Here is a 57,671-nt window from a genome sequence, read left to right as displayed (position 1 = left end):
ATAAGGATTGTTCAGGAATTCCTGTGTCAAACGTCCCCAATCAGGCCCACCAACGCCATGCGAACGAAGTTTGAAGAGAATTCGCTGGCTATTAGGCATGTAATGATGAATCATGTCGATGTATAGCGGCCGGGTGGCATTGTCCATGGCTCCGTCTACTAACAAAGCTGGTTTCCTGGAATAGAAGGGTTTTTTGGTTTCCGGACTTATCGGTGGTACCTTCCAGCAGTCGCATAATGGCTGGTAGACATCATTAATGTGATAGCCTTTCAGATAAGGGTATGCATCGTAGAGTTGTTGCGCCACTTTTTCGCTGTGATAGGCAGCCTGATCGGCACAATAAACGGAAATACGCATTCCCGATGGACCAGCGTGACCGCTTAGTACGTACTCCAACGGCCCCTTTACATAGCGATGATTGCCCTGAATCATCTCTGTAATAACGTACGGGACGTCTTTTATCCGGGATGCGTTATAGATCATATTGACGAGGTAGCCTAAAAGCTCATTCCGCGTGTATTGAACTCGGAGCGTGTCTTTAGATTCCTTTTGAACGTATGGATAGGTAAACTTTTTGCCTTCAATGCTCGTAAAGTAGCGTTCGAATCGGGCTTTCAGATTGCCATAGCGAGCTTTGTCGGTGGAGTCTCGATCTACGTGATCGAACAAAATAGATAATGCTTCGGCGAAATTGGCCGGTTCATCTTCATCAATTGGCGTAAAGATGGGTAGGGGAGAGTCTAGTACCATCGATCGGATACGGGTAGGATCGCGCTGGAGGACGGCTGACATCAATCCTCCACTGTAGGAAATGCCAAATAAATTAACCGAATCGATTTTGAGCGTAGCCAGTAGATCATGAATATCGGACACGGTTTCATCGGTGTTGTAGCCTGAAAGGTCGATTCCTTTAGCTTCCAGTGCCTTTTTATAGCGTTTAACGCCGATCACTTCCATGCTGTCTTTATCCAGGTTTTTTCGGTAGGCTTCCTGTATAGCCTGACCCAATTCTGGCCCGTCCAGGTTAGGAACGGCGTATCGGGTACCTCGTTGTTCGAAAGCAATACAATCCCGATCATTGATAAGTTGGGACTTGGGTACCCCTTGCGCCCAACCGAGTGAGCTAACACCTGGGCCACCACCCGTAAAGAATATTGGATCTTTCTTCTTAGCTGGGTTTTTACTTTCGACCAGAATGAAGGGCACCTTGATGGTTTTTCCATTTTTCTTTTTCCGATTTTCAGGAACAATCATATACGCGCACCGAGTCTGAAAACTGCTGTCTATTTTGACCTGGCAAGGGCAGGATTCCAGCTGGCGAACAACACCCGGCTGGCTTCGAGCTGGCGAGAGAAATGAAACGAGAAGGATAGTCAGTACGGCAAGTGTTGGGAATCGGTTCATCGGTAGTTGCTTTTTTTGCAAAACAATCAGATTAACCGCACAGATTTTAGTAAAAAACGGACATTCCCAAGCTAGTTACTTACCATCCAGCCTACATCCACACGGTTGGCCAGGAAACTTACGATAACCGTTTGGGTTACAGATATTCTCGTAATTTTTTGCCCGTAAATTTTACGACATCTTTATAAAAATGGCTCATGTCGTAATAGCCAAAGTCGAATGGCGAGAACTGATCTTTATAAGCTACATAAGCAGAAAGCGCTGTTCGGGCTCTTATTATAGAAAGGTATTGTTTGGGAGGAGTGCCGATAACCCGATGAAAATACCGATTGATGGTTTTCGAGGTAGTGAACAGTTTATCAGCGAGTTGGCCTGTGTTTAACACCATCTCACTGTTATCAAACGCACCGATAGTAGTCGAAACGAATTGTCGGTAATGATCGGTCTTTTTCTGCTGGTGGTGCTGGCTTAGAAAATAGTGCTGAAGTAATTCGATACGTTCCTCGAATGTGTTCAGTTGCTTCAACTGCTGAATCAGCGTCACAGGTAAAATCGTCACCAGATTAACGACCCGATCAATGAACTGCACCTGATTGATTCCGAGAAGGGCTTCCAGTCCGCCCGGATAAAACTTGATTGTGAAGATGTAATCAGTGGGGAGATTATGTCGCTCCACAATGCTATTTCGCAGAATCAGCACGTCTGTATCTTTTTGAATTAGATGTTGCTTCCCACCAACAGAAAGATGGTACGATTCACCCAGATTGATATAGCACGTTGGTGTCCAGCTCGGAAACATCTTCACTGTGAACCGATTATCAGCCACATAGCGATACGTTTCCAGGGCTGACGATTCGGAGAAAAACTCGATGTATTCAGCCAGTTCGTTTGTCGGAACGTAGAAGCGATACAGTTTTCTGATATTGTCGAAAATCTCCGTCATCGACTTAAAATTAGCGAAAACTTCTAGCCTTTTCGTTTTAGCAGCGCTTGCGTTCGAACAATTAGTTTATTCATGTTCGCTTTGCTGTTCGTCAGGATGACGCAACCAATGGCTTGGTCTGGAAATCCGGAAATATGGGAAGTAAAACCGGGCGTACTGCCGTTGTGCTGGATGTCGCGATAATCACCTACACGGCGAACTCCCCAACCAAGCCCCGTATTATTTTGAGTGGGCTGATGGGTTAATTTGATGGTCGGGTCGGTTTCTGATAACTGTGCCTGCAGGTAACGTAGCATATCGGTTAGACTTGCGTGAATATCACCGGCTGGTCCAAGAATACTTTCGTCCTGGAAAGGGATTGGTTTACCGTTTTCGCTGTAGGGTGTTGCCATTTCTTTGACATCACTAGTGCCCGACTGATAGGTTGTATGAGCCATGCCCAACGGCTTTGTGATATACTGCTTGAGCAGAGTTGCAAACGACTGATGATAAACACGTTCCAGAATTTGCCCCAGAACAGCAATACCCCAGTTGGAATAGGTAAACTTATAGCCGGGTACGGTATCCAGTTTTATGTTTCGTAGTGCCTGATAAAATAATATGGAGTCATAATTTGCCTCTGGCATCACAGGATTAAAGTTTGCCTGTTCACCAACGTTAGGCGGCATGGGCGGTAAACGAGACGTATGATTAGCCAAATCCCGTAGTGTGATTGGTCGATCCGTATAACTCAGGTTCGGATACTTGCCCGGCAAATACCGTCGAATGTCATCGGATAAGGCGACCTTGCCGTCAAGTACAGCTCTGGCCAGTAAAGTTGCTGTAAATGTCTTTGTAATAGACCCAATCTCGTAAAGTGTGCTTGCGGTTGGTACTTGACCACTGCCTTTTCGAACTTCTCCATACTGATACGTATAGAGTTTTCCGTTCTTAATTAATCCCATCGACAGGCTAGTCGCACCGGGATCTCGAAAATAGTCGCGAGCCAGGCTATCTACCGATCGATCCAAATCCGTTTTCAAGGGATTGTTATTCTGAACGTCAGGTGCTTCTTCGCGTAGTACGACGGGCAAACTGGATAACCCAAAACTGCTGAATTTTCGTTCGGGAGTCACTTTTAGAAACAGGTTCATGTCTCTGACCTCAAATTCCAGATGATACGAGATACCGCCCTTCGTTTCTTCCTGCGAAACTACCTTGACGATATTGCCACTGTTGCGATTGCTTTTTAAATAATTAACTAGCCGATCTTCCGAAATTCCTTTTGTGAAAGATGTATCAGCCAGTTGGTAAATACCTCTGAAGTCATTCCGATTAAATCGAGCAACAATCGAATCTTTGACCTGATTGTGAGCTGTTTGATCAATTTGGGCTATGGCTGGTAGCAGCGACAACAAACCTAAACAAAATGTATTGAACAGGCGTAGCATAGAATTGGATAAACGTTGACGAAATGGAAATTCTATCCAAAGACCTGACTATTATTGCATTCGTTGCATTTGTTATGTAGCGCTATCTTCTCAAAAATCCCCGAAAACCTTTTTGCCGCCTGATGTTAACGTAATCCCCTTTACTGCCCCCGTTCCTCTAAATCCGTATGTAATACCTAAAATCTCTAGTTGTTTAGTTGGCAGTGGTGCTGAATAAACGATTTTATCATTGATTGTATAATAGATTTTCTGCCCATCACTGTAGCAGGTTACGTGTACCCAGTTCGCAAAATCAACGCCTAATCCAGACAGATCCGTTTTCTTTCCCGAAACGATTCGCGAGCCATCCATCAGCATCAGTTCAGATACGCAGCCTTTGTTGGAGAGGGGTACAGTAATCGGCATATCGTTGGTTATCAGCGCAATCCACGAGAACTGGCAGGTCGCTGACCCTTCGCCGTATTCATTTTTTACATCACAGCTAAAGGTAAACTCTCTTACCGGTACAGGATCGAAATTGCCCACGTTGAAATACTTCACTAAAGGGGCTTCCGGCTGCAAAGACACGTTTTTTGCCTGGATTTTCGCGACGGGTAATTGCAGTTCGTTCCGGGCTATAAAGTCGTTCTGCTTCAAATAGACTGGCACTAGCTTTGTGTTGATCATGCCGAGCCAGCCAGCCGTCGGAAGGAGTAGCGAATGTTCTTTCACAATCTCATGACCAACAACCAGTTTTGCACGGTAGAAACCAGGCTCGTAATACATAGACGTATGGGTGTGTCCATCTTTGGCTACCACCTCACGACGAGTTTTATCCCAGGATTGCTGAATATAAACTGAATCAGTTGGCGAGGCTGATGCATCGTAGGTAAAAACAACCGAATTCGGAATAGTTCGGGTGGTAGGCTTGCTGCTAAAACTGTATTGAACGGCGTTGATCTGAGGGCTTTTCTGCTCAAAGGCCACAATGCCGAGTAAGGCAATCACAACCACCAAACCGGCAATCCAGCCTAATCGTTGCCAGTTGATAGACCGATTGGCTGACTTTGAATGTATTGATTCAACTGGAGGTAGAGATGACGTAGGTAGGTCAACCTGAACCTCCTGCGACCTTACAAACTGCCGCCAGTCACCATAACCAGCAAATTGAGCTAGCGTATTCAATGTAGTACCGCTGGGCATATGCTGGTAATCGACCCGCCCCCAGATTCGTCGTAACGTACTCGCACTGAGCGAAACACCCGTTTCGTCGAGAATCCGTTGCTGGAGATTCTCGAAGTCGGCGCTGGTCCAGGTTTCACTCGATCCCCAGTCGAGTTTCTGTTCAATCAATTGCTTGCAGCGGAGCAAATCTGTCGATTCGGAAATCATTGTAAGTCAATGTGATATAACTTGAAAAATCTTGAACGATGAATGATTTTACGTGGATAGTCTTTCTCGATAGGTTTGCTGGCACATCGTCAATCAGCGGACGAGTTTACATTTTTTTACTGTCAATCTGAACCGCTTAAACACAAACCTTATGAACCGATTCCTTTTTCTTATGCTTTCCCTGCTGGCGCTTGCACGGCCTGCGGTGGCTCAGAAAACAACCGCTCGTAAAACGCAGGAACTACACATCCCCATGACAGCCCAACAGTGGACATATCAGCCAGGGCAGGTCGAATTTATAACCGGCAAAGAAGCTGGTATCATGAAAATACTGAAAGGCCCGACGAGCATAATGCTAAAAGATGTCAATTTTAGCAATGGCACAATTGAATATGATATTGAACTCACTGGCCCCGGTTTTCCGGGCATTAATTTCAGAATGGACGCCGATCAGCAGAATGGGGAGAACTTTTACCTCCGTTCGTTTGGTAAAGTTACGCCCGACATACGAACTACGTTGCAATATGCGCCCATCGTGAAGGGGATGAGTATGTGGGATTTAACGGATGAATACCAGGCGGGAGCCACCATGTACGAGTCTGGTTGGAATCACGTAAAACTGGTCATTTCAGGTCGACAAATGAAAGCCTATGTGAACGACATGAGCAAACCTGCGCTGATTGTTCCTGAGTTGGAAAGTCCGGAAATGTCGGGCGCTATATCGCTGAGTGGAGGGATGAATTTTGCCAATTTGGTCATCAAGCCCGACGTTACCGAAGGCATTAACCCAGAGCCAGGGTATAACCTTGTTGCACACGACACCCGCTACCTGAGAAACTGGCTCGTCAGTGAGCCTATCCTGTTGCCATTCGGTAAAGAACCGATAACGGGTGTCCGCAGCACATACGGAAAAACGGGCCCGGCTGACCTTCCCGATAGTACGACAAAATGGTCGCCTATAAAAGCTGAAAGTCGAGGAATTGTCAACCTCAGTCGTCGTTATGCGCATAAAGCCGATGAGGCCCGTTTAATGGCGTGGCTCAAAACCAGTATACAATCTGATAAAGCTCAGGACCGGTTGCTGAATTTGGGTTTCAGCGATGAAGTATGGGTTTTTATCAATGGGCAACTTCTTTACGCTGATAAAAACTATTTCGGAACCCCTCAGCAGAAATACCCTTCTGGGCGGTGTACCATTGAGAATACAAGTATCAAACTGCCCTTGAAGGAGGGTAAAAATGAAATTGTGATTGGGCTTGCCAATTATTTCTATGGATGGGGAATTGTTGCCCGTCTGGATGATACCGTCGGGCTTCAACTTATGAAATAAATGTCATCTTTTATCTCTTCCGACCATGTTCAGAAACTATCTTCTTATTGCCTTACGCAATTTTCGTAGGCAGAAAGGCTTCTCACTGCTAAATATTGCTGGACTGGCGATTGGCCTGGCCAGCGTTACATTGATTTACCTCTTTATTATCGATGAACAAAGCTTTGACCGTTTCCACCCCGACTCTGATAATTTGTATATTCTAGGAACGCATTCGAAGGGGAATGGAAAAGAATACACCTCAGCCTATGCGCCGGGTGCCTGGTTGAAAGCTCTTCGTGCCCAATTTCCGCAGATAACCGGCGGAGCGCAGGTGATTTCGATGGGGTATCCTGCCTCATTTCGGGATAGGCAAAAGGATCGGATTCTGCTGTCGGAGAATGTATTCTGGGTTACTCCCGATTTCAAAGATGTGTTTCTGTTTCCGATTCTCTACGGTAATCCGAAAACGGTTTTTAGTAAACCCAATGGCATTGTTCTGAGCAAAACGATTTCTCAACAATTTTTCGGTGATCAGAATCCGGTTGGGAAATCATTGGAAATCAGCCATATCTATGCGACTGATAATAAGTACATACCGCTCACAATAACGGGCGTACTGGACGATTATCCCGAAAATTCGCACATCCAACCCGACTATTTGATTAGCACGGGTATGCTTCAGCAGGTGATGACAGCTACCGGCAAGAATTGGCTGGAAAACTGGGGTAACGGCCCAGGCTATTTCCTAACGTATCTGCACGCAAAAGAAGGAGCTGATGTTGAGACGATTACCAAAGCGTTTAACAAGGTAGTTCAGGCGAATCTGCCCAAAGATCCAGCGCAGACAATGGAACCCGCAATTCGACCGCTGAAGACTGTTCACTTCGATCAGGAATTGAAGTCGAGTTATAACAACAGCCGGGTAGGCGACATCAAATACCTCTACATTTTTGCCTGTACGGCCTTGCTCGTGATCATCATTGCCAGCATCAATTACATGAATCTGGCAACGGCAAGAGCCGTTCGACGAGCGAAAGAAATCGGGTTACGTAAAGTACTGGGTAGCAGTCGCTGGCAATTAATAGGGCAGTTTCTTGGTGAATCGCTGCTTACTGCGTTGGTGGCGTTACTGATTGCGCTCGTGCTGGTCATCGTGTTGCTGCCCTTGTTTAACGGCGTAGCGGGTAAGCATTTTACGCTCGCTCATCTGGTGCAGTGGAAACTGATTGGCATTACGTTGGGCACTACGCTGCTGGTTGGTTTGCTGGCCGGGAGCTATCCCGCACTCTATTTATCAGGTTTATTGCCGATTAGCGTCCTGAAAAATGCCCGATTCTCCAGTCGTAGTTCTGATCTATTGCGCAGAGGACTAGTTATTGGTCAATATATCATTACCATTCTTCTGATTGTCTCAACCGGCGTGATGATGAAGCAGATGAACTTTATCCAAAATTCAACCCTCAGCAAAAGTGGCAATCAATTGCTTTCGATACGTTGGTCGGGGATAGCGACGATGGATAACTATCGTTCGTTGAAACAACGTATTCTGGAAGACTCCGAAATCCAGGCCGTTACGATGGCGAACCATTTGCCGAATCAGGATTATTTTGGCTCGTTGGACCACGATGTTACGTTCCCTCAACTGGGCAACCAGGTACACCAATGGGCAGGCATGAACGGCGACTTCGACCTACCGAAAGCGTTTAATCTGGAATTAGTAGCTGGCCGAGTCTTCCGCAATGATAACCCTGCTGATTCAAGTGCGTATCTGCTCAACGAGAGTGCGGTGAAAGCCTTAGGCCTATCGTTGGATAAAGTGCTGGGTATGCAACTGACCATTAAGCGGCCTTTTCAGGAGACAAACCAAAAAAAGGAGGGAACCGTCGTTGGTATTGTGCGTGATTTTCCTTTTCGCTCGATCCACCATACGATTTCGCCGTTAGCTATCAGCGCCCGGCCTGACCCCGAAGACCTAATTGTCTATGTAAAATTACCTCAGGGAAAATATCAGGAGAAGATTGCTGAAGTGGAGGGGAAATGGAAACAGGTATTGCCTGATGTTGGGTTCGGCCACTGGTTCATGAGTGAGGAATTTGGCCGTATGTACGAAGGTGAAAACCGAATGTCAGGCTTATTTAAAGCATTTTCCTTGCTCTCCATTCTTATTGCCTGCATGGGTTTGTTCGGGTTATCTTCCTATCTGGCAGAACGGCGAACGAAAGAGATTGGGATTCGCAAAGTAATGGGGGCTTCTCTGACGCAGATACTTGGTCTTCTCTTTAAACCGTTTCTTACCTTGCTGACGGTGGCCTGCCTGTTCGCCATACCAATAGGCTGGGCCATGATGTATACATGGCTTCAGGATTTCACCTACCGCGTCGATATGGATATGGCTATTTTCCTGATCAGTATTAGTTTGGTTTTCCTGTTAACCGTTGTCGTCGTCAGTTATGAAACAGTACGGGCAGCCCTGGTCAATCCGATTAAAAGTTTGCGCGTGGAATAGCAAAGGGCGGAGGATTTAGGGCATAGGGTTAGTGTTATTTTACCCTACAATCTCTGCCAAAAAACAAAGCCAGACAACGCGAAGTTACCTGGCTTTTTGGTTCGCTTAGTAGAACAGTTGTTACTAAAAATCAGATGCCTTTCACAGCATCTCTGTCTATCAGCGACTCACGAATATAAAACATCGCAGGGTTATGGATTGTTTAGAGAATGAAAAACTGTTAAATAATTTTTCATTTTTATTCTGACTATACTTTAGGATAGTGTAGCAAAGTTGTCCAGGACCGTACAAAAAATGTCCGTTTCTGGACAAGTTCGTTTTTCTAGTTATTAATGAAAAAGGCCTTTGCTGCGTATAAAGGCCATTTTTTATTCATGGCAAGGCATTTGTTATACATTTACACAACTAATTCCTGACTATGAAAGGAACCTATTTAGGCGAGTTTGAGGAAGTTGTGCTATTAGCCGTAGCGATTCGGGCAGGCGATGCGTACGGAGCAGCGGTTGTCAACGAAATCGAGCAACAGATGGGGCGTTCCGTTAACCTCGGAGCGGTGCATTCGGCGCTGAACCGACTTCAGGAAAAAGGGTTGGTGAGTTCCGAAATGGGGGGAATGACTGCCGAACGAGGAGGGCGCCGGAAGCGACTTTACAGTGTAACAGCGTACGGTCGTAGGGCATTGGAAGAGATTCGCCAATTGCGTAATCAGATGTGGGATACCATTCCTCGAACGGCCTGGTCATGAATACCATCAAACCACCTCGCATGGCCACCCACCTACTGAAGTGGTTTTTGGCTCCGCACCGGGCTGAGGAAGCGGAGGGGGATTTAGAAGAATTGTTTCGGCAACGGATCAACGAGGGGAATTTGCAGGAGGCCCGATGGCGATACATTCAGGATGTAATGAGTCTGTTGCGTCCTTCTCTAATGAAACGACATGAACAAGAGTACCCTAGACCAACCAATACGACCATGATTCGCAATTATCTGACAATCGCGTTTCGTACGCTGATTAAAAACAAAGGCTACTCAGCTATAAACATCGGCGGTTTGGCCGTCGGTATGACAGTCGCCATATTAATTGGTCTGTGGGTATGGGATGAAGTGAGCTACAATCGCTCTTTCAAAAACTACGAACACATCGCGCTGGTACGGAATCGGTTTACGGAACCTCTGGAGCAGAAAACTAAAAGTTCCGATAATCTGCCGCAGCCGATCGCTAAGTTATTGAAAACCAAATATGCGCACCTGTTTAAGCATGTGTCGCTTTACATATGGGAAGGGCGATATTCCTTAAAAACGGGTACAAAGGATTTTAACAAGACGGGGCAATTTATCGAAAAAGGAACGATTGATATGTTTTCAATCAAGATGCTTCAGGGCGATACGGAAAGTCTCAATGATAATCAAGCCATTATTATTTCGGCCTCCACAGCGAATGCTCTTTTTGGGAATAAAAATCCGATCAATCAGGTCATTAAGCTCAACAACAAGATTGATGGAAAAATTACGGGCGTTTATGAAGACCTGCCCCGTAACAGCTTCTGGGGCGAAATCGAATTTTTTGGAAATTTTGAAAACCTGAGAGCCAATGACGAATGGCTTCGGTCGAATGAGGATAATTGGGGTAATTCCTCGCTCAGACTGCTGGTTCAAACGGCTGATAATGTGACCCTAGAGCAGGCAAGCGCTACGATCCGTGATCTATATCTGAAAGATTCACCTGCTGATTTACACGAACGGGCTCAAAAGTACAAAGCGGAACTTTGGTTGTTCCCGATGAGTCGATGGTATTTGTATTCGGAGTTTAAAAATGGGTATCCGGTGAGCGGCCGTATTACGTTTGTCTGGCTGTTTGCGGTGGTGGGCATCTTTGTCTTGCTGCTGGCCTGCATCAATTTTATGAATTTAAGTACCGCTCGTAGCGAGAAACGCGCTAAAGAAGTAGGTATCCGCAAAGCCATAGGCTCACAAAAATCACATTTGGTCAATCAGTTTTTGGGCGAATCGTTTCTAGTCGTTTTGCTGGCTCTGGTGATTGCCCTTGGAGCCACTTCGCTTTCGCTTCCGACGTTTAATGAATTGGCTGACAAACACATCGCTCTGCCTTTTTTAAACATTTATTTTTGGTTGTCAAGTTTTACCTTTCTAATCATAACGGCTTTATTGTCAGGACTATATCCGGCCTTTTATTTGTCATCTTTCCGCCCCGTAACGGTATTGAAAGGGACATTTCGAGTAGGGAGGTATGCTTCACTGCCACGCCAGATCTTAGTGGTTATACAGTTTACGGTCTCGGTGGTCTTAATCATTGGAACAGTCGTTGTGTATCAGCAAATTCAATACGCCCAGCAACGACCTGTAGGATACGGACGGGAAAGCCTGGTGCGGCTTTCAATGGACGACCCCAATTTCGCGACTAAAAAAGAAGCGATACGAAACGAATTGCAGGCAAGTGGAGCTGTTAGTGATGTGGCATTTTCGTCAATGCCAGTGACGGCTGTCTGGGACAATTGGGGGGGCTTCCTCTGGAAAGGCAAAAATCCTGAATCCGAATCTTCTTTTTCAGTCTCGAGGATTAACGAGGACTTTGGTAAAACGATCCAGTGGAAAATAAAACAGGGGAGAAATTTCTCAAAAGCGTTCAGCACCGACACCGCAGCCGTAATTATCAATGAATCAGCTGCGAAATACATCGGTTTGAAAAATCCGATAGGTGAATTTATTACGCATGAAGAAAGCGGAAAACGTCGGCAAATTATTGGTGTCGTCGATGATTTGGTAGCGGATTCACCTTACGAACCAGTAAAAATGGGTTTTTATTGGTTAGAACGAAATCTGGATAATCTAAGCCAGATTCAGTTGAAAATAGCCCCCAATATGCCAGCTAATGTGGCTTTGGCAAAAGTAGAGGCTATTCAGAAGAAACTGGTCCCTTCAGCTCCGTTTAACTACAGTTTTGTGGATGAGGAATATAGTCGCAAATTTTTTGCCGAGCAACGCATCGGAAGATTGGCTTCTTTGTTCACGGTTCTGGCCATTTTTATCTCCTGTCTGGGCCTGTTTGGTCTGGCGAGTTTTGTGGCCGAACAACGCACCAAGGAAATCGGCATTCGGAAAGTGTTGGGAGCCAGTGTCGGCAACCTTTGGCAAATGCTGTCCAAAGATTTTGTACTGCTGGTCATCATTGCCTGTATGATTGCGGCACCTATTGCCTGGTATTTTATGAACCAGTGGTTACTGAATTACAACTATCGTACAGAGTTGTCATGGTGGACTTTTGGTCTGGCAGCAATTGGAGCATTATTAATTACTTTATTGACAGTAAGTTATCAGGCAGTTAAAGCCGCTTTGGTCAATCCCATAAAATCGTTGCGATCTGAATAGCATGGGTCAGAGGGGTAAGGGCATAGGGTTTATACTGACTGCCTTTTTTAATTCCCCTTATCCCCATGCCCCGAACCCTATGCCCTATGCCAAATACACCACCTCGTTTCGCTACCCAACTACTGAAGTGGTTTCTGGCTCCGCATCGGGCAGAGGAAGCGGAGGGGGATTTAGAGGAATTGTTTCAGCAACGGATCGGAGAGGTGGGTTTGCAGGAAGCGCGCTGGCGATACGTCCGGGATGTAGTGAGTTTACTACGGCCTTCTTTGATCAAACGACAAGAACAAGATTACCCTAGACCAAAAAATACAACTATGCTACGTAATTATTTCAATGTTGCGTTCCGGAATCTGACCAAATACAAAGGGTATTCCGCTATCAATATTGCCGGTCTGGCAACGGGTATGGCCGTGGCTATTTTGATTGGCCTTTGGGTGATGAATGAGTTTGCTTACAACCAGAGTTATGCGAATTATGATCGTATCGCGACAGTGATGCAGAATCAGACATTCAATGATAAAATTGAAACCTGGACAGGTCAGGCGATGCAGCTTGCTCCTGAACTACGAAGCAACTACGGAAGCCATTTTAAATACGTGGTTACGGCCGAGTATCCCGGAAAACATCTGCTAACTCTCGGCAACAAAAAAATCACCAATGTTGGCAACTTCATGGAACCTGACATCGCTGATATGCTGGCACTGACCATGCTGAAAGGCGCACGGTCGGGACTACGTGATCCATCCTCAATTTTACTGGCTGAATCAACCGCGAAGTCGTTGTTTGGTGATGCCGACCCGTTGAATAAACTCATAAGCATCGACAATAAATATGATGTGAAAGTAACAGGCGTTTATGCTGATTTGCCGACGAATTCATCGTTTCAGAATCTGCTATTTATTGCGCCTTTTGAGCTGAAGAAGAAAGAGTTACCTGAATGGCTCGGCTGGGGGAATAGCTGGTTTCAGACGTTTGTGCAGATTGCCGATAATGCCAATATGGAAACTGTTTCGACCGCAATTAAAGATGCAAAATTCAATAGAGTGAGGAACAACGATGATGTTCGCTTTAAACCCGAACTATTTTTGCTGCCAATGCGAAAATGGCATTTGTATTCGGAGTTTAAAAGTGGCGTAAACGTTGGCGGTCAAATTCAATACGTTCGGCTATTCAGTATAATCGGCGTGTTTGTGCTACTGCTGGCCTGCATCAATTTCATGAATTTGAGTACGGCCCGTAGCGAAAAACGCGCCCGTGAAGTTGGTGTTCGAAAAGCAATCGGTTCGGTACGTCAGCAGATTATGCTGCAATTTTTTAGCGAATCGTTTCTGATTGTCATTATCGCTTTTGCCTTTGCTCTGCTGTTAGTCCTGATCGTTCTGCCTGCATTCAATGCAGTAGCCGACCGGCAAATCAGTATCCCGTGGACCAATCCATTATTCTGGACTTTGGGGCTTGGTTTTAGCTTGATTACTAGCTTAATCGCCGGTAGTTATCCCGCCATATACCTGTCGTCCTTTCAGCCGGTTAAGGTATTGAAAGGTACTTTTCGGGTTGGGCGATTGGCGGCTCTTCCGCGCAAGGTGCTGGTTGTTGTTCAGTTTACCGTTTCGGTCACGCTGATTGTGGGTACGTTGATTGTTTTCCAGCAGATTGAATTCGCCAAGAATCGACCTGTCGGCTATAGTCGTAGTAATCTGGTTTCATTCCCCATTCGGAATAAGGACATCATTACCCATTTTGCTACGTTTCGAGATGAGTTGCTGAATACAGGGGCTGTTGAAGAAGTATCTGCCACCGATTCGCCTATTACGAATACGGGTGTTACGAATAGCGGTTTCGATTGGAAAGGCAAAGCTCCAGGTATGGCCGATGAGTTTGTAACGCTTCGGATCACCCACGAATTCGGCAAAATGATTGACTGGAAAATAAAGGAAGGGCGGGATTTCTCGAAAGAGTTCGCTACCGATTCTACCGGATTTGTTTTGAACGAAGCAGCCGTTGCCTATATGGGATTAAAGAATCCAATTGGTGAAGTCATCAAATGGGGGGATGAGCCGTTTAAAGTGATTGGCGTGGTTAAAAACCTGGTTACCCAATCGCCGTATGAACCGGTTAAACAGACTATTTTCTTCATAAACTACAAACGTATCTCACTGGTAAATTTTAAAATTAAGCCAACAAAGAGTGCCTCCGAAGCACTGGCTAAGGTTGAAGCGATTTATAAAAAATACGATCCTGACAACGAATTCGATTACAAGTTTGCCGATCAGGAATACGCGAAAAAATTTGGCGAAGAAGAACGGATCGGCAAACTGGCCAGCTTCTTCGCTGGGCTCGCCATCTTTATTTCCTGCCTGGGACTGTTCGGTCTGGCGTCGTTTGTGATGGAGCAACGGACCAAAGAAATTGGCATCCGCAAAGTCATGGGTGCATCGATAGCCAATCTGTGGCAATTGCTTTCCAAAGATTTCGTGTTGCTGGTAGTTATTTCGCTCTTCATTGCGTTTCCGTTGACCTGGTACTTCATGCAGGGTTGGATTCAGCAGTACACGTATCATACCGACATCTCGTGGTGGGTTTTTGCCGCTTCTGGGGCAGGTGCGTTGCTCATTACGTTGCTGACGGTCAGCTTCCAAAGCGTCAAAGCAGCTTTGGTAAATCCGGTGAAATCGTTGCGATCGGAATAGCGTAGGGCATAGGGTAATAAACCTCCACCTGCACCTTTCGCCCTCTGCCCAAACCTCTCTGCCCTATGCCACATAACCCACCCCGTTTTGCCAACCGCTTATTACACTGGTTCTGTCCTGCACATCGGGCGGAGGAGATGGAAGGTGATCTGGATGAGTTGTTCCAGCAGCGGATTCGGGAAGTGGGGTTGCGGGAAGCCCGTTGGCGATACGTTCGGGACGTAGTGAGTTTGCTACGGCCTTCTTTAATGAAACAACAAACGAATACCTATACCAATCCAGCCCTTACGACGATGCTACGTAATTACATCAAAATTGCTTTCCGCAGTCTGGCCAAAAACCGGGTTTATTCGATTATCAATATTGCTGGACTGGCTTTGGGTATGGCTACGTTCGTGCTGATTGCTGAATATGTTTCTTTCGAGCGCAGTGTGGATGGCTTTCACCAAAACCTCCCCAATCTATATCGAATCCTGATCGACAATAACCAACAGACCTACCCGCAATTACCACCGGGTGTAGGTCCACTGGCAAAGGCTCAGTTCGGCGAAGTGCAGGATTTTTGCCGGATCGCCAATGGGGTCAGCGATGGCATTGTAACCGCTACTGGCGGAGCCGACCAGAAATCATTTCGGGAAACGAGCACAGCCTATGTCGATGGGAATTTCTTTTCGTTGTTCAGCTTTGCCCTGGCCGATGGCTCGGCTTCGTCACTAAAGCAACCTAATGTGGTAGCCATTTCAGAAACAGCGGCCCGGAAATATTTTGAAGATGGTCGGACAGTAGGTCAAGTACTGACACTAAATAATCAGTTTGGTCAGCAAGCCTTTACTGTTGGTGCCGTATTCAGGGATTTTCCGGCCAATTCGGATTTTCGGGTTGATATGCTCTTTTCGCTCCAGACGTTGGCGAATCCGGCTGGTTTAAACGGCAACGACTGGGCCCGACTGGATAATCTGGACAATAATTTTATCGACACCTATCTGTTAGTTCGCCCCCAAACTGACTACCTGTCTCTGGAAACGAAATTCAACAACCTGAAGAAAAAACTTAAGCCGGAAGATAAGGATCTCATTCGGTTACAACCCGTTAGAAATATGCACCTGGCCCGGTCGCTGGGTGACTATTACCAGACCAATGGTAGTTTGCGATTTGTTTATTTGCTGGCTGGAATTGGCCTGCTGATTTTAGTCATTGCCTGGTTCAACTACATCAATCTCTCAACGGCGGGAGCGCTTCAGCGAGCCAAAGAAGTTGGGGTTCGAAAAACGGTTGGGGCTGGTGTCGGCCAATTGATTACGCAGTTTCTGAGCGAGTCACTACTGTTAAACCTGCTGGGTTTAGGGCTGGCATTTGGTTTGGTTGCGTTGTTGCAGCAACCGTTTAACGAACTTACTGGAAGAGCTTTATCCGTTGATGTACTGCTACATGGTCAATCCTGGACATTTGCGATAGGTCTTCTGCTGGCTGGAACGTTACTGTCGGGAGGATACGTAGCATTTGTGCTGACGAAATTCCGACCCGTACAGGTGCTCAAAGGGGCTATCAGTCGTGTGGGGCAGGGCGTTCTGTTACGGCAATCGCTGGTCGTTTTTCAGTTTAGTGTGTCGATAGCGCTTGTGGTGGCAACGGTTGTCATGTTGCAGCAGCTGCATTACATGCAAACCCAGGATCTGAGCATGAAACTCGATCAATTGCTGGTTGTGCGTGGTCCGGATGTTGGGAAAGATAGTACGTTCAAAACCCGTAGTGTAGCCTTTCGTCAGTCGGTTGCACAACTGGCATCGGTTCAGGCGTTTTGTACGTCGGGGAGCGTACCGGGCAATTGGTATAATTTCAATGCCGATGGCATTACCCGACTCAATCCGCAACCGGCTGATGGGCAAAAATCCTACGCCATCGTTAATGCGGATCATCGTTTTCTGTCTACATATGGCATAAAACTGGTTGCTGGTCAAAACGTATCGGCAACCGAATGCGACAAGCGTTGGGAGAACGTCAGTCAGGTGATGATCAATGAGCGGGCTGTTGAGCAGTTAGGGTTTTTATCGCCAGACGCGGCTGTGGGGCAGAAAATCAAGTGGGGTCGTGAGCTGGAAATTGTTGGTGTGGTCAAAAACTACCATCATCAATCCTTGAAACAGGCCATAGAGCCGATCATTTTCATTCCGCAAACCAGTGTGTATTACACCACTGTCCGACTCACAACGGACCAATTGCCTGCCAAAATTGCGGAATTAGAGCGGCTATATAATCAGTATTTTCCCGGCAATCCATTCGATTATTTTTTCGTAGACGAGCGGTATAACGAACAGTATAAAAGCGAGCAGCAGTCCGAACGGATATTTACTATTGCTTCCATGCTGGCCATTTTTATCGCCTGTCTTGGCCTCTTCGGGCTTGCTACGTACATGACCGAGCAGCGTACCAAAGAGATTGGCGTTCGGAAAGTACTTGGCGCTTCGGTAGCCAGCATTGTTACGTTGCTCTCGAAAGATTTTCTCAAACCCGTCCTCATTGCCATTGTCATTGCCAGTCCGATTGCCTGGTGGGCGATGCACCAATGGCTACAGGATTTTGCCTATAAAATTGACATTGTCTGGTGGGTGTTCGGATTAGCCGGTTTGCTGGCGGTCGGCATCGCCTTAGCCACCGTCAGTTTCCAAAGTATACGAGCCGCCTTGATGAATCCAGTAAAATCGTTACGGAGTGAATAAAAATTAGTGATGAGCGATTAGTGATGAAAGATGAGTAAAGATTCATCAACGTGCTCACATTCAGTTTCTAACTTACTTATCGTTCATCACTTATGCAACCGCCCCGTTTCGCTACCTATCTCCTGCATCTGTTCTGTCCACCGCATCGGGCGGAAGAGATGAAAGGTGATCTGGATGAGTTGTTCCAGCAGCGCCTTGGGGAGGTGGGTTTGAGGCAGGCTCGCTGGCGCTACGTTCGGGATGTAGTGAGTTTGCTGCGTCCTTCGCTGATGAAACACGAAGAAAAATACTACCCAAGACCAACCAACACGACCATGCTACGCAACTATCTAAAAATCGCCTTTCGCAACCTGGCTAAGAATCGGGTTTATTCCTTCATCAATATCGGCGGATTGGCCGTAGGTATGGCCGTCGCGATGCTGATTGGCCTTTGGATGTATGACGAACTGTCGTTCAATAAACAGTTTAAAAACTATGACCGGCTGGCGAAAATCTGGCAGTTTGTGAAGTTCGACGTGGAGAAATCATCCTACGATGTGCTGCCAATTCCCTTGTCGCAGGAACTGCGGAGTAACTATCCTGATTTTGAATCAGTTGGATTGTCTGTAACGCGAAAAGTGATTTTGGCAGCTGGCGACAAGAAACTTCTGAAAGTGGGCAATTATGTCGAGCCTGATTTTATCAATATGCTGTCGCTGAATGTCGTATCTGGCACACGGTTTGGGGACAATGATCTTAATTCGATTCTCCTCTCTGAATCACTTGCCAGGGCGATGTTTGGTACCGAAAATCCACTCAACAAACGGATCAAACTAGACAATAAACAGACGGTAAACGTAGCGGGTGTTTACGAAGATTTCGCAGCTAATAATACCTTCAACGACGTAACATTTCTGGTTCCCTGGAAATTCTTTACGGCCAACGACGAGGGAGCCAAACGCGACCGAGATCAATGGGATTCCAATTCGTACCAGATTTTCGCCCAACTCAAACCGAGTGCTGATTTCGATCAAGTGTCGGCTAAGATCAAAGATATCCGGATGAAGCGGGACAATCCGCCGGGCTACAAACCCGAGTTTTTCCTGCATCCGATGACGAAATGGCACCTGTATTCCGATTTTACTAACGGCGTTAATACCGGTGGGACAATTACGTTTGTCTGGCTGTTTGGTAGCATTGGCGTAATTGTGTTGTTGCTGGCCTGTATCAATTTCATGAACCTGAGTACCGCCCGAAGCGAGAAACGGGCTAAGGAAGTCGGGATACGGAAGTCGATCGGATCGTTGCGGAGTCAGCTGGTTGCGCAATTTTTCAGCGAATCGCTGCTGATGGCGATGCTGGCGTTTAGTCTATCCATTTTGTTCGTACAGTTTACCCTGCCATTTTTTAATCAGGTAGCGGAGAAAAAGATGGTGATTCCCTGGTCAAATCCGTTCTTCTGGATCGCAGGGCTAGGTTTTAGTTTGCTGACGGGTTTGATTGCGGGAAGCTACCCAGCATTGTATTTGTCCTCGTTTCAGCCTATTAAAGTGCTGAAGGGCATCATGCGAACTAGCCGCTCAGCTACGATTCCACGTAGAGTACTGGTCGGTTTTCAGTTTACGGTTTCTGTTACACTCATTATCGGCACCATCATCGTATTCCGGCAGATCGAATATGCCAAAGATCGCCCAGTGGGGTATAGCCGTAATGGGCTGATTGAAATCGGGATGAATGCGCCTGAACTGTACGGTCATTACACGGCCCTACGGAATGATCTGCTCAATACAGGAGCTGTGGCTGATATGGCGGAATCATCGAATTCGATAACGGAGCAGGCTGGTGGCACAACCGATATTTCCTGGAAAGGCAAAAAGACCGATAGTAAGCCACTGGTGATGTCGAATTACATTACACATGACTATGGCAAAACGATTGGCTGGCAGCTAAAAGAAGGCCGGGATTTTTCGCGGGATTTCACGACGGATAGTTCTTCGATGATTATAAATGAAGCCGCCGTAAAACTGATGGGCTTCAGGCAACCAATTGGCGAAACTGTTCTGCAAAGCGGTCGCGAGTATAGGGTCATTGGAGTCATCAATGATATGGTGAAAGAAGATCCGTTTAAGCCGGTCAATCCGTCTTTTTTTGCGGTCAACTACCGGAATGTCAACACCATCACTCTGCGCTTAGCTCCGCAAGTATCGGCCAGCGAAGCATTAGCGAAAGTAGAGCAGGTATTCAAAATCTACAGTCCCGATTCGCCCTTCGATTACAAGTTCGTGGATGATAACTTCGCACGGAAATTTGGCAACGAAGAACGCATTGGCGGACTGGCTGGTGGATTTGCCATCCTGGCGATTTTAATTAGTTGTCTGGGATTGTTTGGGTTGGCATCGTTCATCGCCGAGCAACGAACTAAAGAAATCGGCATTCGGAAAGTGCTTGGTGCGTCGGTATTCAGCGTATGGGGTTTGCTTTCGAAAGAGTTCGTTATGCTGATTCTGGTGGCTTTCTGCATAGGCGCGCCCATCGCATACTATGTGTTGTCGGGATGGCTCCAGAATTATATATACCGTACAGAACTGTCTTGGTGGATTTTTGCCCTGGCAGGATTAGGTGCATTATCCGTTACGTTGCTAACCGTCAGTTATCAAAGTATACGAGCTGCGTTGGTGAATCCAGTAAAATCACTACGGAATGAATAGCATAGAGGTAAGGGGTTTGGGCAGGGGGTGATTACCCTCCGCTCATACCTTTCGCCCGCTGCTGAACCCCTCTGCCCCATGCCAAACACACCCCCTCGTTTCGCTACCTATCTCCTGCATCTGTTCTGTCCACCGCATCGGGCGGAAGAGATGAAAGGTGATCTGGATGAGTTGTTCCAGCAGCGCCTTGGGGAGGTGGGTTTGAGGCAGGCTCGCTGGCGCTACGTTCGGGATGTAGTGAGTTTGCTGCGTCCTTCGCTGATGAAACACGAAGAAAAATACTACCCAAGACCAACCAACACGACCATGCTACGCAACTATCTAAAAATCGCCTTTCGCAACCTGGCTAAGAATCGGGTTTATTCCTTCATCAATATCGGCGGATTGGCCGTAGGTATGGCCGTCGCGATGCTGATTGGCCTTTGGATATACGATGAACTGTCCTACGATCGATATTTTCAGAACTACGGCCGCATTGCCAAGGTCATGCAAAGTGGGCAGTTCAATGGGGAAGTGTTTAATGGTGAATACAACCCAGCGCCCATGGGGCCAGAACTTCGAACGGTATATGGCGATGATTTTACGCACGTCATCATGTCCTCCTGGACGCGTGACCATATTCTGGCGTATGGCGAAAAGAAATTTACCAAAACAGGTAATTACCTCAGTGCAGATGCACCGGATATGCTCACGCTGAAAATGCTCAGCGGTACGCGAGCCGGGTTAAAGGATCAAAATTCAATTTTGCTCTCGGAGTCGGTAGCGAAAGCCTTGTTTGGCGAGACTGATCCGGTAGGTAAACTCATGAAAATCGACAATAAGCTGGACGTAAAAGTGACGGGCGTTTATGAAGATTTCCCATACAATACTGAGTTCCGGGATATGAAATTTATGGCTCCCTGGAATTTGTACGTTTCCGACGAAGCCTGGGTAAAACGGGCGCAGGATAATGTTGAATGGGGTAATTTCTCGTGGCAGGTTCTGGCTCAGATTGCACCCAATGCTGATTTTGACGCTGTTTCGGCTAAGATCAAAGACATACGCATAAAACATAATCCGGAGGTGGCGTTCATCAAGCCCGTGGTTTACCTGCTGCCTATGAGCAAATGGCATCTATACTCAGGCTGGGATAAATCGGGAAATTTAGACGGGCGGATTCAATACGTCTGGTTATTTGGGATTATCGGCGTATTTGTGCTGCTGTTGGCTTGTATCAATTTCATGAATTTGAGTACCGCTCGGTCCGAAAAGCGCGCCAAAGAAGTAGGAATTCGGAAGGCGGTGGGTTCGGTACGTAGTCAATTGATCAGCCAGTTTTTTAGTGAATCGCTGCTGGTTGTCGCTTTCTCGTTCGTACTAGCCATTCTGCTGGTGTTGCTAATACTTCCTGTTTTCAATGAAGTGGCTGATAAACAGATTGGTATTTTGTGGACAAATCCGGTTTTCTGGCTTTGCGGTATTGGATTTAGTTTATTAACTGGGTTAGTTGCTGGTAGCTATCCAGCGCTGTATTTATCATCGTTCCAGGCGGTTAAGGTCTTGAAAGGAACATTCCGGGTAGGCCGGTTTGCGTCGATTCCGCGTCAGGTACTGGTCGTGATTCAGTTTACGGTTTCGGTGACGATGATCATCGGAACGATCATCGTGTTCCGGCAAATTCAGCACGCGAAAGATCGGCCAGTGGGGTATGAGCGAAGTGGATTGATTACGGTAGCGATGAACACGCCCGAATTGCATCAGCACTATAATGCCCTTCGGGACGCCCTGATACAAACCGGTGCTGTTGTCGATATGGCAACTTCGTCGGCTCCGGCAACGGATTTAAACTCGCAGAATAGTGGTTTCGATTGGGAGGGCAAAAATCCGGACTTCAAAGATAACTTTGGGACGATCGCCGTTACGCATGACTATGGCAAAACGGTAGGCTGGCAGTTTTCGCAGGGACGCGATTTTTCCCGGAAATTTGCCAGCGATTCATCTGGGATTGTATTGAATGAAACGGCTGTCCGGTATATGGATCTGAAAGATCCGGTTGGCAAACAGGTTAAATGGAATGGTAAGCCGTACCGGGTAGTTGGCATTATTAAAGATATGCTCATGGACTCGCCTTTCAAACCTATTTATCAGACAGTTTACGTAATGGATTATGGTTGGGCGAATTTTATCACTATTAAACTCAATCCGACCCAAAGCACCAGTGAATCACTGGCGAAAATCGATGGCGTTTTCCGGAAATTCAACCCTGGTAGCCCGTTCGATTATCGATTCACGGACCAGCAGTATGCCCTGAAATTTGCAGCCGAGGAGCGTATTGGTAAACTGGCTTCTGGCTTTGCTATTCTCGCCATTTTAATCAGTTGCCTGGGCTTATTTGGCCTGGCGTCTTTTGTAGCCGAACAGCGGACGAAAGAAATTGGTGTTCGAAAAGTACTCGGTGCATCGGTGTCTAACCTGTGGGTGCTGCTTTCCAAAGACTTTGTAGTGCTGGTCATTATCGCATTTGCCATCTCAATTCTTATCGCTTATTACTTCCTGAACAGTTGGCTCCAGAAATATGAATACCATACTGAATTGTCGTGGTGGATTTTCGCCGTCTCGGGTGCGGGTGCGTTGGCTATTACCTTACTGACCGTCAGTTATCAAAGTATTAAAGCCGCCTTGGTAAATCCGGTGAAATCGCTGCGATCGGAATAGTATAGGGGTTGGGGCATAGGGACAACATAAAAGTATCCTATGCCCTATGCTATTTACTCGCGACGGATGGCTTCAACGGGGTCGAGTCGGGCTGCGCGCATGGCTGGATACGTCCCGAAAATGATTCCAATTAGCATCGCGACGACTATAATGATGATGAATGTATTCCAGGTGTAGACGGCCTGAAAGGGTACTTCGGTGAAGGCTTTCACAATGGGCATAATCGCCATTGTACTGCCCAAACCCAGGCCGAGTCCCAGCAGACTACCAAACGTTGAAATGGTAATGGATTCAGACAGGAATTGCCATAAAATATCCCGTCTCTTGGCGCCGAGTGCTTTCCGCACACCGATTTCAACGGTACGTTCGGTTACTGAAATCAGCAATACATTCATTACGCCGATGCCACCCACCAGTACCGAAATACCAACGATCATACCCATCACAATCCGAAACAGCAAAAATCCTTTGGCAACCTGACTAACGCGCTGCTCGTTGGTAATAATCGTGAAATCCGTTTGCTTATTTTTCATGTTAGCACTCAGCCACTTTTCAATCTGATTTTTCAGTTCAGGGACTGCTTCTACGTCTTCGGCTTCAACCATTCCATACGGTGGATGGGCCTTTAGCGTACTATCCGAAAATAAGGTGATGGGAACAAACGCTTGCCCGATTTTCGTATCGGCACCATCGGCCGAGATTCCGACTATGGTTAACAGCTTGTCTTTGAATTGAATCTGCTGGCCGATGGCCGTTTGTTCGGGCTGTTTGCCCATGAACTGGCGAGCTAGTTTTTGATTGATAAACGCAACGGGTTGGCGGTTTTTTAGATCGGCATCGGTGAAAGCTTTCCCATGAATCAGTTGTACATCGTGATGAAGCGGTAGGCTGGTTCCTGTAATTAATGCGCCCGTTTTCTGGTGGTTCGACGTCAATTCAATTTCATCCGATTGCCTTGTATAGAGAAAGCCCGTTGCTGGTTTCGTCAGCGATGATTGCATTTTCTCAAAAGATTGGTAGGTAAACCAGTCGTAGTTTTTTTTGGGGACTCGTACTTCATTTACTACTTTGTCGGTGTTCGTATACAATAAAATCGCCTTCAGCGAAGTCGTTTTTGTGATTTGATCGCGGGCGTACTGTTCCATGCCATCAATTAACGACAAAATGGCGACCAGAGCGGCTACGCCTATAACGATACCCAGAATGGAAAGAACTGTATGAAAAAAACGAGTGCGGATATTTTGCAGCGCGTTCACGAATGAACTGAAGAGATGCTTCGTCATGAGCGTTCACCGGTTATAAATTGGCTAGCGCACAAGGTAATGCGATAAAGTGAACGAAGCCAATTCCTATTTGATGAACGGATCGCCAATTCAGGGAAGCGCGAACTGATTACTGCGATAATCGGACAATAAAATGGCCATTCCGAAACCGAAGTGTGGTAGGCGACTGCCCACTTTGGCCGAATACAAGAGCCAGGGTCAGATCAAATTTCCCCTCAATAGTTCGGGCAACAGGATCAACGCGCGTAATCTCTATCCTGCCGCTGTTCGAACTTGGTGTAGAATAAGTCGCAAAAATAGCATCGCCACCGACCAATAAACCGTAACTAACGCCATAGATCGGAGACGGAGAACAGGTAGTCAGGTTTGCTGCATCATAGGTGCCAACGGCTAGAGGAACTTTCCGAAAGCTTAGGTATTGTGTTGTATTACAAGGGCCAACACAGTCAGTGGGTGACGCTTTTCGCGCACCCTTCGGATACGGTAGCTCATTTCGGAAATACAGATTAACCCGATTCTGGGAACAACTATCGCCGGATATAGCCACTTCCTTACTGGCGTTTCCCTGCGCGTACCAGGTCGAATCATTTAGTAAAGCTGTTACATTTTTAAGACCATCGGGACCATCCGGATCAATCACCTGATCGTTGCTTGAGCGAGAGCAGGCAATCAGACAGGCTACAGCAACCAAAACATAAACGCAGCTTTTCATAGTCGTGAGATTTATTTTTTTCAACGACCCAGGAAAAGCTGCGTTGGTTCGAATTGTAACCTGGTTTTATTGCTTCACAAATTGAATCGCGCAGCCGCCCCCTTTAGCCAGATGAATGGGCAATTTGGTTTTGCTATTCACGGGCTTCTTTTCGATGACGTAGGCTTCTGGATTAGCTTGCCAGTCAGCGGTGAGAGCGTCGCGGTAAATGGTGGCCTGGTAGGTTTTGCCGGGTTCTAAAAAGTCCAGCCCAATGGCAATATCCCGGCTATTTTCGTCGGTGATAGCGCCCAGATACCAACTGTCTTTCCCTTTGGTTTTGCGGGCAATCGTGATGTAATCGCCCGGTTCGGCAGCAATGATTTTGGTATCGTCCCATTCGACGGGTACATCACGGATAAACTGAAAGGCGTCCAGGTGTTTTTCGTAGTTTTCGGGCAAATCAGCGGCCATTTGCAACGGGCTGTAGATGGTTATGTAAAGCGCTAATTGCTTTGCCAGTGTTGTCCGGACGCGCGTAGTACGGGTATTATCAAATTGGTCGAGTTTGAAACGAAACAGGCCCGGTGTGAAATCCATCGGTCCGCCAAGCATCCGGGTGAAGGGCAAAATGGTGGTATGTTCGGGCGTGATACCGAGCGTAGGTGCGTTGTTGAATTCACTACCTCGGGCAGCTTCGCTCGCCATCCAGTTCGGGTACGTCCGATGCAAGCCGGTCGGGTGTGAGGACTCGTGCGAATCGACCATGATTTTGTACTGAGCTGCTTTCTCGGCCACCCGCTGATAATGACCAACCATCCACTGACTGTCATGATGTTCACCGCGAGGGATAATTCGGCCAACGTAGCCCGTTTTCACTGTATTGATGCCTTCTTTCTGCATATACTGAAAAGCTGCATCCATCCGCCGTTCGTAATTGGTTACGGAGCCGGACGTTTCGTGGTGCATAATAATCCGAACGCCTTTTTGCTGGGCGTATGCCGTCAGCGAATCCAGATTGTAATCGGGGTAGGGGGTTACGAAATCAAATACGTTTTCTTTCCAGTTGCCGAACCAGTCTTCCCAACCCACGTTCCAGCCTTCGACCAACACCCCATCGAAACCGTATTTGGCCGCAAAGTCGATGTATTTCTTTACGTTCTGGGTGTTGGCGCCGTGTTTACCCCCCTTCTTTTCCCAGGTAGCTTTGCCGACGTGCATTTCCCACCACATCCCGACAAATTTCTGGGGTTTTATCCACGACGGATCAGCAATAGTCGAGGGTTCATTCAGGTTTAGAATCATCTTGGAAGCCAGCAAGTCCGTAGCTCTATCGCTGATAAGTATTGTGCGCCAGGGCGTTTGAGCGGGCGTTTGCAGATAGGCTTTATTTCCAACCGCATCGGGCGTCAACTGCGATGTGAACACCATTTTGCGCTTATCTACCTGCAAATGCATGACTGGATAATTAATCAGAGCCGCTTCGTAGATGCTGATGTATAGTCCATCGCCGGTTTTCATTAATAATGGCGACTGGACGAAGTTGGGACCAATGAAGGCTGTTAACGCAATGTCTTTTTCCTTGTCAAATGCTGTCTTTGCCTCGATTTCACTTATTCGGGTCGTGTTATAGAGATATTCATTTGTTTCGTAATCGCCCGGTATCCAGAACGTTTTATGATCGCCAGCCAGCGTGAATTGTGTTTTTTCATCGTCGACGATAAAGTGGGTCAGCGACTTCTGCTCTGGAAATTCGTAGCGAAAACCAATGCCATCATCGAACACCCGAAACCGAACAACGACTTTGATCGCCAACGTATCCTTACTGGTGAGCGTAAGAGCCAGTTCGTCGTAGTGATTTCTGATTTCGCGAACTTCACCCCAAACGGGTTTCCAGGTTTCATTTTTTGTGGATGAGTCGGCTGCGGAAATCGTAAACTGATTAAGTGCCACTTTAGGTTTGCTCAGCACAAAGCCGAGCCCCGATGGCTCGATCACTTTTTTGCCTTTATACGTCAGTTGATACGTTACTGTGCCAGCCAGGTTATTACTAACCGATAAATGGATGGCGTTATTAGGCGAATGGGTTGAAAAGGTTTGTTGGGCAAATACCAAAGAAGTAGACCAACTCAGAAAGAGGGGCAAAAGAATCGGTTTAAGAGAAAACATGTTGGCTAGGCTAAGACAAGTAGTAGCCAACAAGGTACTAGGTTTAGAACAATGCACAAAAGATGTGTGATTATTTTAACCCATGCCTATACTTTTTTAACTTATTTTCTTGTCAGGGATATCCGTTTACAAAGGCTAGTTCTGTAGCCAAACGTATGTAATTCAGCTTTTTGTCTATTCATCCAGGCGGATCGGCAAACGTCGGATACGTTTACTAGTAGCGGCAAAAATGGCGTTGGCTAATGCAGGAGCAATTGGCGCTACACCGGGTTCGCCAGCTCCTCCCATTTTTTCGGTGCTGGGCACGATGTGTACGTCGATGACGGGTGTATCGGCTATACGGAGCATTTGATAATCGTGGAAATTGCTTTGCTGAACCTGTCCGTCTTTTAAGGTGATCTCGCCATAAAGTGCGGCCGTAAGTCCGAAAACAATCCCGCTTTCCATCTGCGCCCGAACACCATCCGGATTGACCGCCAGTCCGCAATCAATCGCACACACGACCCGGTGAACACGTATCTTCTGATTGTCAACGGATAATTCCACGACTTGAGCAACGTAGCTACCCATCGCTTCGCAAACGGCAATGCCTCTGAATTGTCCTTTAGGTAGTAGGCTTGTCCATTCCGATTTTTCTGCCGCGAGAGTAAGGGCTGCCAGATGCCTTGGATGGTCTTTAAAAAATGCCCGACGATACTCAACTGGATCAATTTTGGCCAAAAAAGCCAGTTGGTCGATAAGCGTTTCCACTACGAAAGCCGTGTGGGTACTGCCAACAGATCGCCAGGGAAGCACCGGGACGCCCACCGACGTAGTATGCAATTCAAACGAATGATCAGGAACGGATTTGGAATACGGAGCACCGGTCGTGACCGAACTGTAATCGATGCCTTTATGCACAATCATATCGGCTAAAGGCGTATTAGTAAACAGCGATTGCCCCACAATTCGGTGTTGCCAGGCAGTCGGAAAACCATCGGCACCGATGCCAATTTGTACAGTATGTACGTAAATCGGTCGGTAATGGCCCCCTTTGATATCATCTTCGCGCGTCCAGACCAGTTTTATAGCCTTATTGCTCGTTTTGGCGATATGAACGGCTTCCATTACCCAGTCGGAACTAAAGGAACCACGTCGGCCGAAGCTTCCACCCAAGTACGGTGTATGGAACTGAACCTGCTCGGGTTCTAGCGCTAAAAATGCGGCCACTTCGGCCTGATGCAGCAAAGGCGATTGCGTACCCGTCCAAACGTCGCAGGAGTCTTTCCCGATTTTTACCGTACAATTCAGCGGCTCCATCGGTGCGTGAGCAAGGTAAGGGAAGCTATATGCTGCGTCGATGATACGTTCGGCTTTAGTCAACGCCGATGTAACGTCGCCTTTTTTTTGAATCGTTAATCCTTTCGTTTTGGCTAGTTTTCGATACGTATCTGTGAGTGTATGGGTATCCAGATGAGCATTCTCACCCATATTCCACTCAATTTTTAACGCATCGCGACCGCGTTTTGCTGCCCAGAAATTATCAGCCAGCACAGCCACGCCCGACGGAATTTTTACTACATCCCGAACGCCTTTTATCGCTTTGGTTTGCGTAGTATCCACTGTTTTTACGGTGGCACCGAAAACCGGTGGATGTGCTATTAATGCGGTCAATAAACCCGGAAACTGAATATCCAGACCGTAGCGGGCTCGGCCGTTAATCTTTTCGCGCGCATCCAGCCGTTTCTGAGATTTACCAATGTATTTCCAGTCCTTAGGGTCGCGAAGGGCAACTTTTGGGACTGGTAATTTGGCTGCTTCGGTTGCTACATCTCCGTAACTGATACGTTGATTTCCCGCAATAATGTAACTGTTTTCAGTCTGGCAATCTTCTGGTCGTACGCCGAGCCGTTTGGCTGCGGCTGATACCAGCATCATTCGGACGGTGGCTCCGGCCATACGATAGCGATCAAATTCCTGGATGGTCGTCTCTGAACCGCCGGTAGATTTATAAACTGGATTTTCCTGAAAATCGCCAGCCTTCCCCGGTGGACTGTGTGCTACGTGTATCTGACTCCAATCGCAGTCCAATTCTTCGGCAATGAGCATCGGTAAAGTTGTCCAGATACCTTGCCCCATTTCCACTTTCGAGAGAATGATGTGGATACTATTGTTAGTACCGATACGTAGGAACGCATTCATCACCGATACGTCCGTATCGGTTGGTTTGGACTGAGTAAGCGCAACTTTATCCGGCAGGGCAAATGCAACCAGCAGACCACCACTGGCAAACGTACCGATTCTCAGAAAATCACGTCGATTTATCCGATTGCTTTTGCTCATTAGATGACTTTTTTGCTTGCTGTCTGGGACAAACTTATGTATATCTATACCTCATCCAGTTTGAACGGTAATGTACGTATGCGCTTGCCCGTCAGATCGAAAATGGCGTTGCATAGGGCAGGGGCGAATGGAGGGAGGCCGGGTTCGCCAACACCTCCGGCAGGTTCGTCGTTTTCCATGATATGTACCTCAATATCAGGCGTATCGTTGATACGTGGCATGTCGTACGTATTGAAATTTTGCTCAACTGCTTTTCCATCGTTGAACGTAGTCGCGTGTATAATGGCGGCTCCCAGGCCCATAATGATACTGCCTTCTACCTGAGCCCGGATAATATCGGGATTGACGTACCAGCCACAATCCATCAGGGCAATCACTTTATTGATTCTGAGTTTGCCATCAGCTTTGCGCGCAACCTGCACAACGTGTCCGCAGATACCACCGAAGCAATCTGTAATGGCAACGCCCCATCCCGCATGTTTACCTCTTGATTTCCAGTTGCAAATTGCTTCTAATTGATCAAGGAGAGCCTGATAGCGTTTATCGGGCAAATGACTTCGACGAAAATCCATCGGATCCTGATTGGCGAGGTGAGCGAGTTCGTCTATGAAACTTTCGCCTGCAAAGCCAGCCGTATTAGCCCCTGGGGCGCGCCACCACATGGTTGGTACGGGTGACTGGACACCCACCCCGCCAAAACTGTAATGTGGAATGGCTTTAAAATAAGGTCTCAACATTCCGTCCAGACTACCTTTTTTATACTCCAGCGGTTTCGGATCCGGGTAGGGTTTGGGGTTCCATTCTTCCCAAAACCATTGACTGGTTGTTATCCCCTGGAAAGCCATTATTCGCCCATCGTTATCGATTCCTCCTTTGCAGGCATAAAAAGCACCCGGACGAAATGGTCCCGCGCTCATGTCATCTTCACGGGTCCACATGACCTGAACTGGCGCTTTCATCGCCCTGGAGATCAAGGCTGCTTCGTGCGGATAATCGGGAAACCCTTTACGGCCGAAACCACCACCCAGAAAAGTCATATTTACGCTGACGTTCTCTTTGGGAATACTCATTCGTTCACTCAAATCGGCCTGTATCCAGTTCGCTTCCTGAATGGGCCCCCAAATATCGATGCGATTTTCCTGTACGTGGGCAATGCAATTAAGCGGTTCCATGCAGCTATGCGATTGGTATGGCGTCTCATAAACGGCTTCCAGTTTTTTCGGTACGTTTTGAAACGCGGCTTCGAATTGGGGAGATGGCGCAGGCTTTTTAAGGTTTTTCCGCATTTGGGCAGCAAGTTGTTCTGAATCCAGGTGCTCAAAGCCCGAATCATCCCACTCAACCATCAGGACTTTTCGCCCTTGCATAGCGGCCCAAAGTGAATCGGCAACCACCGCGACTCCTTCCAGCAAGCTACCAAAAACAGCCCGTTGTACCGTGAAAACTCGTTTTACACCCGGTATGGCTTTTGTTTTGGAATCGTCGAACCCTTTTACTTTCCCTCGAAATCGCGGATTACGTTCAACTACGGCATAAAGCATGCCCGGCAGTTTTTTGTCGAGCCCGAACTGAGCGGTACCATTGATTTTTACCGGAATATCTTGCCGGGGCAGGGACTTCCCAATAATTTTATACGCCTTCCGACTTTTCAGCGGAACGTTCTGAGGAGGTGTTAACGTAGCCGCTTCTTGAACCAGCAGGCCATAATTAAGCTTGAGGCCGGATGGCTTATGAATCACCTGTCCGTTCTCAGCGTAACAGTCCGACGTAGCGACATTCCATTGTTTAGCCGCTACGCTGATGAGCATTTCCCGCGCCGACGCTCCAACCTGTAGCAATTGTTTGTACCAGCCACGTACCGAAAAACTGCCTTCCTGCGGTTGGGGGCCATATTTTTGGGGATGGGAGGGCGCAAACAAAATGGTCACCTGGTCCAGATTAACTTCCAGTTCTTCAGCAATCATCTGCGGAATAGCCTGGAATGTTCCTTGTCCCATTTCCGAACGGTGGTTCACAATTGTCACCTTTCCCGATTTGTCGATGGAAATCCAGGACATCAGTTCAGTACTGGTTTGATCCGTAATACTGATGATGTTTGGTGCTGCTTCTCCAGCGGCAGACCCGGAAATTCCAATGGTTAAGGCAAGGCCTGAAAGGCTGGTTTGCCGGATAAAATTTCGTCGTGAAAGCCCTTTTCTGCTTTTCATTGACCATTCGTTTTAGGAAGTGTACCCGCAGCTCGTTTGATGGCTTTTCGGATGCGTGGATATGTACCGCATCGGCAGATATTGCCCTGCATGGCGGCATCAATAGCCTCATCGGTTGGATGCGGGTTGTCTCTTAACAGTGCGACCGCCGACATAATCTGCCCACTTTGGCAATAGCCGCATTGCGGAACCTGCTCGTCAATCCACGCTTTTTGTACCGGATGAGAGTTGTCTTTCGAAATTCCTTCGATGGTGGTAATGGGTTGGTTCAATACGGCTGATACAGGAAACGAGCAGGAACGTATCGGAGCGCCTTTCAGATGCACGGTACAGGCACCACACTGAGCCATGCCACAGCCATATTTTGTGCCCGTAAGACCAACCAAATCTCGAATAACCCAGAGCAAAGGCATCTGAGCATCAGCATTAACCGTGTATTTTTGGCCGTTTATCGATAATTGAAACAAAGGCATAGCAACTGCATTTAGACCGATGTATCAAAGAAAAAACGGACTTGACTTATTCGGAAATTGAATTGACGACTGGTCTGATTTAGTTGATGAACGACCGAGAAATGATTGAACGTCAGTAATATCGTCTGTCGAACGGGTTGTCCTTTGGGCGGTGTAGTTGGTCAATTAGTTAAAGCCGTTCATGTATTGAGTCGGGATAAAATCGTCTAATTCACGTAACTTGTGACAATTGTTTAGCGAGCAATCGTGCTTTAGGCCAATGCGTGCGTCAACCTATAATCAATTGAGTCAGAGCTGGTTTTTCAGATACAAACTCCACCATCTGCCATTCTGGTTTCTTTATCATTATCTCTGGTGGGTTGTTACGTTAGGCAATCCGATCAAAGTATTTCAGAGCCTTGTCGTTTTACCCTATGCGCTGAAATACAGCTTCTACGTCATCTTTCAGGCACTGGCTGTTTACTTTAACTTGTATTTCCTGATTCCCCGGTATCTGGAAAAAAGCCGGTTTGTGCCGTACGTCCTTTATCTGCTGTTGACGGTATTATGCGCTACGTTCTGCATCGCGGGTGGATATTATTTCAGTGCCTTCGTTAGTGGACAAACCATTCGGGAATTGTTTGGTGAATCGGCCTGCTATTATCAGTTTCTGGGAAATGCACTGCCTTCAACGATGGCCAGTATGACGTTGGCCATGAGTATTAAACTGACCAAAAACTGGATTCAGACTCGCAATCGGCAGCAACTGCTGGAAAAAGAAAAACTGGAAACCGAACTGAAGTTTCTGAAAAATCAGTTCAACCCGCATTTTCTGTTCAACACCATCAATTCCATTTTTTTTCTGATTCACAAGAACCCCGATATGGCGTCGAATTCATTGGCTAAATTTTCGGAACTGCTTCGGTATCAGCTCTATGAATGCAACGATCAGGAGATACCGCTAGGCCGTGAGATTGTTTATCTGGAAAACTTCATTGAATTGGAGCGCCTTCGGCAGAATAACAACGTAACGGTTGCTACCACTATCAAAACGGGCTTTTCGGATCATTTAGGCATTGCTCCGTTCATTGTAATGACGTTTGTGGAAAATGCCTTCAAACACGTATCAAAAGATAACGAGACACCCAACTGGATACGTATCAACTTGTCGCTGGAAGGTTATCAATTGAATCTGGCTGTATCAAACAGTGCTACGTTGGGTAGAAGGCCGGAAGCAGTACATTACGGCGGTATTGGCCTGAAGAACGTACAGCGTCGATTGGATTTACTGTATCCCGGCAAATACAAGCTGGATGTTCATCAGGACAGTGCGAGTTTCAACGTAACACTACGTTTGGAATTGACTGAAATAGCCGAAAGTGCTACGTTGCAGATGGCTTGAGAACCAGGTTCTATCAGCGATTTATAAATATGCTTAACTGTGTTATTGTCGACGATGAACCGTTGGCGCGGGAAGGATTGTCCAGCTACGTCCGGGAGATAGATTTTCTGCAGTTGACAAGTACCTGCGCGAATCCGCTGGAACTTGTCAACGTGTTGGAAAAGAGTTCAGTAGATGTGATTTTTCTGGATATTCAGATGCCGAAAATGAGTGGTATCGATTTCCTGAAAATGGTGCCCAAACCGCCTATGGTTGTCATTACAACGGCATACCCAAGTTTTGCGCTGGAAGGTTTTCAGTTGAACGTACTGGACTATCTCCTGAAACCCATTACGTTCGAGCGATTTTTTAAGTCGGCCAATAAAGCCAGAGAATATCATAAACTCCTGAATCAATCGCCCGTACCGAGTTCGCCAAAATCAGAATCCGGCGACGAGTATTTCTTTGTTAAATGCGGTAATAAGTACGAGAAAATTTTCTTCGAGGATATTCTATTTGTGGAAGGGATGCAGAACTACGTAACGATTTTCACGAACAAAGGAAAATACGTTACACTACTGAACATGAAGAGTTTGGAACAGAATCTTGATGGGCATGCCTTCCTGCGCGTTCATAAATCGTACATGGTTTCGATCTCAAAAATAGAAGGCATTGAAGGTAATGAGATTTGTATTCAAAACCACCGCATTCCCATTAGCCGCAACTACCGCGACCAGGTTATGCATGAAGTAGTGACGGGTAAGTTGTGGAAGAAGTGAATTTGTCATGCTGACGGAGGAAGCATCTTGAGTTTTCCTTACCTGAGAATACCGGGACCTTAAGCCGCTTTCTTCGTCAGCATGACCAGATTGTCTATTACACCTGCGTTGCTGTGGGTAAAAACGTCGATTTATCCCGGAGAAACGCACTAATCCAGACTAGCGCGATGGGCGTGATGGCGTTGAACGGCGTTCCGTGCGAGAGTTCGGTAGCAATGGCCCCAGCAAAGTAGCAGGAGAGTAGAATAAAGCCAAGCTTCATCGTTTTGGGGTAGAGATAGAGTAGCGTAAAGGCAATCTCCATAATGCCCAGCAAAATAACGTACGGCCCGACGCCCACTTTGTTCAGACCTTCTATAACCTGCGCTGATTGCGTTAACTTCATAATACCACTAAGAATCACCATGCCGGCTGCCAATACCGTGACGATAATTGTGAGAATGCGTTTCGTTTTCGGATTCATCATTAGCGTGATTTAAGGCAGCTGTTTGTGCTGCGATTGACGAAGCAAACCTACGCAACCTAAGTATCCAATTGGTAGCAGTATCCCAAAGGATACCAGTATCGTTTAGGATACCCCATTATCAATTCGTTAGGGTATAGTATCTTTATTCTATGAGTACACTCATTGAAGAACCACCACTCCTGACGCGACTCCATAATCCGCATACGGACCGGGAATGTTCACAAAGTCTGATGGCAGTGCAGGACGCGCTGTACGTTCTGAATGGTAAATGGAAATTGCCGATCATCATTGGTCTAAGCACCGGCCCCAAGCGATTTCGCGAACTACAACGTACCGTTACGGGTATCACCGCCAAAGTACTGAGTAAAGAACTGAAGGAGCTGGAAATGAATCAGTTCGTGATACGTAACGTGTATACAACCACGCCTGTTACGGTTGAGTACGAACTGACGGAATATAGCAGTTCGCTGGATAACATCATTGAAGCTTTACGCAATTGGGGTATGCAGCACCGGGCGCGTATTCTAAAGAACAATGTATGACTGAAACTTCCCGAAAGTTTTGGGCTCTCGGGAAGCTGGTATGCCTATCTATTTCAGCATCCCTACCAGATTTTCGACCATTACCGGGGCTCCAATAAATAGCGGTGTACGCTGGTGTAGATTTCGAGGTTTTATATCTAAAATGGCCTGATGTCCTGAAGTGGCCAGACACCCCGATTTTTCAGCCAGGAACGCCAGTGGGAAGGCTTCGTACAGCAATCGTAATTTACCATCCGGTGATTTCCTGGTGGGAGGATACAGATAGATACCTCCTTTCAACAGGTTGCGGTGAAAATCAGCGACCAATGAACCAATATAGCGGGCCGTGAGTTGCTTTTTCCGGCAACAGTTGAGGTATTCTTGCACCCCTTCTTCGTAGCCTTCCACATTGCCGTCATTACAGGAATAAATCTGCCCATTAGCGGGACTGTGAATGTCAGGGTGGGAGAGAATATATTCACCCAGCGACGCATCGTAGGTGAATCCGTTCACGCTATGCCCTGTCGTGTAAACCATAATGGTTGATGAGCCATACAAAATATAGCCAGCCGCTACCTGCCGACGACCACCCTGTAGAAAATCGTCCAGCGTCGGTTCGGAGCCGATAGGAGTAATGCGTCGATAGATAGAAAAAATGGTTCCAATCGATACGTTTACATCAATATTCGATGAGCCATCCAGCGGGTCGATGGCAACGACGTATTTGCCGTTGTTGTTACCTGTATAAATAATATCTTCCTCTTCTTCCGAGATAATGGCACAGGCTTCTCCACCGTTTTTCAGGGCGCGACTAAAGCGAATATTGGCAATCATGTCCAGCTTCTGTTGGCTTTCTCCCTGTACATTCTGAACCCCCATACCGCCGGTCAGGTCGATGAGGCCAGCCCGATTCACTTCGCGGTGAATAATTTTGCCGGCTAGTGCAATGTCACGTAGGAGTTGCGACAATTCGCCGGTTGCATACGGGAAAGCCGTTTGGCGGTGCATAATGTACCGGTCGAGAGTAACCCCAACGGGTAAGGCCAGCGGGTGCGAAGCCGAGAGTTCCATTTGCTGGACATTCATAGTACGTATTGGATTTGATAATTGAATAGATAGTTTACAGATTTTATAGGATATTGGTTAGGGATGGAATTGAGTTATACGTTTTATTATATATAGGTTTTACAAGAATTGGATTTTGTCATGCTGACGAAGCCGGGCCACCGGAGCGGAAACATCTTTATACTTCCTTTGAGTGCTGAAGCGTTAAGATGCTTCGTTCTTCAGCATGACAAAATAATATTAAGCAACCGGCTCTGATTCAGGCTCTTCCAGAGTAACGGGTTGCATGGTTGGGGTTAGGAAGTGCATAACCGTCCAGGCTACCAGGTAAGCTGAACCGCAGATTAAAAAGATAATACCGTAGCCACTTTGGACGTCGCCCGCTTTCTTATAACTATCCAGAATACGCCCGACGATTTCCGGAAAAATGATGCCACCGAATGACCCGGCCATACTACCGATCCCAACGACGGAACTAACAGCCCGTTTCGGAAACATATCAGAAGCCGTAGTGAAGATGTTAGCGCTCCAGGCCTGGTGAGCAGCACCCGCCAGCCCAATTAGAGCCACCGCTCCCCAAATACCTGGACCAAATCGTACGGCAATAACAGGTACGACCAACAAGGCAAAAGCGAGCATAGAGGTTTTTCTCGCTTTCCAGACACTCCATCCCCGGCTAATGAGCCAGGAGGATAGGTAGCCCCCGCCGATACTACCGATACTGACCAGCGTATACAAAACCGCCAGATACAGGTTCGGCTTTTTGGTGTCGAGGTGGAACGTTGTGGCAAAGTAATCCTGTAGCCAGAAGAGGAAGAACCACCAGATAGGATCTGTCAGCATTTTGCCGAATACGAACGCATAGGTTTGACGCTTCCTGAGCAAAAGCCCCCATGATACAGGCTTGCCATGATCAGCTACAGCATCGGGTGTCGTTTCGTTATCACTGTGGATGTAATCGAATTCCTCTTTGGAAAGCTTTTTCTGCTTTGAAGGAATCTGATACCCAAAATGCCAGAAAATCAGCCATATGAATCCAACAGCACCTGTGGCAATGAACGCCATTTCCCAGCCGTAAATCCCCAGAATCCAGGGAACTACAATTGGAGCGATCACAGCACCGATATTCGCACCAGAGTTGAAAATACCTGTTGCCAGCGCCCGCTCTTTCTTGGGAAACCATTCCGCTACCGTTTTAATAGCGGCAGGAAAGTTACCCGCTTCGCCCAGACCAAGCCCGACACGAGCGAAAATAAACCCTACTGTGCTGGTTGCCAGAGCATGAGCCATGGCCGCGATACTCCAGAAAATAATAGCCAGTGAATAGCCATTCTTGGTACCAATGTAATCGATAAAACGACCAAACAGAAGTAAGCCGATGGCGTAAGCTGCTGAAAAACACTGCACTATACGGCTATAATCGATCTCCGACCAATTAAATTCTTTTTCCAGCGTGGGTTTCAACAGGCCAACTACCTGCCGGTCGAGGTAATTGATCGTTGTTGCAAAAAACAACAGGGCTACTATGGTCCAGCGGTAATTACCAACGGGTTTGGTCATGCGGGTTGAGGAATAAAGGGTGTAACAATCTGGACTAACGAAGCAATACGATCCCGTAAAGCCGCTGGATCGGCACTGTCGCCGGAAAATAACTGCGAACCAATACCTACCGCCGTGACTCCCGCTTTAAACCAGGCATTCAGGCTATCAGCGTTGGGTTCAACTCCGCCTGTTACCATCAGTTTTAGCCACGGCATTGGCCCTTTGATCGCTTTGATAAATCCTGGTCCGACGACGTTACCCGGAAACACTTTCACCAGCTTAGCACCCAGCACCGTAGCCTGATAAATTTCATTCAGTGTCGAACCTGCTGGCATCCAGGGGACGCCCTTCTCCCGGCAAACGTCGCCGACTGCGGGTGTCGTAACGGGTTGTACAACGAAGGCAGCGCCAGCATCAATGAACTGCGTGGCATCTTCCGGTGTAAGAATCGTTCCGATGCCTAAAGCCAGATCAGGGCAATTTTCGGCGACGTAATGGGCTAGTTGCGTGAAAACAGAAAGTGCTTTTTCACCCCGATTGGTGAACTCAAACACGCGTAAACCACCATCATAGCAAGCTTGTACGATCGACTGGGCATGGTCGATATCAGGGTGATAGAACACTGGTACGATCGGGTGTTGACTAACTAAGTCAAGAATTTTATCGGATGAAAATAGGGGCATAGTTTTAGATTAAGGAAGTTATCATTCGTTGACGTCTATTGATTTCATCAACGGTTTGGTTGGTGGCATCGCCTATTTCCTGCAACTTACCAAAAGCAGCTTCAGCAGCAAAATTGAGTACCTGTTGAGGGTCGTGTTGCTGGTAAAGTCCGTAAATCAATCCGGCCATAAAACAATCGCCACTACCTACCCGATCAACCACCGAATCCGTCACTAATTCCGGCGAAACAAATTGCTGACCCTCGGTATACAGCGTTGTATAATATCGAAGACCCATTGGGGCTACATCGAATCGGAACGTATTGGCGACGACTGTACACTTGGGAAAACGTGCCTGAATGGCTTTCGATGTTTCGAGTGCATGAGCAACGTAATCCGACTGTTGGCCTTTCGAATGAATCTCGTTGTCGATTGGAATACCCAATAAGGCGTTGGCTGCCCAAATATTACCCATCACGACATCACAATGTTGCAGAATCCCCGGCATAATATCGATAGGTGAAACACCATACTGCCAGAGACGAGCCCGATGATTTAAATCGATCGAAACGGTAATTCCCTTTGCTGAAGCTACTGTAACCAATTCCTGACAGGCAGCGGCTACGTCTGCACTCAACGCCGGACTAATAGCGCTGACATGCAGCCAGTTTGTGTTTTCCAGGACAATATCCCAGTCTACTTTGCCCGGAGCTAATTCAGAGAAGGCCGAATAGGCGCGATCGTAAATAACCCCGGCATTTTTTAGATCCGTTCCCTGCGGCAGATAATAGCAACCGACCCGCTGACCAAACCGAATAATACCCGATGGATCAATCTCTTTGGATGCTATATAACCAACAATGTCATCCGCCAGCGAATTTTCAGGAAGCACTGTACTGTATTTGACCGGAATCGCCCAATTGGCCAATGCTGTTGCTACGTTCAGTTCAGCTCCTCCCACAAATACAGGCATGGCCGTCTGCCGAATCCACTCACCAGCAGCAATCGGGGAAAACCTTAATAACAACTCGCCAAAACAACAGACCATGAACTAGTTACTTTCGATTTACGGTGTACGAATTACGATTATTTATATTTTGTTATCCCGTGTCTGTGTCCTCACAGACACCTATGCGTCAGCAAGCGCTACCATCCGGAAGGGTGTCTGTGAAGACACAGACACGGGGTAAGCATGACAAATATTCTCAAACAGCCATCGACATAGGCTTATTACTAAACCCAAAATAAGCTTTGGCATTGCCGTAACAGATGTTTTGCACGACTTGTCCCGTCCAGTCTTTATCGTCGGGGAGTTCGCCGTTTTCGATGTCGTTGCCGAGCATATTGCAAAGTATCCGGCGGAAGTATTCGTGACGTGGGTACGACAGAAAACTCCGCGAATCGGTCAGCATACCGACGAAACGGCTCAACAGGCCCATATTAGAAAGAGCGTTGATTTGTCGCTCCATACCCTCTTTCTGATCTAAAAACCACCAACCGGAGCCAAATTGTATTTTACCCGCTACTGAACCATCGTTGAAATTGCCAATCATCGTTGCGATTAGCTCATTGTCGGCTGGGTTCAGGTTGTAGATAATCGTCTTGGCTAATTTGTCGTTGGTGTCGAGTCGGTCTAGGAAACGGGCGATGGCGCGGGCTTGTGAAAAATCACCAATGCTATCCCAGCCAGTATCAGGGCCCAGAATACGAAGCATTCGGGAATTATTATTTCGTAGCGCACCGAGGTGGAATTGCTGCGTCCAGCCTTTTTCCCAATCCATCTCAGCCAGATACACGAGCATCGCCGATTTGAATTGCAAAACTTCTGCACTTGTTAATTCTGCGCCCGAACGAATCTTATCAAAAATGGCCTTGATTTCGGCTTCTGTATAATCCTCTGCGTAAATCTGCTCCAGGCCGTGATCGGAGAGTTTACAGCCCATAGCCGCAAAGAAATCGTGCCGCTGACGGAGCGCCGTTAGAAACTCATCAAAATTGCCAATCGATACGTTGCTGGCTGCCTCCAAACGACTGACGTATTGATTAAAAATGCTGGCATTTTCTACCGTCATGGCTTTATCAGGGCGAAAGGTCGGTAATACGCCAATTTCAAATCCTTCGTCGGCTAGTTTTTTGTGGTGTTCCAGCGAATCGACCGGATCATCGGTCGTGCAAACCGTTTCGACGTTCATCCGACGCAGCAGGTTTCGCACGGAATAATCCGGCGACTGTAACTGTTCGGTACAAACGTCGTAGACCTGACGAGCATTTTTGCCACTCAGCGGTGTCTTAATTCCGAAATACCGCTGCAATTCCAGATGCGTCCAGTGAAACAACGGATTGCGAAGCGTATAGGGAACCGTTTCGGCCCATTTTTGAAACTTGCTGAAATCGTCGGCGTTGCCCGTACAATAGCGTTCGTTCACGCCATTTGTCCGCATAGCCCGCCATTTGTAATGATCGCCATAAAGCCAGATCTGCGTCAGGTTTTCAAACTGCTTGTTTTCGGCAATCTGATCGGGCGGTAGATGGCAGTGATAATCGATGATCGGCATCGGCCGCGCAAATTCATGGTAAAGTTGCTGAGCCGTTTCGGTTTGCAGCAAAAAGTCTTCGTCAAGAAATGGCTTCTTCATGTACTTAATGATTGAATGATAGAGTGATTGAATGATTGAATAATCAAAAAGTTGAAAACGTTTTGCGTCAGCTATTCAACCATTCAATCATTCTATCATTCAATCAATTTAAAGTGAAACTCCCCGTTTCCAGGGTATAAAATCGTCTTGGCCGTGACGGACGGCGGCTACGTCGGATTGGCCGCTGGCGACCCGAATAATTTGGTCGAGAAGTCGTTCGCCAGCTTGGTCAATGGTTTCGTCGCCGTCAATAACGGTACCAGTGTTGACATCAATGATGTCGGGCATTCGATTAGCCAAAGCTGTATTTGACGCAATTTTAACCACAGGAGCAATAGGATTTCCGGTTGGCGTGCCTAAACCCGTCGTAAATAAAACGACTGTAGCGCCAGAACCAACCTCTGCCGTGGTGGATTCAACGTCGTTGCCGGGTGTACAAAGCAAATTCAAACCGGGTTTCGTAACGAGTTCGGGATAGTCTAGAACGGCGACTACGGGTGATGTACCCCCTTTTTTGGATGCGCCCGCTGATTTCATGGCGTCGGTAATTAACCCATCGCGAATGTTGCCCGGTGAAGGATTCATGTCAAAACCTGAACCGGCTTCTTTTGCCCGTAGAGCATAGACATTCATTAAATCCTTGAACCGATTAGCGGTTTCTTCATCTACACAACGGTCGCATAATTCCTGTTCAACACCGCATAGTTCGGGGAATTCCGAGAGAATTACGGTACCACCCAGAGCGACCAGCAAATCAGACGCATGGCCTACAGACGGATTCGCCGAAATGCCCGAAAAGCCATCCGACCCACCACATTCGAGGCCGACAACTAATTTGCTGAGTGGAGCCGGTTGTCGAACGAAGGTATTTGCCTGCATCAGTCCTGCGAACGTCTGCCGTAGTGCCTGACTAATCAGCGATTCTTCAGTGCCGATGGTTTGCTGTTCCAGGATAAAAAGTGGCTTATCGAAAGCCGGGCTGCGTTTCTGGATTTCTTCCTGTAACATGGCTACCTGGGCATTCTGACAGCCTAAACTCAGGATTGTTGCACCCGCTACGTTTGGGTGTGTTACGTAACCCGCCAATAATCCACAAAGGGCCTGCGCATCCTGACGAGTGCCTCCGCATCCAAGATCATGTGTCAGAAATTTTACGCCATCGACATTCGGAAATAGCTTCAACTGACCGCTCAGGGATTGTTCTGCAGATTGTAAATCGGCCTGTAGGATTTCTTCAACCGATCGGCCAGCCTGAACTAACGAAGCCAGCTCTTTCGCCTGTTGCTGATACGTATTCTTCCGGCCGTAGCCAAGGTCATGGACTAGGGCGTCTTCTAGTACCTGAATGTTACGATTCTCACAGAAAACAAGTGGAATAACAACCCAATAATTTGCCGTTCCCACGCGTCCGTCAGAGCGATGATACCCCATAAACGTTTGCCCCTGCCAACGCTCGACGGCTGGAGCAGTCCAGTGGTACGTTGAACTTTGCAGATCGTAGCTATTGGTTGCGTGCTGGACATTGAAAGTCGTCAATCGACCACCCATTGGAATTGCCTGCTTAGCCTTTCCCACCAGCACGCCGTACATCGTAATCGAATCGCCGGGAGCGAATGCCTGAATAGCTACTTTATGCTTAGCAGGAATATCTTCAGTGGTAATAATAGTTATATTTTCCCACTGTACACGTTCACCCGCTTCGAGATCGGTAAGGGCAACCAGTACGGAATCCGCAGGATGTATTTTTAAAACAGACTGTTTCATTTTGTTACAGTTTCAAGATGATCGAATTGTGCTGACAACGTCGCCAATACGCCGTTCTCGACCATGTGTGTCAAATAGGTACTGACCGCATCTGCAAACCCCGGCAACTGGCTCAAATCGTATCCCCAAAGAGTTGTATTTTTCAGTGCCGTTGCAACCAGTTCTGTTGGCGATAGGCGCGCCCATAAATCGGCAAAATAACCTGCTTGTGCATCGTAAATTGGGTATGCTTCGCCATCTCGTTCACCATACCAAACCTCGTCTTTCTGGTTGATTGCCTGCATGAATCGCAGATAAGCCGCGAAACCAAGTGTGATGTAGCGCGGGGTAACGCCTAATTGCTGATAATAATGGAGCAGGGTAGGGATATTACGCATCTGCATTTTGGCCGAATATTGCATCGTAATAGCTAGCCAGCGATGTTCAATAAATGGGTTTCGGAAGCGGTCAAGAACCTGAAAACCAAAGCGCTGTGCTACTTTCTCATCAACAGAATACGGTATGCCAGGAATCAATTCCCCCAGCATAACTCCACTAATAAAGGCCGACATAACTTCATCGTCCATTGCCTGGCGCACTGTATCGAAACCACTCAAATAAGCCAGTCCGCAGCTTAGGGTATGCGTACCGTTTAATAACCGAAGTTTCAGCTCGCGGAATTGATCAATGTTGGGGCGGATGAATATGTTTTCGTCGGCCTGATGGAAGGAAAGCACATCCTGTACATGCTCATTTCCTTCGATGGCCCACAGCCGATAGGCTTCCGAAATGGTCAGCAGATCGTCTTCATAGCCAAGCTGTTCTGTCAGGGCATGCTGCGATGCCGGGTCAGGGCGGCCAGGTACAATGCGGTCAACCAGTGAGTTACAGCACGTATTGGCCGTTTCGAGCCAGTCGATGAATGCCCCTTCCAGTGCGTTACGGTGTGCTAGTTCGAGCAGAATGGCTTCGAGTTTGGTGCCATTATCAGGTATAAGTTCGGTGGGTACGATAACTAAGCCTTTTGTCGGGTCGCCATTAAATGCTTGATAACGAGCATACAAAACGGCCAATAATTTACCCGGAAAGGATTCAGGTGGCGATTGTCGAATATCATCCTGTACGAGCTGTATGCCAATTTCGGTCGTATTGGAAATAACGATCTGTAAATCAGGGCTAGTCGCAACGGTCAAAATCTCATCCCAGCTTTGTTTGGCGGATAAAACCCGACTGATGGCCGAACATACGACGTTCTGCTCAACCAGTTGCCGGTTTTCGACACCCCGAATGCAAAGCGTGTACAGATTATCTTGCCGGGTAAACGCACGCATATCACCCCCATCGGTTGATTTGACAACCACAATTCGTCCATTGAAAATACCCTGCCGATTTGCTTTGTCGATGAGGTAATCGGGCAAGCCACGCAACAATACACCCGTACCGAACTGTAATACCCGTTCCGGTAATTGCTCGACGTTGGACAATGGTAAGTTTACTGCAAGGTTTGACGGAATGGCCAGAATCGACTGGAGGGACAGAGAATGCATATCGAGCTGTTGTTCTGAAGCTTTTAGAAATTTGGGAAAAATTGTCTTTTTTGTAGAATGGGCGGATGCAGGAAAATACGTCACTTCCTCATTTACCGAAGTAAGGTTAAGGAGCTAGTTTTTTATATTGAAACTTTTAAAGATATTTATTCACGCAAACGTTGTCGGGAACGTTGCCAGTTTCTGAATTAGTTAGCCACTAATTCGAAAAGAGTTGATAGTTGGACTAATTGTCTTGTTATTGGCCGACGGAAAATTATATAGTATATTTTTGTATTTTACTAATAAGTCGCTTTGGATACAGTAACCATAAAAGATATTGCACGGGCTTTAAATCTCTCAACATCGACCGTTTCGCGGGCGTTGCGGGATAGCTATGAAATCAATTCTGAAACCAAACGACTGGTCATTGAATACGCCGAACGGCTCAATTATCGCCCCAATCCCATTGCGCTCAGTCTGAAAGAAAACCGGAGTCGCGTTATTGGAGTGATCGTTCCGCAGATTGCTAACAACTTTTTTTCACAGGTCATCAACGGGATCGAAGCCATTGCGTATAATCGAGGTTATCACGTTATCATTTTTCAAAGCCACGAGTCATTTGAACGAGAGGTATTAACCGTACAACAGGCCGTTGCCCGGAAGGCTGATGGGCTTCTGATTTCATTATCAAGTAGTACATCGGATGTGTCGCAGATACGAGGGCTTCAGGAGAAAAAAATGCCGATTGTCCTGTTCGACCGGGTAGCGAATGAACTCGATATACCATGCGTTACCGCCGATAATTTTGGCGGGGCTTTTGCCGCTACCGAACACCTGATTCAGACGGGCCGTCGGCGCATCGCCCATATTACTATTCCCCCTTATATTTCCATTACACAGGAGCGGCTGGCTGGTTACAAGGCCGCCCTGGAGAAATACGGTATTCCCTACGAAGAAAGCCTGCTTCGTTATGCAGGTTTTGGACAGAACGAAGTAGAGCCAATTATTGACGAATTGCTAAGCCAGAATCCTGACGCTTTTTTTGCTGCCAGCGATCGCCTGGCGATTGGCTGTCTGGCCGCGCTGAAGAAACGGAATATTGCCATTCCCGGACAAGTATCGCTCATTGGTTTTACGAACATACCTGTTGCTGATTTATTGGCTCCGCCCATGAGTACAGTCGAGCAACCGGCCTTAGAAATTGGCCAGGTTGCCGCCGGACAACTCATTGATCTGATTGAAGGGAAACAAAAAGGTAGTCAGCCGAGCACCATTCGTATTCCCACCACGATGGTCGTTCGGGAATCGTCAGAGGTGGATGTATCGCTGCCGACCACACATTGAAAGGTAAGCTAGGATGATTTGTCGAGATAGGTTACCCGAGCGGAGCCTATTCATTCACCTGTATTGTGTAGGAAGTAATGGCCGCGAGTTTGCCGCTACTAAATTCATAAATATCACACGAAGCTACTGTGGTTGAATTCTGCTCACTATCAACATATTCGGCAGTGCTATCAATTACCACATAGTTATCTGTAGTAATCAGGACAAACTTATGAAAGGTTGTTGTGACCCCTGCCAAATAAGCGGCTGACTGCTGACAGGCATCAATTACATTCTGCTTGCCCTCAATGTGTTGACTGCCAACAACGTTCCAATGAATAGTATCCAGCAAATACGGGTAAGTCAAGTCAAATTTATGCCTTGAAAAGGCTTTTGCTAGTTCAGTTGTAGTCATATCTTCGGTTAATTAACGTCAAGTTGGCATTTGATACGGACCAACGCTACATAGTTTCGTTTGCGTTTTGATTCGACTTTAGGTTATTATCAGCCCATTTCCAGGCTCGTGTCAGTTCTGCCTGAGTTTGTTGAGCTTTATCAGTAAATCCCTGTCCTAGTTGAGCCTGACGTAGACCCGATAATGCCCAGCCATTGTGAGGGAATATCGTTAGGTCTTTCGTAAAAACGGCTTCGGCCTCGGCATAGTGTTTCCCTTTCAACAGAGTAGCACCTAATGTATGCCGTACTGGAAAAAACCAGTCGGGTGGCTCGTTGTAGCCTAGGGCATCTTCCAGTGCAACCGCTTCCCGTAAAAGAGTAATACTGCTATCCAATTGCCCTTCGTTTGCCAGAATGTCGGCCTGTAGCACCCGACGAGCGATTTCCAGGATGGAACGCATCGAATTGACTGGCCCAACCAACAACTTGCCCATGTCAGGATTCGCTGCTAGTTTATCAAGTTGTTGTAATTCCAGCTTTGCCTTGGCGAACTGCTGTTTGCTGACCAACGCCAATCCACGGGCGTAGTGACGGATAGCGGTGGGATAGGGTAACTTAACGGTGTCGGCATCGCACATCCGAAGGAGTTCATCCCACCGGGAAAATTTGATCGCTACGTGGTAGGGGATCGTATAATAATGCTGAAGAGCGCACCAGGCAGGCTCCGCCATCAATTTTTTATTCGTGTTCCCGGCTGTTTTTTGTGCTGAACGCATCGCCCAGCTATAGTTGCCTTCGAGTGTGGCTGTGGCAACCAGCAAGTGGTAGTTGTGCGGAAAATAGACCAGGGGAAACGCTCCCTCTGCGTGTCTGTTCATTAAGTAGATGCTATCAATACGTACGGCCTGCTGGTTGCGTATTGATCCTTCGTGATAATTACCCGTTCGGATGTATGTGTGCGACGGCATATGTACCAGATGGCTGGCTTTCGGTGCTAACTTACCCAGAATAGCCGCGCTTTTTAGCCCTCGTTCCGGTGTTTGAGAAGCTTCTACGGCATGGATATAATAATGATTCAGGGCAATGTGGTCAGGGTTTCGGGCCATCAATTTTTCCAGTACCGTCACGATGGCGGGAGTCCAGGGTTTCGGGCGGCCATCTTTTTCCCACAAATCCCACGGATGCAGGTCCATTAATGATTCTGCATAGAATCCGGCAATATCGGCGTCGTCGGGAAACTGTTCGTGGACTTGCTTGATTGCCGTCGCGTAGGCTACATCATACGGCCTTCGATCCTCGACGGGCGTGGCTGGATACCGTTTTGCCAAAGCCTTAATCAACGCTTTTTCTTTATCGGTGCAATTGCCTGATAACTTGATTGCTCGCTGAATAGCAATATAGGCACGTTCGTAGTTGTCAGGCTCCATGCCCGCATTGTAGTTTGGTCCTAGCACGTAACTGAAGCCCCAATAGGCCATAGCGCATGTTGAATCTAACCGGGTGGCTTCGTAAAACGAACGGGCTGCTTCGGCATGGTTGAAACCCACGGCTAGCATAAGACCCTGATTAAAATACCGTTGCGCTTCTTGGTTTCGGGTTGTAATGGGGAAGTGGATATTGCCTATACTATCGAAGAGCATGGCTTTTTCTTTAGTATTGTACCAAACTTTATCCGTTGGCGTGGTCCGACAAACGACTATCGAAGTCGGTGGATTGTCAGCCGGTTTCTGACGAGGATGGCAACCCAATAACTGGCTCAATCCCCAAAGTCCCCCACCCAACAAAATGAGTAATCGTACCATTGTCATTGTCAAGGTTTATAAGAGGATAAATATAGGAGAATTTTACTCTTACTGGTTGATTATCAACTATTTGTTCTTTTCTGGGGTTTTAAGAATAATCATTTCTTCCTTTTAACGACTCCGAGGGCAGGATGGAAGACAAAATAACTCAAGACAACAAACATGGCGTCAACCTTTACCCTCCTTGATAGTTGGGTTATTACCCAACTTCAGGACGTGCGGCCTGCCGCCCAAGACCACCCAGGCGAAGCGCACACAATGCTCAGTCGGCTATTTACAAACTCACGACTTTCAATTCTACTCGCCTGTTCGTCTTACGATTTTCGTTAGTATCGTTTGACACTCTGGGTTTAGAAGAGCCATAGCCAACAGTCTTTATTCGGGTACTGATATTGTCAACTTGATTAGCGATGTAATTCTTGCAGGCCACAACACGATCCTCAGACAATTTTAAATTCAAGGTTTCATCTTTTTCTTCGTTGGACGTGTGCCCAGAAAACTCAATGATGAGAGTCGGGTATTCTTTCATTAACTGAACAACTCTGTTTAACTCTGCCTTCCCTTCGGGCAGTAAATAACTTTTGCTTTGTTCAAACTGAATTGAATTTAGCGCGATGCTTTCACCCTTTTTCAACGTTTGGCCATTAACTACAATAGATTGAGGAAGAGGTGCAGTTGCTTCCTTGATTGGTGAATTGGTCCGTGTTGGGACAAGGAAAAAGTTTTTCGTCAAATTCGTATTATTTATTTTAAGTACTTCCCTTAATGGCTCATAGCCGTCTTCCCTAATCTCAATATCACTTATATCATTGATTGGTGCTTCGAATTTATAGTAACCATCATTGCGTGTCGGAATTGTTTGCATAGGAGATAGTCGCCTATGATTGAAAGAGTTGTTCTAACGGGTTTACGGGTTTGCTTATCAAAGACCCGTCCTTCGACTTCTGATTCAAGCGGAGCTGATGGTACTTGAGGTTTAGGAGGTAATGGTTGTGAAATTATGAATGTACCAGGGCGACAACTGCTGTTCATATAAGTTGAGTTTTCATACACTCTGCCACTTGTCCACATACCTTCTATAGTTCGTTTGTTTTGCGTCAGATTAGACTCAAGAGTGCCTTCCAGATTCTTCAAGCACCACCCCATATTCGTAGGTGAGTACTGTTGAACTACTTCATATTCATTCATAAAGACTCTATTCTCTTCAATTTTACCTGTAAATTTTTCGATAGCAAAACCATATTTGCTACTGATTTTGATCTGTCCAGTCAGATTATTCCCATTCTGATAAATACTAGCTTCCATCGTAATTATTGCATCTGATGGTGCGCCTTCCTGAGTGATTCTACCAACCCATTTTCCGGCTATACTTTGACCCAATGAAAAACAGGTGGAGGTCAAATACATAATGAACAAGCTTATAAAAAGCCTCATATAGCGCATTGTTTAAAGGCATTAGTCAATTTGCGAAACCCGGAATTTGCAGCTGACTGCCTGCCAAACTCAGGCATATTGGTTGTCAGGTGGAGCAGCCTAGCGGACTACCATTCCTCTTCTGATGCGCTGTCTGTCAGCCGTAAAACGGAACACGCACAAGCCTACACATGAACTGGAGCCAACCAACATACAAATGTGCGAAAACCCGCTAAAGACTTTTCGCTGAGGATCAATGAAAAGTACTTTAGCGGGTTAGCTTAAAGACAACAGAGCGTGTTTATACATATTCTTTATGTCACACGCTAGAAAGGATATGGAAGACTTTGTTTACTTCATCGTCAGTGCATTTGCTGGAACGTTGGCGTCGGTCGTTACTGCTTTTTTGGCTTTAGAGGTATCTGTATTCAGTAGCTTGATGTCTTTCGAACGATCTCCCGATATATGCATTAATAAGTCATTGTTGTTGGCGTAACGAATGTTGTCGAGGGTGATGGCGCGACTGTTTTGAAGCTGCATCAGGGTTTTGGCGGGCGACATCAGCGTTACGTTTTTCAGTCGAATATTTTCCGCTTCTATGCAGACGAATCCCTTCCGACTTTGCAGAACGGCGTTTTCGATCAGAATATCTTTTACAGCCATTTCAGGTAAACCGCGCACCAGAATCCCTGTTTCGGCACCTTTGCACGTCACATTTCGAATTTGAAATGACCGGAATTGGGGTGTTCCTTCCGAAAGCGGCTGGGCTGGAATGACAGGGAGTTCGTTGCTCTCGCCATGTTGCGGAACCGGGTCTTTAGCGGCATAATACATGTCGAACAGAATGGCTTCCCCGGCAATGTTCGTCATATCAACGCCATCCACGAAAATATTCTCGACAATGCCCCCCCGACCACGAGCGGTCTTGAATCGCAGCCCGACGTCGGTACCCATAAACTGGCAGTTCGATACGTACAAATTGCGCACTCCGCCCGACATTTCGCTGCCAATGACAAACCCACCATGAGCATGATATACCCGGCAGTTACGGACGATGATATTTTCAGTCGGAATACCTCGTTTACGGCCTTGTTCATCACGACCCGATTTGATGCAAATGCCATCGTCGCCCACATCGAATGTACAATCTTCTACTAGTCCGTTTCGGCATGATTCCAGATCAAGACCATCTCCATTCTGCGCATACCAGGGATTTTTGGCCGTCACCTTACGTAGTGTAATGTGCTCACACAGCATTGGATGCAGGCACCAGGCCGGTGAGTTTTGAAATGTAACCCCTTCCAGCAAAATCCGTTTGCAACGGGTCAAACTGAGCATATTAGGTCGCAGGAAATCCTTGATACTTTCGTAATACGACATCGGCTGGCCGGATTTGGCAACCGACATATTCGCGCCTTTAAACGACTGCTCGGACGGATACCACATATCCTTTTTATCGTTTACCAGGCCCCCTGACGCCACGAGTTTCGCCCATTGATCGTCGGTCATTTTGCTGCGCTTCACCATCCGCCAGACATCGCCCGCGCCGTCCAGAATTCCTTTACCAGTGATGGCAATGTTTTCGAGGTTGGTGCCTGAAATCGGGGCTTGATTTCGAACAGCGTCTTCGCCTTCCCAGGTGGTCGTAACCAACGGATATGCACTGCGCTGATCCGTAAATTGAAGTAAAGCACCTTCGGCGAGGTGCAGATTGACATTGCTTTTCAACGTAATAGGACCAGTCAGCCAGAGCCCGCGTGGTATCAGCACAACACCTCCGCCTGATCGATTACACTGCTCAATCGCTGTATTGATGAACGCCGTATTGAGGGTTAATCCATCCGCTACGGCACCAAATTTGGTGATCCTGAGTGTGTCTTTTCGGAAGGTTGGCGTATGGATTTTGGGAAGTTCAGGGCCAATCATAGTACCTGATGAAAGGTCTGGTCGAAAGGCTGACGCTATAATAAGCAGGGAAAATGCAGAAAATAGTTTCATTGGGCTTTGAGGTAAGGCTACCTGATTACCGGCGTAATGGTACAGAATCGAAGTGACCTAAGATTGATTTTCACCTTAAAGTGACCCAAAAACTGAGACTGATTCAAGAATAGATTGCCCTTTTTTTACGCAATCGTTGCCGGGAACGATATCAGATTTCACGGGTAACTAGATCCCGTTTTTATAAAGAACTGAATTTAGTAGGCATCCTGGGAAGATTGCCTATTAAAAAGCTACAAAAAAACCTTTTTTGATTTATAGTAACTTAAAATCTTTATGTACTTTTGACACAAAGCCAATCCTATGGGTAAGAACCGAGTTCGCAGCTTAATTTGCCTACTTTTTATTCTCAAAACGTACTGCACAATAGCTCAGCAGGCACATGTTAACCTCGACTGGAATCCCCAGAAAAATACGCAGAATCTAGCGCCTTACGGAGCCAATGTGATTTCACCCGAAGTGCGCGATGATCGTACCATAATCTTTAGGCTGAAAGCTCCTGATGCCAGACAAGTCATGCTGACTGGTGGACCAATGCTGCTGGCTCTGAGGGCTAAAGATCCCATTCCCTTTCAAAAAAGTGATGATGGTCATTGGACGCTGACAGTTGGGCCTGTCAATCCGGATATTTACGTGTACAAGTTTATCATCGACGGCGTAACGGTGCCCGATCCAAACAATACGCTGACGGGTTTTAATGATCAGCCTGGCTATAGTAATGTGGTGGTTCAGGGTGATGGGCCAGCTTACTATGATGCCAAACCAGTACCGCACGGTGCCGTTACCCGACACATTTATCATTCCGATGTATTAAAAGGGGAGCGGGAAATGTATGTCTACACCCCTCCTGGCTATTCACCTAAAAAGAAATACCCCGTGCTATACCTGGTAGGCGGGAGCGGAGAACTGGCTTCAGGCTGGACGCTCGATGGACGGGCGAATTTCATTGCTGATAATTTACTCGCGGAGGGTAAAATGGTGCCAATGATCATTGCCATGCCCAATAATCAGGTCGTTCACCGCAGCGATCCGGATCATACGGCCAAGACATTCCCGCTGTTCGAGGAAGAGTTGAAAAAGCAGATCATTCCGTTCGTCGAAAAAACGTACAGTACCCGCGCTGAACGTAAAGGTCGCGCCTTAGCAGGGCTCTCGATGGGAGGGCGACATACCCAATTTGTTGGCTTAACAAATTTGGATTTGTTTAGCTCATTTGGCGTATTGAGTGCAGGCGATCCAGATACTGAAAAGGTAAGTGCTGCTTTCCTGAATGATCCAGCAGCCAATCAGAAAGTCGATTATTTACTGGTAGGGCAGGGGACTAATGAAGCCAATGCGCCCATCGGTAAACGAGTAATTGCCCTACATGAAGCCCTGCAAAATCACAAAATAAACCACGAGTATTATGTTGGAGGTGAGGGCGCGCATGAATGGGGAACCTGGCGGCATTTGCTCTACTATAAACTCCTGCCGAACCTCTGGCAGAAAAAATAACAGATACCCCCTAAATCCCATAAAGGAGATCTAGGGGGTATTAATTCTTCAAACGTTTACTAACATTACATGTATGAACAACCCAAAACGTCTGCTATCGGCAACCTGCGTCGGCCTGTCGATGGCCTTTTCTGCTGTGCTGATTAGCCCTGTTGCAACGGCTCAGATGCAACAGCGTACTCCGACGCCCAACGATACGCTGAAATCGCCAAAAGTGCTGGACGACAAGAAGGTACTCCTTCAGATTTATGCGCCCAAAGCCAGCGAAGTAACAGTAGGTGGCGATTTTCTGTCAAATCCGAAACCACTTAGTCTGACAAAAAATGATCAGGGCGTTTGGTCGGTGCTGATTGGTCCGCTGAAACCTGACTTTTATTCATACACATTGATGGTTGATGGTGTGCGAACAATGGATCCTAAAAATCCAGTGATCAAACAAGGGATCAGTAGTTTAGAAAATATGATGGCGGTACCAGGCCCTGAAATGGCCTTTGAGGACAATAAAGCGGTACCGCACGGAGAAGTCCGTGATGTGTGGTATTCGTCGAATACGTTGGGGATGATGCGTCGGATGCACGTGTACACCCCACCAGGTTACGAAAAAGGCAGTACAAAATACCCCGTTTTTTACCTGCTTCATGGCGGGGGCGATGATGATTCGGGCTGGAATACCATTGGACGAGCGGGCTTCATTCTGGACAACCTGATTGCCGCCGGAAAAGCGAAACCCATGATCGTGGTCATGCCGAACGGTAGCATGCCTATGCCACCGTCGAACGGAATGCCTAATCCGCAGATGATGAACCAGATGCGGGATCTGTTCTCCAAAGAGTTTCTGAACGAGGTCGTACCGAATGTCGAGAAAAATTATCGTATCGTACCGACAGCTGATAATCGAGCGATTGCTGGCCTGTCGATGGGTGGTTTCCAAACGCTGGATTTGACTTTAACACGCCCTGAATTATTTTCCTACGTTGGCGTATTTAGTTCTGGTTTCTTTGGAGATACTGCCAACGAAGCCGATACGAAATACGCAAAGGTGCTCAATGATCCATCCTTTAACAAAGGCAAAAAACTGTTCTGGGTGAGTATCGGCAAAGATGATTTCGTGATGGAGGCCAATAAAAAGACGCTGGCCATGTTCGATAAACACAATATCAAATACCAGTATAAAGAATCGTCGGGTGGGCATACTTGGGTCAACTGGCGGCAGTACCTGAATGAATACGTGCCGATGTTATTTAAATAGGGTTTCATTTCGCGCTTACTTACTTAACCTAATCAATCATGAAAATCCGTCTCCTGCTTAGTAGCCTGCTACTTAGCTACAGCATAATAACCGTTGGTGCTAAAGTCGATACGCTGGATGTGCCATCGGCTGCGATGAACAAAAAGCTTCGGGCGGGTATCGTTTTGCCGAACTCGTACGCAAAAAGCAAAGCCAATTTTCCCGTGCTGTATTTACTGCATGGCGGGAGCGGGAAGTTCAGCGACTGGCTCATTAAAACGCCGGATAAAATGCTGTTGCAGAACCTGTCTGATCAGTATAATCTGATTATTGTGACGCCGGAAGGCGAGCCACTTGGCGGATACTTAGATAGCCCAATTCAGAAAGACAACCTGTTCGAAACCTACATTACCAAAGAGGTTATTGAGAAAATTGATAACACCTATCGTACCATTCGCGACCGAAAAGGCCGGGTGATTACGGGACTAAGTATGGGTGGACATGGAGCCTTGTATTTATCGGGTCGGCGCCCGGATTTGTATTGTGCGGCTGGGAGCATGAGTGGCGCATTAGATCTGAGTACGAAGAATTGGAAGATTACTCCAGAATTCGCCAGCCGAATCGCTCCTGGATTCGAACGAATTCTGGGGCCGCAAGGGGGGACGCCAGATTTATACGCAGCTAATTCGGTTGTAACTATGACGGATAAATTGAAAGCTAATGGTTTGCCGCTAATTATTGATTGTGGCGTCGATGATTTCCTGATCGAACCAAATCGCGAACTGCACCGCCGACTGGTTTATAATCAGACTCCTCACGATTATACTGAACATCCCGGTGCGCATACCTGGGAATATTGGGAGAATTCATTGCCTTCTCATGTCTTGTTTTTTAGTAAGATCCTGAAAGCCAACGGTTCTACAGTAGTTGGACCATAGTAATCAATAGGCTACTGAAATAGTAACTTGACAAGAAAATCCAGAAAAAATCCTTCATTGCGTAATGAAACGACGCACATTTTTGACGACCAGCGCTAAGACTGGTTTCGTCGCTTTTATTACGCCATCGGGTATTGTTGAGATTGCGGAGAATAAGGTTGCTGTAGCTCCAAAAGCAGTTGATTCCTTAGTCGCTGCGTTCGTCAATCCGCCAATGTCGGCGCGGGCGCAATGCTGGTGGCACTGGATGAATGGCAACGTGACCGCCGATGGCATTACCCGTGATCTGGAAGCCATGAAACAGATTGGCCTCGGCGGTTTTCAGAATTTCGATGCCGGAACGGGTATTCCGAAGGGGCCAGTTGTGTATTTAAGTCCAGAATGGCTCAAACTCAAACAGCACACAATTAAGGAAGCCGAACGACTTGGTCTGGAGTTTACCATGCACAATTGCCCTGGCTGGTCATCGAGCGGTGGGCCGTGGATTACGCCCGAACTGGCGATGCAGGAAGTAACCTGGAGCGAAGCGTATGTAGCTGGAGGACAGTCTGTAACCGTAAATGTGCCGCAGCCTTTAAGTCGACTGAATTATTACCGTGATATCGCTGTACTTGCCTACCCATCACTACCCGGTGAAACGGCTCTATCGTCATCAGTAGATAAAATAACGGTCAATGGGAATGATGAATCAATATCGATCGAGCGGTTGGCGGGCGCAGAAGGAGTAATTGTTCAGCCAACCGCCGAAGGTCAGCCAACAACCTTACTCCTGGCGTTTAAGGAGCCTTATGAAGCGCGTTCAATTGCGTTCCTGAGTAAGCCTGTTGGGAAATCGTCATCGGGCGGGGGCGGTTTCGGTGGTGGGCCACAATTGACACTGGAAGTATCGGATGATGGTGTTCAATTTCGCAAAGTTAGTACAGCAAGCGCTGGCCGTTCACCTGAGTATGCGCTCAGCCTAGCGGAGTTTCAGCCTACAACCGCTAAGCACTTCCGAATCACATCGCCGGGTGCGCGGCAATATGCACAGCTTCGATTTTCAGGAACGGCACGACTCGCAGATTGGCGAAAGAAAGTCGATAATGTGTTCGGTGTTACGGAATTACCTGCCGATCATGATACGGTTGGAAAAACTTCTATTGATCCCGCTTCACTTGTTGACGTCACCCAATTCATGGATAAAGCCGGTGTGTTGCGCTGGCATGCACCGGCTGGTAACTGGACGATTTTACGAATTGGTTATACACCCAAAGGCGAACTGAATCGATCGGCTCCTGATACGGGCGTTGGCTTAGAATGTGATAAATACAACTCGGCAGCTATTGATTTTCATTTCAAAAAAATGATGGAAAATCTGCTGCCGACGCTGAAACCACTTACAAAAAAAGGCAAAGTAGGGCTGCTGATCGACAGTTACGAGGTTGGCATGCAGAACTGGACAGCTCAGTTTCCGCAGGAATTTCAGAAACGGGCAGGCTACTTGTTGCTGAACTATCTACCCACACTAACCGGCCGAGTTGTGGGGAATATTGATACGACAGAGCGATTCTTATGGGATTTTCGACGCGTTTTGGCCGACTTGATAGCCGACAATTATTACGGACGATTCACTGCGCTTTGCCATCAACAGGGAATCATTGCGTACACGGAGCCCTACGACCGGGGGCCAATGGAGGAAATGCAAATTGGTGCGCGGGTCGATGTAAATATGGGCGAATTCTGGCATGGTCTTTCTTCGCTGTTTCAGAACAATCAGACCATGCGCCGAACCACGAAACTGGCGGCATCCATCGCACACATAAATGGGAAAACGATGGGTGGAGGTACGTCCGCTAATCCGCAGATTGTCGGCGCAGAGGCCTTTACGGGCGAACCCGAATCGGCACGTTGGCAGGAATATCCATTTGGCATGAAAGCTCTTGGCGACAAGATGTTCACGCAGGGACTGAACCGGATTATTTTTCACCGATACGCCCATCAACCCCACCCGACGGCTGCTCCGGGTATGACGATGGGCCCCTGGGGAATTCATTTCGACCGGACAACAACCTGGTGGAATCAGGGACGTGCATGGCTTGATTATCTGGCGCGTAGTCAAAGTATGTTACAACAAGGGCTTTTCGTGGCTGACCTGGCTTATTTTACAGGCGAAGGAGGTAATCAATACACCAAAGTTGAACCGCACGAACTGACGCCAACACCTCCACAAGGATACGATTATGATCTGATAAACGGCGAAACGCTACTGAAACGCGCTCGTATACAGGGAAATACTCTCATGCTGCCTGATGGAATGAGCTATCGGATTTTGGTACTTCAGGATCATCAATCACTCAGCCTGGCATTACTTCGAAAACTACATGGCTTCGTAAAAGCCGGACTAGTACTAATTGGCGTAAAGCCATCCAGTTCACTTGGCTTACGAGGCTTCACAAAAAACGACGCTGATTTTCAGCAACTCGCCAATGAACTCTGGGGTAGCATTGATGG

Annotated in this window: 39 protein-coding genes (2 of these 39 cut by a window edge); 16 read left to right on the top strand and 23 right to left on the bottom strand. The window is 47.1% G+C overall.

All coding sequences use genetic code 11. The features are described from left to right. The 4 genes from ACYVE4_RS20300 to ACYVE4_RS20285 form a co-directional block, all read right to left on the bottom strand. Nucleotides 1–1,404, bottom strand: partial view of an alpha/beta fold hydrolase gene (locus tag ACYVE4_RS20300; RefSeq protein ID WP_461042047.1) — the 5' portion only. Its footprint begins 42 nt before the window's first position; the window shows 1,404 of its 1,446 coding nt (coding positions 1–1,404); it begins with the start codon at nt 1,402–1,404; the stop codon falls past the left edge of the window. Between the two features lie 136 nt (nt 1,405–1,540). Further along, nucleotides 1,541–2,347, bottom strand: a complete 807-nt coding sequence (locus ACYVE4_RS20295) for an AraC family transcriptional regulator (RefSeq protein WP_461042046.1) — start codon at nt 2,345–2,347, stop codon at nt 1,541–1,543. Between the two features lie 23 nt (nt 2,348–2,370). Next, nucleotides 2,371–3,777: a serine hydrolase domain-containing protein gene (locus ACYVE4_RS20290; protein WP_461042045.1), complete on the bottom strand. Its 1,407-nt coding sequence runs from the start codon at nt 3,775–3,777 to the stop codon at nt 2,371–2,373. Nucleotides 3,778–3,867: 90 nt separating this feature from the next. Next, nucleotides 3,868–5,148: a hypothetical protein gene (locus ACYVE4_RS20285; protein ID WP_461042044.1), complete on the bottom strand. Its 1,281-nt coding sequence runs from the start codon at nt 5,146–5,148 to the stop codon at nt 3,868–3,870. 151 nt (nt 5,149–5,299) lie between these two features. Here ACYVE4_RS20285 and ACYVE4_RS20280 point away from each other — a divergent pair, with 151 nt between their 5' ends. From ACYVE4_RS20280 to ACYVE4_RS20245, 8 genes are all read left to right on the top strand, one after another. Beyond that, the gene (locus ACYVE4_RS20280; protein ID WP_461042043.1) at nt 5,300–6,478 is read left to right on the top strand and encodes a hypothetical protein; all 1,179 of its coding nucleotides are present in this window, start codon (nt 5,300–5,302) and stop codon (nt 6,476–6,478) included. 25 nt (nt 6,479–6,503) lie between these two features. Then, nucleotides 6,504–8,966, top strand: a complete 2,463-nt coding sequence (locus ACYVE4_RS20275; RefSeq protein WP_461042042.1) for an ABC transporter permease — start codon at nt 6,504–6,506, stop codon at nt 8,964–8,966. A gap of 418 nt (nt 8,967–9,384) precedes the next feature. Next, nucleotides 9,385–9,711 carry a PadR family transcriptional regulator gene (locus ACYVE4_RS20270; RefSeq protein ID WP_461042041.1) on the top strand — a complete coding sequence of 109 codons (327 nt, stop codon included), beginning with the start codon at nt 9,385–9,387 and terminating at the stop codon, nt 9,709–9,711. Further along, entirely contained in the window at nt 9,708–12,353 is a 2,646-nt protein-coding gene (locus ACYVE4_RS20265) for an FtsX-like permease family protein (RefSeq protein ID WP_461042040.1), read from the top strand. The genes ACYVE4_RS20270 and ACYVE4_RS20265 overlap by 4 nt, the downstream gene beginning before the upstream one ends. A gap of 65 nt (nt 12,354–12,418) precedes the next feature. Then, nucleotides 12,419–15,043: an ABC transporter permease gene (locus tag ACYVE4_RS20260; protein WP_461042039.1), complete on the top strand. Its 2,625-nt coding sequence runs from the start codon at nt 12,419–12,421 to the stop codon at nt 15,041–15,043. A gap of 65 nt (nt 15,044–15,108) precedes the next feature. Next, on the top strand, nt 15,109–17,760 hold the full coding sequence (locus ACYVE4_RS20255; RefSeq protein ID WP_461042038.1) for an ABC transporter permease: 2,652 nt from the start codon (nt 15,109–15,111) through the stop codon (nt 17,758–17,760). 92 nt (nt 17,761–17,852) lie between these two features. After that, the gene (locus ACYVE4_RS20250; protein ID WP_461042037.1) at nt 17,853–20,447 is read left to right on the top strand and encodes an ABC transporter permease; all 2,595 of its coding nucleotides are present in this window, start codon (nt 17,853–17,855) and stop codon (nt 20,445–20,447) included. A 78-nt stretch (nt 20,448–20,525) separates the two neighbouring features. Further along, entirely contained in the window at nt 20,526–23,141 is a 2,616-nt protein-coding gene (locus tag ACYVE4_RS20245; RefSeq protein WP_461042036.1) for an ABC transporter permease, read from the top strand. A gap of 53 nt (nt 23,142–23,194) precedes the next feature. On the opposite strand, the gene ACYVE4_RS20240 is transcribed toward ACYVE4_RS20245, so the two are convergent. The 6 genes from ACYVE4_RS20240 to ACYVE4_RS20215 all read right to left on the bottom strand — a co-directional run bounded on the left by ACYVE4_RS20240 (nt 23,195) and on the right by ACYVE4_RS20215 (nt 32,286). Continuing rightward, complete coding sequence (locus ACYVE4_RS20240) at nt 23,195–24,424, bottom strand: ABC transporter permease (RefSeq protein WP_461042035.1); 1,230 nt, start codon at nt 24,422–24,424, stop codon at nt 23,195–23,197. A 109-nt stretch (nt 24,425–24,533) separates the two neighbouring features. Then, nucleotides 24,534–25,136 carry a hypothetical protein gene (locus ACYVE4_RS20235; protein WP_461042034.1) on the bottom strand — a complete coding sequence of 201 codons (603 nt, stop codon included), beginning with the start codon at nt 25,134–25,136 and terminating at the stop codon, nt 24,534–24,536. A 66-nt stretch (nt 25,137–25,202) separates the two neighbouring features. Next, nucleotides 25,203–27,284 carry a glycoside hydrolase family 97 protein gene (locus ACYVE4_RS20230; protein WP_461042033.1) on the bottom strand — a complete coding sequence of 694 codons (2,082 nt, stop codon included), beginning with the start codon at nt 27,282–27,284 and terminating at the stop codon, nt 25,203–25,205. 174 nt (nt 27,285–27,458) lie between these two features. Then, nucleotides 27,459–29,606: a xanthine dehydrogenase family protein molybdopterin-binding subunit gene (locus ACYVE4_RS20225; RefSeq protein WP_461042032.1), complete on the bottom strand. Its 2,148-nt coding sequence runs from the start codon at nt 29,604–29,606 to the stop codon at nt 27,459–27,461. Nucleotides 29,607–29,650: 44 nt separating this feature from the next. Then, on the bottom strand, nt 29,651–31,813 hold the full coding sequence (locus tag ACYVE4_RS20220) for a xanthine dehydrogenase family protein molybdopterin-binding subunit (protein WP_461042031.1): 2,163 nt from the start codon (nt 31,811–31,813) through the stop codon (nt 29,651–29,653). Then, a complete protein-coding gene (locus tag ACYVE4_RS20215) occupies nt 31,810–32,286 on the bottom strand; it encodes a (2Fe-2S)-binding protein (protein WP_461042029.1) in 477 nt (158 codons plus the stop codon). Before ACYVE4_RS20215 ends, ACYVE4_RS20220 begins: the two co-directional genes overlap by 4 nt. Before the next feature lie 259 nt (nt 32,287–32,545). Here ACYVE4_RS20215 and ACYVE4_RS20210 point away from each other — a divergent pair, with 259 nt between their 5' ends. Together ACYVE4_RS20210 and ACYVE4_RS20205 are read left to right on the top strand one after the other, a co-directional pair. Further along, a complete protein-coding gene (locus ACYVE4_RS20210) occupies nt 32,546–33,667 on the top strand; it encodes a sensor histidine kinase (RefSeq protein ID WP_461042028.1) in 1,122 nt (373 codons plus the stop codon). Between the two features lie 29 nt (nt 33,668–33,696). Then, nucleotides 33,697–34,425 (top strand): LytR/AlgR family response regulator transcription factor, encoded by a 729-nt coding sequence (locus ACYVE4_RS20205; protein WP_461042027.1) that lies wholly within the window; start codon nt 33,697–33,699, stop codon nt 34,423–34,425. A 97-nt stretch (nt 34,426–34,522) separates the two neighbouring features. Here ACYVE4_RS20205 and ACYVE4_RS20200 read toward each other — a convergent pair whose 3' ends face one another. Beyond that, nucleotides 34,523–34,891: a DoxX family protein gene (locus ACYVE4_RS20200; RefSeq protein WP_461042026.1), complete on the bottom strand. Its 369-nt coding sequence runs from the start codon at nt 34,889–34,891 to the stop codon at nt 34,523–34,525. Nucleotides 34,892–35,040: 149 nt separating this feature from the next. On the opposite strand from ACYVE4_RS20200, the gene ACYVE4_RS20195 reads away from it, so the two are divergent. Beyond that, nucleotides 35,041–35,433 carry a winged helix-turn-helix transcriptional regulator gene (locus ACYVE4_RS20195; protein ID WP_461042025.1) on the top strand — a complete coding sequence of 131 codons (393 nt, stop codon included), beginning with the start codon at nt 35,041–35,043 and terminating at the stop codon, nt 35,431–35,433. A gap of 48 nt (nt 35,434–35,481) precedes the next feature. Here the strand turns inward: ACYVE4_RS20195 and fbp are convergent, their stop codons facing one another. From fbp to ACYVE4_RS20160, 7 genes are all read right to left on the bottom strand, one after another. Then, nucleotides 35,482–36,483, bottom strand: a complete 1,002-nt coding sequence (gene fbp / locus ACYVE4_RS20190) for a class 1 fructose-bisphosphatase (RefSeq protein ID WP_461042145.1) — start codon at nt 36,481–36,483, stop codon at nt 35,482–35,484. A 234-nt stretch (nt 36,484–36,717) separates the two neighbouring features. Further along, nucleotides 36,718–38,037 carry an MFS transporter gene (locus ACYVE4_RS20185; protein WP_461042024.1) on the bottom strand — a complete coding sequence of 440 codons (1,320 nt, stop codon included), beginning with the start codon at nt 38,035–38,037 and terminating at the stop codon, nt 36,718–36,720. After that, complete coding sequence (locus tag ACYVE4_RS20180; protein WP_461042023.1) at nt 38,034–38,702, bottom strand: beta/alpha barrel domain-containing protein; 669 nt, start codon at nt 38,700–38,702, stop codon at nt 38,034–38,036. The genes ACYVE4_RS20185 and ACYVE4_RS20180 overlap by 4 nt, the downstream gene beginning before the upstream one ends. A 4-nt stretch (nt 38,703–38,706) precedes the next feature. Beyond that, complete coding sequence (locus tag ACYVE4_RS20175) at nt 38,707–39,729, bottom strand: sugar kinase (protein WP_461042021.1); 1,023 nt, start codon at nt 39,727–39,729, stop codon at nt 38,707–38,709. A gap of 157 nt (nt 39,730–39,886) precedes the next feature. Beyond that, complete coding sequence (gene uxaC, locus ACYVE4_RS20170; protein WP_461042020.1) at nt 39,887–41,317, bottom strand: glucuronate isomerase; 1,431 nt, start codon at nt 41,315–41,317, stop codon at nt 39,887–39,889. A 108-nt stretch (nt 41,318–41,425) separates the two neighbouring features. Further along, entirely contained in the window at nt 41,426–43,081 is a 1,656-nt protein-coding gene (locus ACYVE4_RS20165) for a UxaA family hydrolase (RefSeq protein ID WP_461042019.1), read from the bottom strand. Beyond that, nucleotides 43,078–44,607, bottom strand: coding sequence for a tagaturonate reductase (locus tag ACYVE4_RS20160; protein WP_461042018.1), 1,530 nt, complete (start codon nt 44,605–44,607; stop codon nt 43,078–43,080). Before ACYVE4_RS20160 ends, ACYVE4_RS20165 begins: the two co-directional genes overlap by 4 nt. A 294-nt stretch (nt 44,608–44,901) precedes the next feature. Between ACYVE4_RS20160 and ACYVE4_RS20155 the strand changes: the two genes are divergently transcribed. Continuing rightward, nucleotides 44,902–45,933 carry a LacI family DNA-binding transcriptional regulator gene (locus ACYVE4_RS20155; RefSeq protein ID WP_461042017.1) on the top strand — a complete coding sequence of 344 codons (1,032 nt, stop codon included), beginning with the start codon at nt 44,902–44,904 and terminating at the stop codon, nt 45,931–45,933. A gap of 46 nt (nt 45,934–45,979) precedes the next feature. Here the strand turns inward: ACYVE4_RS20155 and ACYVE4_RS20150 are convergent, their stop codons facing one another. The 5 genes from ACYVE4_RS20150 to ACYVE4_RS20130 form a co-directional block, all read right to left on the bottom strand. Next, a complete protein-coding gene (locus ACYVE4_RS20150) occupies nt 45,980–46,327 on the bottom strand; it encodes a hypothetical protein (protein ID WP_461042016.1) in 348 nt (115 codons plus the stop codon). Nucleotides 46,328–46,373: 46 nt separating this feature from the next. Then, nucleotides 46,374–48,110 (bottom strand): tetratricopeptide repeat protein, encoded by a 1,737-nt coding sequence (locus ACYVE4_RS20145; RefSeq protein WP_461042015.1) that lies wholly within the window; start codon nt 48,108–48,110, stop codon nt 46,374–46,376. Nucleotides 48,111–48,384: 274 nt separating this feature from the next. After that, entirely contained in the window at nt 48,385–48,975 is a 591-nt protein-coding gene (locus tag ACYVE4_RS20140; RefSeq protein ID WP_461042014.1) for an OmpA family protein, read from the bottom strand. Further along, a complete protein-coding gene (locus ACYVE4_RS20135; RefSeq protein WP_461042013.1) occupies nt 48,912–49,517 on the bottom strand; it encodes a hypothetical protein in 606 nt (201 codons plus the stop codon). Before ACYVE4_RS20135 ends, ACYVE4_RS20140 begins: the two co-directional genes overlap by 64 nt. Nucleotides 49,518–49,874: 357 nt before the next feature. Further along, entirely contained in the window at nt 49,875–51,521 is a 1,647-nt protein-coding gene (locus ACYVE4_RS20130) for a glycoside hydrolase family 28 protein (protein ID WP_461042012.1), read from the bottom strand. Nucleotides 51,522–51,824: 303 nt separating this feature from the next. Here ACYVE4_RS20130 and ACYVE4_RS20125 point away from each other — a divergent pair, with 303 nt between their 5' ends. The 4 genes from ACYVE4_RS20125 to ACYVE4_RS20110 all read left to right on the top strand — a co-directional run. Then, nucleotides 51,825–53,015 carry an esterase gene (locus ACYVE4_RS20125; protein WP_461042011.1) on the top strand — a complete coding sequence of 397 codons (1,191 nt, stop codon included), beginning with the start codon at nt 51,825–51,827 and terminating at the stop codon, nt 53,013–53,015. Nucleotides 53,016–53,088: 73 nt separating this feature from the next. After that, nucleotides 53,089–54,264 carry an esterase gene (locus ACYVE4_RS20120; RefSeq protein ID WP_461042010.1) on the top strand — a complete coding sequence of 392 codons (1,176 nt, stop codon included), beginning with the start codon at nt 53,089–53,091 and terminating at the stop codon, nt 54,262–54,264. A gap of 38 nt (nt 54,265–54,302) precedes the next feature. Further along, the gene (locus tag ACYVE4_RS20115; protein ID WP_461042009.1) at nt 54,303–55,181 is read left to right on the top strand and encodes an alpha/beta hydrolase; all 879 of its coding nucleotides are present in this window, start codon (nt 54,303–54,305) and stop codon (nt 55,179–55,181) included. A 64-nt stretch (nt 55,182–55,245) separates the two neighbouring features. After that, on the top strand, nt 55,246–57,671 hold the 5' portion of the coding sequence (locus tag ACYVE4_RS20110; protein ID WP_461042008.1) for a glycosyl hydrolase. 1,681 nt of this gene lie beyond the right edge of the window; the window shows 2,426 of its 4,107 coding nt (coding positions 1–2,426); it begins with the start codon at nt 55,246–55,248; the stop codon falls past the right edge of the window.

The organism is Spirosoma harenae, assembly GCF_054776975.1.
The sequence above is the reverse complement of the archived record's forward strand: the minus strand, read 5'-3'. Positions and strand labels throughout refer to the sequence as shown.

Excerpts from the sequence above, each read along its gene's own strand:
- ACYVE4_RS20295 (WP_461042046.1), bottom strand. The coding sequence starts at position 2,347 with ATGACGGAGATTTTCGACAATATCAGAAAACTGTATCGCTTCTACGTT.
- ACYVE4_RS20115 (WP_461042009.1), top strand. The coding sequence starts at position 54,303 with ATGAAAATCCGTCTCCTGCTTAGTAGCCTGCTACTTAGCTACAGCATA.
- ACYVE4_RS20225 (WP_461042032.1), bottom strand. The coding sequence starts at position 29,606 with ATGAGCAAAAGCAATCGGATAAATCGACGTGATTTTCTGAGAATCGGT.
- ACYVE4_RS20235 (WP_461042034.1), bottom strand. The coding sequence starts at position 25,136 with ATGAAAAGCTGCGTTTATGTTTTGGTTGCTGTAGCCTGTCTGATTGCC.
- ACYVE4_RS20125 (WP_461042011.1), top strand. The coding sequence starts at position 51,825 with ATGGGTAAGAACCGAGTTCGCAGCTTAATTTGCCTACTTTTTATTCTC.
- ACYVE4_RS20280 (WP_461042043.1), top strand. The coding sequence starts at position 5,300 with ATGAACCGATTCCTTTTTCTTATGCTTTCCCTGCTGGCGCTTGCACGG.
- ACYVE4_RS20290 (WP_461042045.1), bottom strand. The coding sequence starts at position 3,777 with ATGCTACGCCTGTTCAATACATTTTGTTTAGGTTTGTTGTCGCTGCTA.
- ACYVE4_RS20130 (WP_461042012.1), bottom strand. The coding sequence starts at position 51,521 with ATGAAACTATTTTCTGCATTTTCCCTGCTTATTATAGCGTCAGCCTTT.
- ACYVE4_RS20275 (WP_461042042.1), top strand. The coding sequence starts at position 6,504 with ATGTTCAGAAACTATCTTCTTATTGCCTTACGCAATTTTCGTAGGCAG.
- ACYVE4_RS20210 (WP_461042028.1), top strand. The coding sequence starts at position 32,546 with ATGCGTGCGTCAACCTATAATCAATTGAGTCAGAGCTGGTTTTTCAGA.
- ACYVE4_RS20175 (WP_461042021.1), bottom strand. The coding sequence starts at position 39,729 with ATGGTCTGTTGTTTTGGCGAGTTGTTATTAAGGTTTTCCCCGATTGCT.
- ACYVE4_RS20250 (WP_461042037.1), top strand. The coding sequence starts at position 17,853 with ATGCAACCGCCCCGTTTCGCTACCTATCTCCTGCATCTGTTCTGTCCA.
- ACYVE4_RS20165 (WP_461042019.1), bottom strand. The coding sequence starts at position 43,081 with ATGAAACAGTCTGTTTTAAAAATACATCCTGCGGATTCCGTACTGGTT.
- ACYVE4_RS20205 (WP_461042027.1), top strand. The coding sequence starts at position 33,697 with ATGCTTAACTGTGTTATTGTCGACGATGAACCGTTGGCGCGGGAAGGA.
- ACYVE4_RS20120 (WP_461042010.1), top strand. The coding sequence starts at position 53,089 with ATGAACAACCCAAAACGTCTGCTATCGGCAACCTGCGTCGGCCTGTCG.
- ACYVE4_RS20185 (WP_461042024.1), bottom strand. The coding sequence starts at position 38,037 with ATGACCAAACCCGTTGGTAATTACCGCTGGACCATAGTAGCCCTGTTG.
- ACYVE4_RS20135 (WP_461042013.1), bottom strand. The coding sequence starts at position 49,517 with ATGTATTTGACCTCCACCTGTTTTTCATTGGGTCAAAGTATAGCCGGA.
- ACYVE4_RS20150 (WP_461042016.1), bottom strand. The coding sequence starts at position 46,327 with ATGACTACAACTGAACTAGCAAAAGCCTTTTCAAGGCATAAATTTGAC.
- ACYVE4_RS20270 (WP_461042041.1), top strand. The coding sequence starts at position 9,385 with ATGAAAGGAACCTATTTAGGCGAGTTTGAGGAAGTTGTGCTATTAGCC.
- ACYVE4_RS20240 (WP_461042035.1), bottom strand. The coding sequence starts at position 24,424 with ATGACGAAGCATCTCTTCAGTTCATTCGTGAACGCGCTGCAAAATATC.
- ACYVE4_RS20285 (WP_461042044.1), bottom strand. The coding sequence starts at position 5,148 with ATGATTTCCGAATCGACAGATTTGCTCCGCTGCAAGCAATTGATTGAA.
- ACYVE4_RS20265 (WP_461042040.1), top strand. The coding sequence starts at position 9,708 with ATGAATACCATCAAACCACCTCGCATGGCCACCCACCTACTGAAGTGG.
- ACYVE4_RS20145 (WP_461042015.1), bottom strand. The coding sequence starts at position 48,110 with ATGGTACGATTACTCATTTTGTTGGGTGGGGGACTTTGGGGATTGAGC.
- ACYVE4_RS20255 (WP_461042038.1), top strand. The coding sequence starts at position 15,109 with ATGCCACATAACCCACCCCGTTTTGCCAACCGCTTATTACACTGGTTC.
- ACYVE4_RS20230 (WP_461042033.1), bottom strand. The coding sequence starts at position 27,284 with ATGTTTTCTCTTAAACCGATTCTTTTGCCCCTCTTTCTGAGTTGGTCT.
- ACYVE4_RS20260 (WP_461042039.1), top strand. The coding sequence starts at position 12,419 with ATGCCCCGAACCCTATGCCCTATGCCAAATACACCACCTCGTTTCGCT.
- ACYVE4_RS20195 (WP_461042025.1), top strand. The coding sequence starts at position 35,041 with ATGAGTACACTCATTGAAGAACCACCACTCCTGACGCGACTCCATAAT.
- ACYVE4_RS20215 (WP_461042029.1), bottom strand. The coding sequence starts at position 32,286 with ATGCCTTTGTTTCAATTATCGATAAACGGCCAAAAATACACGGTTAAT.
- ACYVE4_RS20245 (WP_461042036.1), top strand. The coding sequence starts at position 20,526 with ATGCCAAACACACCCCCTCGTTTCGCTACCTATCTCCTGCATCTGTTC.
- ACYVE4_RS20140 (WP_461042014.1), bottom strand. The coding sequence starts at position 48,975 with ATGCAAACAATTCCGACACGCAATGATGGTTACTATAAATTCGAAGCA.
- fbp (WP_461042145.1), bottom strand. The coding sequence starts at position 36,483 with ATGGAACTCTCGGCTTCGCACCCGCTGGCCTTACCCGTTGGGGTTACT.
- ACYVE4_RS20220 (WP_461042031.1), bottom strand. The coding sequence starts at position 31,813 with ATGAAAAGCAGAAAAGGGCTTTCACGACGAAATTTTATCCGGCAAACC.
- uxaC (WP_461042020.1), bottom strand. The coding sequence starts at position 41,317 with ATGAAGAAGCCATTTCTTGACGAAGACTTTTTGCTGCAAACCGAAACG.
- ACYVE4_RS20160 (WP_461042018.1), bottom strand. The coding sequence starts at position 44,607 with ATGCATTCTCTGTCCCTCCAGTCGATTCTGGCCATTCCGTCAAACCTT.
- ACYVE4_RS20200 (WP_461042026.1), bottom strand. The coding sequence starts at position 34,891 with ATGATGAATCCGAAAACGAAACGCATTCTCACAATTATCGTCACGGTA.
- ACYVE4_RS20180 (WP_461042023.1), bottom strand. The coding sequence starts at position 38,702 with ATGCCCCTATTTTCATCCGATAAAATTCTTGACTTAGTTAGTCAACAC.